General features: G+C 41.2%; 49 protein-coding genes (1 of these 49 running past the window's edge). 24 read left to right on the top strand and 25 right to left on the bottom strand.

Translation table 11 applies throughout. The annotated features are described in order from the left end of the window. Positions 1–166: 166 nt before the first annotated feature. The 3 genes from glyQ (at position 167) to ACM5QX_RS19290 (ending at position 4,100) form a co-directional block, all read left to right on the top strand. Positions 167–1,051 (top strand): glycine--tRNA ligase subunit alpha, encoded by an 885-nt coding sequence (gene glyQ, locus ACM5QX_RS19280; RefSeq protein WP_011321014.1) that lies wholly within the window; start codon positions 167–169, stop codon positions 1,049–1,051. Positions 1,052–1,155: 104 nt separating this feature from the next. Next, a complete protein-coding gene (locus ACM5QX_RS19285) occupies positions 1,156–1,641 on the top strand; it encodes a DUF4079 domain-containing protein (protein WP_414754974.1) in 486 nt (161 codons plus the stop codon). A gap of 125 nt (positions 1,642–1,766) precedes the next feature. Then, complete coding sequence (locus tag ACM5QX_RS19290; protein WP_414755036.1) at positions 1,767–4,100, top strand: ComEC/Rec2 family competence protein; 2,334 nt, start codon at positions 1,767–1,769, stop codon at positions 4,098–4,100. A 38-nt stretch (positions 4,101–4,138) separates the two neighbouring features. Here the strand turns inward: ACM5QX_RS19290 and ACM5QX_RS19295 are convergent, their stop codons facing one another. Continuing rightward, the gene (locus ACM5QX_RS19295) at positions 4,139–5,089 is read right to left on the bottom strand and encodes an ROK family protein (protein WP_414754975.1); all 951 of its coding nucleotides are present in this window, start codon (positions 5,087–5,089) and stop codon (positions 4,139–4,141) included. Between the two features lie 1,084 nt (positions 5,090–6,173). Here ACM5QX_RS19295 and ACM5QX_RS19300 point away from each other — a divergent pair. Beyond that, the gene (locus ACM5QX_RS19300) at positions 6,174–7,151 is read left to right on the top strand and encodes a sucrase ferredoxin (protein ID WP_414754976.1); all 978 of its coding nucleotides are present in this window, start codon (positions 6,174–6,176) and stop codon (positions 7,149–7,151) included. A 110-nt stretch (positions 7,152–7,261) separates the two neighbouring features. Here the strand turns inward: ACM5QX_RS19300 and ACM5QX_RS19305 are convergent, their stop codons facing one another. Continuing rightward, on the bottom strand, positions 7,262–7,780 hold the full coding sequence (locus ACM5QX_RS19305) for a hypothetical protein (RefSeq protein WP_414754977.1): 519 nt from the start codon (positions 7,778–7,780) through the stop codon (positions 7,262–7,264). A gap of 100 nt (positions 7,781–7,880) precedes the next feature. Next, a complete protein-coding gene (locus tag ACM5QX_RS19310) occupies positions 7,881–9,761 on the bottom strand; it encodes an ABC transporter ATP-binding protein (RefSeq protein ID WP_414754978.1) in 1,881 nt (626 codons plus the stop codon). A gap of 204 nt (positions 9,762–9,965) precedes the next feature. Here ACM5QX_RS19310 and ACM5QX_RS19315 point away from each other — a divergent pair, with 204 nt between their 5' ends. After that, positions 9,966–10,478, top strand: a complete 513-nt coding sequence (locus tag ACM5QX_RS19315; protein ID WP_414754979.1) for a GNAT family N-acetyltransferase — start codon at positions 9,966–9,968, stop codon at positions 10,476–10,478. A 66-nt stretch (positions 10,479–10,544) separates the two neighbouring features. Here ACM5QX_RS19315 and ACM5QX_RS19320 read toward each other — a convergent pair whose 3' ends face one another. The 4 genes from ACM5QX_RS19320 to hisG all read right to left on the bottom strand — a co-directional run bounded on the left by ACM5QX_RS19320 (position 10,545) and on the right by hisG (position 16,812). After that, complete coding sequence (locus ACM5QX_RS19320) at positions 10,545–12,824, bottom strand: response regulator (protein ID WP_414754980.1); 2,280 nt, start codon at positions 12,822–12,824, stop codon at positions 10,545–10,547. Between the two features lie 5 nt (positions 12,825–12,829). Continuing rightward, positions 12,830–13,270, bottom strand: a complete 441-nt coding sequence (locus ACM5QX_RS19325; RefSeq protein WP_011321022.1) for a response regulator — start codon at positions 13,268–13,270, stop codon at positions 12,830–12,832. 2 nt (positions 13,271–13,272) lie between these two features. Further along, positions 13,273–15,912, bottom strand: a complete 2,640-nt coding sequence (locus ACM5QX_RS19330) for a GAF domain-containing protein (RefSeq protein ID WP_414754981.1) — start codon at positions 15,910–15,912, stop codon at positions 13,273–13,275. A gap of 255 nt (positions 15,913–16,167) precedes the next feature. After that, complete coding sequence (gene hisG, locus ACM5QX_RS19335) at positions 16,168–16,812, bottom strand: ATP phosphoribosyltransferase (protein WP_414754982.1); 645 nt, start codon at positions 16,810–16,812, stop codon at positions 16,168–16,170. A 98-nt stretch (positions 16,813–16,910) separates the two neighbouring features. Here hisG and rppA point away from each other — a divergent pair, with 98 nt between their 5' ends. Next, complete coding sequence (gene rppA / locus ACM5QX_RS19340) at positions 16,911–17,603, top strand: two-component system response regulator RppA (RefSeq protein WP_414755037.1); 693 nt, start codon at positions 16,911–16,913, stop codon at positions 17,601–17,603. A gap of 335 nt (positions 17,604–17,938) precedes the next feature. Here rppA and ACM5QX_RS19345 read toward each other — a convergent pair whose 3' ends face one another. Next, on the bottom strand, positions 17,939–20,383 hold the full coding sequence (locus ACM5QX_RS19345) for an ATP-dependent Clp protease ATP-binding subunit (protein WP_414755038.1): 2,445 nt from the start codon (positions 20,381–20,383) through the stop codon (positions 17,939–17,941). Positions 20,384–20,615: 232 nt separating this feature from the next. Here ACM5QX_RS19345 and ACM5QX_RS19350 point away from each other — a divergent pair, with 232 nt between their 5' ends. After that, complete coding sequence (locus ACM5QX_RS19350) at positions 20,616–20,912, top strand: DUF3288 family protein (protein ID WP_011321027.1); 297 nt, start codon at positions 20,616–20,618, stop codon at positions 20,910–20,912. A 34-nt stretch (positions 20,913–20,946) separates the two neighbouring features. Here ACM5QX_RS19350 and ACM5QX_RS19355 read toward each other — a convergent pair whose 3' ends face one another. From ACM5QX_RS19355 to ffh, 9 genes are all read right to left on the bottom strand, one after another. Next, positions 20,947–21,687, bottom strand: coding sequence for a biotin/lipoate A/B protein ligase family protein (locus ACM5QX_RS19355; RefSeq protein WP_414754983.1), 741 nt, complete (start codon positions 21,685–21,687; stop codon positions 20,947–20,949). Between the two features lie 17 nt (positions 21,688–21,704). Then, entirely contained in the window at positions 21,705–22,184 is a 480-nt protein-coding gene (locus tag ACM5QX_RS19360) for a YbjN domain-containing protein (RefSeq protein ID WP_011321029.1), read from the bottom strand. 194 nt (positions 22,185–22,378) lie between these two features. Then, positions 22,379–23,164 (bottom strand): DUF6816 family protein, encoded by a 786-nt coding sequence (locus ACM5QX_RS19365; protein WP_414754984.1) that lies wholly within the window; start codon positions 23,162–23,164, stop codon positions 22,379–22,381. Positions 23,165–23,338: 174 nt separating this feature from the next. Further along, a complete protein-coding gene (locus ACM5QX_RS19370; protein ID WP_414754985.1) occupies positions 23,339–23,743 on the bottom strand; it encodes a ChuX/HutX family heme-like substrate-binding protein in 405 nt (134 codons plus the stop codon). A 39-nt stretch (positions 23,744–23,782) separates the two neighbouring features. Next, positions 23,783–24,736 carry a PhoH family protein gene (locus ACM5QX_RS19375; RefSeq protein ID WP_414754986.1) on the bottom strand — a complete coding sequence of 318 codons (954 nt, stop codon included), beginning with the start codon at positions 24,734–24,736 and terminating at the stop codon, positions 23,783–23,785. A gap of 518 nt (positions 24,737–25,254) precedes the next feature. Beyond that, on the bottom strand, positions 25,255–25,431 hold the full coding sequence (gene rpsU, locus ACM5QX_RS19380; protein WP_011321033.1) for a 30S ribosomal protein S21: 177 nt from the start codon (positions 25,429–25,431) through the stop codon (positions 25,255–25,257). Between the two features lie 277 nt (positions 25,432–25,708). After that, a complete protein-coding gene (locus ACM5QX_RS19385) occupies positions 25,709–26,143 on the bottom strand; it encodes a KH domain-containing protein (RefSeq protein ID WP_041456406.1) in 435 nt (144 codons plus the stop codon). Then, positions 26,106–26,366, bottom strand: a complete 261-nt coding sequence (gene rpsP / locus ACM5QX_RS19390; protein ID WP_010996117.1) for a 30S ribosomal protein S16 — start codon at positions 26,364–26,366, stop codon at positions 26,106–26,108. Before rpsP ends, ACM5QX_RS19385 begins: the two co-directional genes overlap by 38 nt. A gap of 169 nt (positions 26,367–26,535) precedes the next feature. Then, positions 26,536–28,008 (bottom strand): signal recognition particle protein, encoded by a 1,473-nt coding sequence (gene ffh / locus ACM5QX_RS19395; RefSeq protein WP_011321035.1) that lies wholly within the window; start codon positions 28,006–28,008, stop codon positions 26,536–26,538. Between the two features lie 600 nt (positions 28,009–28,608). Here ffh and urtA point away from each other — a divergent pair. The 5 genes from urtA to urtE all read left to right on the top strand — a co-directional run bounded on the left by urtA (position 28,609) and on the right by urtE (position 33,877). Then, positions 28,609–29,925 (top strand): urea ABC transporter substrate-binding protein, encoded by a 1,317-nt coding sequence (gene urtA / locus ACM5QX_RS19400; RefSeq protein WP_414754987.1) that lies wholly within the window; start codon positions 28,609–28,611, stop codon positions 29,923–29,925. A 117-nt stretch (positions 29,926–30,042) separates the two neighbouring features. Beyond that, positions 30,043–31,203: an ABC transporter permease gene (locus tag ACM5QX_RS19405; protein ID WP_414754988.1), complete on the top strand. Its 1,161-nt coding sequence runs from the start codon at positions 30,043–30,045 to the stop codon at positions 31,201–31,203. Positions 31,204–31,242: 39 nt separating this feature from the next. Further along, complete coding sequence (gene urtC, locus ACM5QX_RS19410) at positions 31,243–32,361, top strand: urea ABC transporter permease subunit UrtC (RefSeq protein ID WP_414754989.1); 1,119 nt, start codon at positions 31,243–31,245, stop codon at positions 32,359–32,361. Beyond that, the gene (urtD, locus tag ACM5QX_RS19415; protein WP_414754990.1) at positions 32,336–33,076 is read left to right on the top strand and encodes an urea ABC transporter ATP-binding protein UrtD; all 741 of its coding nucleotides are present in this window, start codon (positions 32,336–32,338) and stop codon (positions 33,074–33,076) included. Before urtC ends, urtD begins: the two co-directional genes overlap by 26 nt. Positions 33,077–33,178: 102 nt before the next feature. Continuing rightward, complete coding sequence (gene urtE, locus ACM5QX_RS19420) at positions 33,179–33,877, top strand: urea ABC transporter ATP-binding subunit UrtE (protein ID WP_414754991.1); 699 nt, start codon at positions 33,179–33,181, stop codon at positions 33,875–33,877. 80 nt (positions 33,878–33,957) lie between these two features. Here the strand turns inward: urtE and ACM5QX_RS19425 are convergent, their stop codons facing one another. Continuing rightward, positions 33,958–35,325 carry an aminopeptidase P family protein gene (locus tag ACM5QX_RS19425; RefSeq protein WP_414754993.1) on the bottom strand — a complete coding sequence of 456 codons (1,368 nt, stop codon included), beginning with the start codon at positions 35,323–35,325 and terminating at the stop codon, positions 33,958–33,960. A gap of 200 nt (positions 35,326–35,525) precedes the next feature. Between ACM5QX_RS19425 and ACM5QX_RS19430 the strand changes: the two genes are divergently transcribed. Both ACM5QX_RS19430 and ACM5QX_RS19435 read left to right on the top strand, forming a co-directional pair. After that, the gene (locus ACM5QX_RS19430) at positions 35,526–36,320 is read left to right on the top strand and encodes a PhzF family phenazine biosynthesis protein (RefSeq protein WP_414754994.1); all 795 of its coding nucleotides are present in this window, start codon (positions 35,526–35,528) and stop codon (positions 36,318–36,320) included. Positions 36,321–36,509: 189 nt separating this feature from the next. Next, entirely contained in the window at positions 36,510–36,953 is a 444-nt protein-coding gene (locus tag ACM5QX_RS19435; RefSeq protein ID WP_414754995.1) for a DUF4332 domain-containing protein, read from the top strand. A 35-nt stretch (positions 36,954–36,988) separates the two neighbouring features. Here the strand turns inward: ACM5QX_RS19435 and ACM5QX_RS19440 are convergent, their stop codons facing one another. Further along, positions 36,989–37,603, bottom strand: coding sequence for a TetR/AcrR family transcriptional regulator (locus ACM5QX_RS19440; protein WP_414754996.1), 615 nt, complete (start codon positions 37,601–37,603; stop codon positions 36,989–36,991). A 150-nt stretch (positions 37,604–37,753) separates the two neighbouring features. Here ACM5QX_RS19440 and ACM5QX_RS19445 point away from each other — a divergent pair, with 150 nt between their 5' ends. The 10 genes from ACM5QX_RS19445 to ACM5QX_RS19490 all read left to right on the top strand — a co-directional run bounded on the left by ACM5QX_RS19445 (position 37,754) and on the right by ACM5QX_RS19490 (position 47,295). Beyond that, positions 37,754–39,340, top strand: coding sequence for a M16 family metallopeptidase (locus ACM5QX_RS19445; RefSeq protein ID WP_414754997.1), 1,587 nt, complete (start codon positions 37,754–37,756; stop codon positions 39,338–39,340). An 82-nt stretch (positions 39,341–39,422) separates the two neighbouring features. After that, positions 39,423–40,895, top strand: coding sequence for a M16 family metallopeptidase (locus tag ACM5QX_RS19450; RefSeq protein ID WP_414754998.1), 1,473 nt, complete (start codon positions 39,423–39,425; stop codon positions 40,893–40,895). 281 nt (positions 40,896–41,176) lie between these two features. After that, positions 41,177–41,434: a hypothetical protein gene (locus tag ACM5QX_RS19455; protein WP_414754999.1), complete on the top strand. Its 258-nt coding sequence runs from the start codon at positions 41,177–41,179 to the stop codon at positions 41,432–41,434. Positions 41,435–42,070: 636 nt separating this feature from the next. Continuing rightward, positions 42,071–42,313, top strand: a complete 243-nt coding sequence (locus ACM5QX_RS19460; RefSeq protein WP_414755000.1) for a hypothetical protein — start codon at positions 42,071–42,073, stop codon at positions 42,311–42,313. Between the two features lie 141 nt (positions 42,314–42,454). Further along, a complete protein-coding gene (locus tag ACM5QX_RS19465) occupies positions 42,455–42,691 on the top strand; it encodes a hypothetical protein (protein ID WP_414755001.1) in 237 nt (78 codons plus the stop codon). A 113-nt stretch (positions 42,692–42,804) separates the two neighbouring features. Continuing rightward, positions 42,805–43,041 (top strand): hypothetical protein, encoded by a 237-nt coding sequence (locus ACM5QX_RS19470; protein ID WP_414755002.1) that lies wholly within the window; start codon positions 42,805–42,807, stop codon positions 43,039–43,041. A gap of 113 nt (positions 43,042–43,154) precedes the next feature. Next, positions 43,155–43,391, top strand: coding sequence for a hypothetical protein (locus ACM5QX_RS19475; protein ID WP_414755003.1), 237 nt, complete (start codon positions 43,155–43,157; stop codon positions 43,389–43,391). Between the two features lie 997 nt (positions 43,392–44,388). Continuing rightward, complete coding sequence (locus tag ACM5QX_RS19480; RefSeq protein ID WP_414755004.1) at positions 44,389–45,561, top strand: phosphotransferase; 1,173 nt, start codon at positions 44,389–44,391, stop codon at positions 45,559–45,561. A 218-nt stretch (positions 45,562–45,779) separates the two neighbouring features. Continuing rightward, on the top strand, positions 45,780–46,862 hold the full coding sequence (locus ACM5QX_RS19485; RefSeq protein ID WP_414755005.1) for a T3SS effector HopA1 family protein: 1,083 nt from the start codon (positions 45,780–45,782) through the stop codon (positions 46,860–46,862). Between the two features lie 151 nt (positions 46,863–47,013). After that, on the top strand, positions 47,014–47,295 hold the full coding sequence (locus tag ACM5QX_RS19490; protein ID WP_414755006.1) for a HetP family heterocyst commitment protein: 282 nt from the start codon (positions 47,014–47,016) through the stop codon (positions 47,293–47,295). 388 nt (positions 47,296–47,683) lie between these two features. Here ACM5QX_RS19490 and ACM5QX_RS19495 read toward each other — a convergent pair whose 3' ends face one another. The 6 genes from ACM5QX_RS19495 to aroB form a co-directional block, all read right to left on the bottom strand. Further along, complete coding sequence (locus ACM5QX_RS19495) at positions 47,684–48,466, bottom strand: peptidylprolyl isomerase (RefSeq protein WP_414755007.1); 783 nt, start codon at positions 48,464–48,466, stop codon at positions 47,684–47,686. A gap of 295 nt (positions 48,467–48,761) precedes the next feature. Further along, positions 48,762–50,309, bottom strand: a complete 1,548-nt coding sequence (locus tag ACM5QX_RS19500) for an HlyD family efflux transporter periplasmic adaptor subunit (protein WP_414755008.1) — start codon at positions 50,307–50,309, stop codon at positions 48,762–48,764. 161 nt (positions 50,310–50,470) lie between these two features. Then, a complete protein-coding gene (locus ACM5QX_RS19505; protein ID WP_414755009.1) occupies positions 50,471–53,506 on the bottom strand; it encodes an ABC transporter transmembrane domain-containing protein in 3,036 nt (1,011 codons plus the stop codon). Between the two features lie 290 nt (positions 53,507–53,796). Then, positions 53,797–54,381 (bottom strand): helix-turn-helix domain-containing protein, encoded by a 585-nt coding sequence (locus ACM5QX_RS19510; protein WP_185479055.1) that lies wholly within the window; start codon positions 54,379–54,381, stop codon positions 53,797–53,799. Positions 54,382–55,748: 1,367 nt separating this feature from the next. Then, a complete protein-coding gene (locus ACM5QX_RS19515; protein WP_414755010.1) occupies positions 55,749–56,507 on the bottom strand; it encodes a peptidylprolyl isomerase in 759 nt (252 codons plus the stop codon). Between the two features lie 1,025 nt (positions 56,508–57,532). Beyond that, on the bottom strand, positions 57,533–57,671 hold the 3' portion of the coding sequence (aroB, locus tag ACM5QX_RS19520) for a 3-dehydroquinate synthase (protein ID WP_414755011.1). The gene runs 953 nt beyond the window's last position; only the last 139 of its 1,092 coding nucleotides appear in the window; its start codon lies beyond the right edge, outside the window — the gene reads right to left on this strand; its stop codon occupies positions 57,533–57,535.

Raw genomic sequence — 57,671 nt, forward strand, 5'->3', positions numbered from 1 at the left:
CGCCCCTCTCTCAGGCACTTATCCAATATATCTAACCTACTCTTCCTTGTCAACTACTTTTTCCATTTTTTTGCATTTTATTTTTTCTTCACCCTCAAACTCTCCACATATAAGCTTTTCAGGCAACAATGGTGTAGGAATTTTGCTGACGAAGGGAGGGTAGAACATGAATTTTCAATCGGTAATAGCTACGTTGCATCAGTTTTGGGCTGAACGCGGTTGTTTGATTGCCCAGCCTTACGATATTGAGAAGGGTGCAGGGACAAAAAATCCGCATACATTTTTAAGGGCTTTGGGACCGGAACCTTGGGCGGTGGCTTATGTTGAACCGTGTCGTCGTCCTACTGACGGGCGTTATGGTGAAAACCCAAATCGTGTCCAGCATTATTATCAGTACCAAGTTTTGATTAAGCCATCACCAGATAATATTCAGGATATTTATCTGGATTCGTTGCGGGCTTTGGGTATTCGTCCTGAGGATCACGATATTCGCTTTGTCGAGGATAATTGGGAGGATGCTACGGTTGGTGCTTGGGGTACTGGTTGGGAAGTTTGGTTGGATGGGATGGAAATTACTCAGTTTACTTACTTCCAGCAGTGTGGAGGTATTGATTGCCGTCCGGTGTCAATTGAGATTACTTATGGTTTAGAGCGATTGGCGATGTACCTGCAAGAAGTGGAGGCGATTACGAAGATTCATTGGACAGATGATATTACCTATGGTGATGTTTTTCTGCAAAACGAGATTGAGCAGAGTACATATAATTTTGAAGCGTCTAATCCTGAGTTGCTGCTGACACTGTTTAGTTTGTATGAGCAGGAAGCTACCCAGTTAACTGAGAAGGGTTTGGTTTTACCCAGTTTAGATTATGTGATGAAGTGTTCGCACACATTCAATTTGCTGGATGCTAGAGGCGTGATTTCTGTAACAGAACGGACTCGTTACATTGCTAGGATTCGTCATTTGGCGCGGAAGGTGGCTAATTTATATGTTGAACAAAGGGAAAAGTTGGGTTTCCCGTTGCTCAAAAATGTCCCTGTTGCACAGTAGAAACTGGTGCTTAATATTTGTTAAAACTTAGTAAGATTTCTTAACCCTCCACAAACCAAGGAGGGTTATGGGTTTGTTTACAAAATATTCATGGTGCGAAAGAGATGGTGAATTGGAGTGAAGTTTTAGAACCGATTGCGGCTTGGTTTCGTTCTTTGGGGGTTCCTGAACCGATTGTGCATTGGGGACATCCATTGATGATGGCAATTGTGATTTTTATTTTGGGTAGTTACGTTGGCTGGGCTGGTTGGCGAGGTAAGCTGCTGGAGGAGAAAGATAAAGATGGGGCGATAAAGAATCGAATTGCTCATCGACAATTAGCACCGTTGCTGTTTTTATTTTTAGCGGGTGGTTATACAGGTGGGGTGTTGTCTTTGGTGATGCAGCATAAACCACTGTTTGAAAGTCCTCATTTCTGGACTGGTTCGTTGGTGTTGTTTGTGTTGCTTATCAACGGCGGAATTTCTTTGAGTGGGTTTGGTGGAGATAAAAAAGTTTTACGGGTGGTTCACGCTTATTTAGGGAGTGTGGCGATCGCTATCTTATTTGTCCATGCTGTTCTAGGCTTTAATTTGGGTATTTCTTTGTAAAGTGATGATACAACATTTATAATTCAAAGCCTGCACACGCGGGCTTTGTTTGTATAAACCTGATGAACTATACTTCACGAGAAGTATCAAGAATATTGCCATCAGATGCTTTTGCAAGAAGTCTTATGATTCAAAGTAGTGGTGTAATTATCTGCCTTGGCTACATTTTAGGATTGTTATTTACAGCAGTTCCTGGGAGTGGAGTTTGGATTTTAGTCTTGGGAATTGTGTGTGCAGTCTTGTTGAGAAGAGGGGCAAAACCACAACGACTTCTACAAAAATCAGCAAATGATGTAGCGTCTAACAGTTTACTTCTGACTCCGCTTCCACGAGTGTGGTTAATCGCTGGGTTGGTGGGGTTGTTAGCAAGTTTCTATTTTCAATGGCGTGTACCTCAACCCACAGCAACAGATATTAGTCAATTTGTCTCATCAGATAGCAATAATCAAGAACAATTGGTGATTGTGCGTGGGGAAATCGCTAGTAATCCTCGCTTAACTCGCAGCCAAAGGGGACAATTTTGGTTGCAAGTATCTCAGTTAGATGAAGTGAGAAATCAGAAAGATACGAAAGAAACTCAAAAAGGGGCAAGTGGTAAGTTATATGTAACTGTGCCTATACTCAAGGCTACTGGGTTACATCCTGGGCAAGAAATTGCGGTGACGGGGGTGTTGTATAAACCAAAGGCTGCATCAAACCCTGGGGCTTTTGATTTTAAAAAGTATCTGGAACAGGAGGGGACATTTGCTGGTTTGATGGGACGGCAGATTAATATTTTGGATGAAGAACGACAATGGGGATGGTGGCAAATTCGGGAACGGATTGTGCGATCGCAAGTTATGGGGTTAGATATACCAGAAGGGCCTCTTGTCAGTGCAATGGTTTTGGGTAGCAAGGCTGTTGATTTACCCTATGATATCCGCGATTTATTTGTACAAGCAGGATTAGCCCATGCTTTGGCGGCTTCAGGGTTTCAAACTTCGCTGATTTTAAGTGTCATTTTACAGCTAACTAAGCGGGCAAAAAAAGTGACTCAGGTGAGCCTGGGTGGGTTGGCTTTGATTATTTTCCTGAGTTTAACGGGATTTCAGCCTGCTGTACTCAGGGCTGTGATTATGGGTTTTGCGGCTTTGGTGGGTTTGGCATTAGATAGGAAAGTGAAACAGTTGGGTTCGCTGTTATTAGCCGCAACTATATTATTAGTATTTAATCCTTTGTGGATTTGGGATTTAGGTTTTCAGTTGAGTTTTTTAGCAACCCTGGGATTAGTAGAGAGTGTCCCGGCGATTACTAGTTTTTTGGGTTGGATTCCCCCAGCGATCGCCTCTTTGATTTCCGTTCCTCTGGCTGCTACAATTTGGACTCTACCCTTACAACTGTTCGTGTTTGGGGTTGTGCCTGCTTATAGTTTGCTGCTGAATATTATTACCACACCGCTCATCTCGATTATTAGCATTGGTGGAATTATCAGCGCGATGTTTGCATTAATTTTGCCTGGTGCTGGTAGTTTTGTGGCAGGGTTTCTCCACTATCCCACTGATTGGTTAATTAGATTAGTCGAAATTTTCAGCCAGTTACCAGGGAATTCCTTGGTTTTGGGTAGCATCTCAACTTGGCAGCTATTGGCAATTTATGGGCTAGTGTTTCTGGTTTGGTTGGTAACCTGGTGGCAGAAACGCTGGTGGTTTGCAGGTTTGATAGCTATTGGTTTGGTTTTATTTCCGGCTTGGCATTCGGCAAGTACGTTATCGCGGGTTACGGTATTAGAAGCTGGGGCGGAACCTGTTGTGGTTGTACAAGATAGAGGTACAGTTACTTTAATTAATAGTGGCGATGAAGGTACAGGGCGCTTTACGATTTTACCCTTTTTACAGCAGCAAGGTGTGAATCAAGTTGATTGGGCGATCGCTACGGATTTTCAACGGAATAATAATGATGCTTGGTTAGAAGTTCTGCAACGTCTAGGGATTAAAAACTTTTATGCTTATGCAACTAATAAGGAAAATTCTCTAGCAGATCAGGCAATCCCGCAAGTATTACAAAAGCAAAAGGGAATTTATCAACTTTTACCTGTGGGGCAAACTATTAATCTTGGTTCTACGGTAGCCCAATTAATCAACGAACAACCAATGATGCAGTTGCAGGTTTTAGGACAGAGTTGGTTACTAGTGGGAGATGTGGAAGCGAAAGAAGTAGAAAGAATTATGAAAGCTGGAGGTTGGCCTAGTCCTCAAGTGTTGTGGTGTAATGCTGAGTCCTTGAAAGATTTGGTAATGATGCTTAAACCACAGGTGGCGATCGCTTCTTCTGGTAGTCTGGAGACTACGGTCTTGTCTGAACTTAGTAAAACATCAACTAAAGTTTTCGTGACAGCCCAAGATGGGGCTATTCAATGGACTCCCAATGGTGAGTTTGAATCATTTACTCAGGTGTCTGAGAGTAAGTCTTCCGTTTTGTAATCATTGGTTTTGTTTCACGCCCAGACAAGACAAGTTGATTAAAGATTTTGGGCTAAAGCTACAGCACCCCATAATGGTGCATCATCGGCTAATGCTGCTGGCACGATTTCCAATGGTACTTCTGGTAATGCTGTGAACCTGGCTGTTTCTTGTAATACAGTCCACCAAATTTCCCCTGCTTTGGTGACGCTACCACCTAAAATAAAACGTTGGGGATTAATGAGATTGGCTACATTACCGATACCTACACCTAAGGCCCAAGCGGATTTTTGCAAAACAGCTTGAGCTAGATTATCTCCTTTTGTAGCCGCTTCGCTGATTAGTTGACCTGTAAGTAAATTTAAGTTATTCCCTACCAAATTTCTGAGTATTTGTCCGTCTTCCCGTTCTGGTTGATTTTCTAAAATATCTTTAGCATTTTGCGCCATGTAGGGCCCTGATGCTAAACGTTCTACGCATCCACGCTTACCACATAAACATATAGGCCCAGCAGGTTCTACAACTATATGGCCAATTTCACCAGCCATGCCAACTGCACCCCGCCAAGGTTTACCGTTGAGTATCCACCCGCCACCCACACCGGTGCTGATGGTAATGTAAAACAGGCTATCGTATCCTTGACCTGCACCAAAGTGCTGTTCACCCAAAGCCGCAACGTTGGCATCATTGTCTACACTAGTAGGGACAGCAAACTCTTTCTCTAGCAAGCTTTTTAGGGGAATATTTTCCCAACCAGGGACGTGATGAGATAGTCTGACAGTCCCGGTGGTTGCGTCTACGGGGCCGCCGAAGCTGACACCAATGGCGGTGGGAGTTTCACCTTGGAGTAAGGAATGAATGAGCGATCGCATAATATCCAAGTCTGTGTTAGCATCTCCATTGATTGGGGAAAAGCGACGTTCATAACGCAACCATTCTCTAGAATCAGCATTTACTAACCCTGCTGCTAGCTTCGTTCCCCCAAAATCCAGCGCTAAAGTTAATTTCATCGTTTTTTCGTTAAAAACCAATATCAGGTTAAGTCTAGGACATCACAGCAAAAAGTTTACCTGTGCATTGGTTTAATCTATATGTCATCTAATTTTATCTATTGAGAATATTTATTATTTGTATTGAGCTATCCAATAGCTACAAATATAGATTTTTCTATAATTAAATGCTCGTAAACCTTATCCAGAGAGAGATTTGTGAAATTACCTGAGTTAAAAATCAACATAAATATTAATAAATACTTGCACTTGTGATTTCTTTAGGTTAAATTTGAGAGTAGCTGTCTAAAGAATTATTTCTCACTGTGTACAGTTGAGAAAAATAAACACAGAATTAATATCCAACTTATCAGTCCAGGCTGCATAAAAACTAAGATTTTTGGATATCTCACCTGTATTTAGACGATTGAAATATAAATACACGAAATTCAAAACATCTTCTCTTGACAAAACTTTAATGTGCCGGATGTGAGGTGGTTAAGAACACAACTTCTCTTAAGCTTTCTACCTTTTTTTCTAAAATTGTTGATAAATATTCTCAATAATTTGTATTATCTGATATCACCAACTTCTTCTTTCTAAAAAATAAGGTTGTTGCCAAGACATGATACTTAGACTGTAAAAATCTCAATCAAGACTAATTACAGAAAAAACATAATTCAACTATCTTTAGGATTAATTTGTGATCAGTATATTAATTTTTTATTCAGTAAATTCCCTCAAATATATTTTCCAATGAGAAGTTATAACCTCAATAAATTAGTTATAAATACTGCTATTCTTGCTCTATTTGCTAACAGATTAAGTAAATACGTAGCTCTCAATTGTCACTTTGCAGCTTCTGACAAGTTAAATATTCGGAGTTGTTAACCGGATATGGCTAAGAAGTTGTTGATATTTTATATAGAATTATTCTTAATAGGGAGGACGATGATTAAAAATAATGTTATAAAGTGCCTACCTGGGACTATCTCCTAAATAGAAAGGATTATTTGGCACTTTTTGAGAAAGAAATTCTGTAGCGTGGAAAACAATCGTGTTTTTCATCACTTCGTCAAATATAAAAATCAATTAGTATAGAAAAATGAGTAATATTTTTTGTTCAGACTACACAAGGAAAGTAGAAGAAGACATTATTGGTAGTGCTACTGATTACCAAACATATATTCTTGTTGAGTGTCCTCAACCCTGGCTAAAAGATGCGTTCAGTTCGAGATGGGTTCCGAATAATTTACAGATGTTGGTAGAAGAAGTATACAAAGCTAAACTACCTATCAGGTTTCTTTTGATTGCCAATGATCTTACTCATAAAGCTGATCATACAACCCTCTTAATTTATCAAAAACAAGAAGGCTTAAGTCATGGATATCTCAAGCATGAATTTAAATTAACGCACATTGAACAAGTAGCTGGCGTTGTCAAACAATGGTTATGGGGTAAACGACCAGAGTCTGATATAGAAACAAATATAACGAGAGATATTTTAGTTTGTACACATGGTAGTTATGATAAATGTTGTGCTAGATATGGTAATTCTTTTTATTTCCATGCTAACGCTACTATTGCCAATTTGCAGTTAGAAAATGTCAGAATTTGGCAATCAACTCACATTGGTGGTCATAGATTTGCACCCACAGCAATAGACCTACCAGAAGGTAGATATTATGGGCTTTTAGATCAGGATTCTTTTTTATCCATCTTGACACGTACTGGCGATATTCAAAGTTTAAGAAAAGTATACCGAGGTTGGGGCATTTTACCCCCAGTTATTCAAGTTCTAGAAAGAGATTTAATGTTGAGTCATGGATGGAGTTGGTTTAATTACAGAGTCGCAGCCAAGATTCTAGAACAAAGCTTGGATAACAACACCATGTTAGGTGAGTTAACTTTTGAGCAAGGTTCTAGCTCTTTGTATACATACCGAGCTAAGTTGATCAAAGATATAGATAGGACTATAAATGTGAAAAGTTCTTGTAGTGCCAACCAAACTGCAACGATTGTCAAATATGCTGTAGCTGATCTTTGGTTGGTTACGGAAAATATTTTGACTCTTAGTAAGTAGAAATCATAATCTATATCTTATCAGAGGGTTCATCTACTGTAAGCGATCGCCTGATAATCTGATATTCTCTAACCACAATGCCAGCAGCAGTATTAAACCAAACGTTAAATTTAATCAGAGCCACCCCAAGACCAAGCTGGATTGCCATTCTTTAAACTATTTTTTAGCACCACTAGGGGATAATTATTAGGATCAAAACCACCCGCCAAATCTAAGATAAAGTAAATTTTGCCTTTAACAAAGTGCATCCGTAAATAATTAATGCTTCCAGAGTAGTCTTGTCCATCAACCTTGGACATCCCAGCAGATGCAGAGCATTTAGCATATCTTGGTTTCAATTTTCCCACCCATGTAACACTAAAGTTATTACTAGTAAGAACTGAAATGTTACTAGCGTAGTTACTCAAGTTAACAGAGCCATCTGTTGTAAAACTACCTTCCTGATAAGGTCGGGGTTTTTCAGTAACCAAAACTTTGTCTGGACAACTTTGTTTTTGTTCGTTTTCGCTATAGACTTTTAGCTCAATATTTTGTGAGGGGTTTTGTGCAGAGGTGCTTAAGCTAGATAACATAGGTACTAGAGCAATACCTGCACATAAAATTAAAAGTTGACATGAAATCATATTCATTCTGAATAACCTTAGAGACTAATATTTTATCCTTAGCCAATGACTTTGTTTTGTAACTACATGAGATATCAGAGCTACATTTTGTTGGAGAACTCATCAACTAGGTTCCCAGCATTTGTAGATTATGCAGAGTAGAATAAAGCCCTCCTGAATTTAACAGTTCCTCATGGCTACCTTGCTCCACTAATTCACCACGCTTCAACACAAAAATTCTATCTACGTTGCGAATTGTAGACAGACGGTGAGCAATAATGATGGCAGTTCTTCCAATTAATAATTCGTTTAATGCTTCCTGAACTAACGCTTCTGTACCAACATCGAGACTCGCTGTGGCTTCATCTAAAACTAAAATTTGAGGATTGCGAATTGCAGCACGAGCAAAAGCTAACAGCTGCTTTTGTCCACTGGAAAGGTTTGTACCCCGTTCTCGTAATTTAGTATCGTAACCTAAGGGTAGTTCTTCAATAAATTCAGCAATATTTGTTTGCTGTGCAGCTGCTTGAATTTCCTCAAAAGTATAGTAATCACCTAAAGTAATGTTACTTTTGACATTACCAGCAAACAAAAAACCCTCTTGTAGAATAACCGCCATATAACGGCGTAATTCTGCTTGAGGTAACTCACGGATATCAATTCCATCTACTAAGATGCGTCCTTGGGTGGGTTCGTAAAGACGACATAAAAGACGGATGATAGAACTTTTACCTGCGCCAGTAGGCCCTACTAATGCAACTTTTTCGCCAGGACGAATGATAAAGTCTAAGTCTTTAATGACGTAATCGTCGTCTTTATAGGCAAACCAAACGTGTTCAAAACGGATTTCTCCCATGTTTGGAGTGTCGCTGATATTTTGAGATTCTAAATCAGCGACAATTTCATCAATGTAACCGAATTTAGCATCAAAGACGGAAAATCGAGAGTTGGAGCGATCGCTTATTTCTATCGGTTCATCTAAAATATCGCTGACCCGTTCAATAGCCGTAAATCCAGATTGAATAACCGTGAATTTTTCCGCAAAATCTCGTAAAGGGTCGAATAAGCGCTGGGCGTATAAAATAAAGGTCGATAAAGTCCCAAAATCAAGTTGATTTTCTGAAAGCAACCAGCCACCCACCCACAATACACCAGCGATCGCAATTAAGCCAATCCATTCCAGAGTTGCGGAAACAGCCGAATCAAAAAAGATAGTTTGGTCTACCTGGTTGGTATAGCGTTGGTTTGTAGTGCGAAATAATTCAGCATTAAAGCTTTCCCGCCGGAATAACTGGACTACGTTAATCCCCAGAACATTCTCTTGTAGTTGGGAATTCAGTAAAGATAGCTCTTCCCTAGCTTTGTAATTAGCTTTGCGGTACTCTTGTTGGAAGTAAATAATTAACCAAGTAACTGGTAACAACATCACCAGGAGCAAGGAAGCAAGTTGCCACTGGATAGAAAACATTAAACCAGTAATTACCACCATCAAAACTACGTCAGAGACAATGCCAATAGCGCCAGTGGAAAATACGTCTCCCAATACTTCCACATCACTGGTGAGCCGGGTAATGAGTTTACCAACGGGTGTACGGTCGAAGAAACGTACCGCCAGAGATGTTACATGATGAAATAAGTCTTGGCGAATGGCGGCTGTGATTTTTTGCCCTAACTTCTGTAATAAATAGCCTTGGTAACCCGTCAATCCTAAACGGATAACAATTGTAAAGAGTAATATTCCTTCAATAGTATGTAACCCTTGAGACAATGGACGACTTCTCAAAAACTCGTATGCGCTAGATTCGTTACGAATTAAGGATACAGCTTGTCCAATTAACAAGGGCTGTACGGCATTAGCCAAAGCAAGTGGTAATAGCAATACCATTGCCAGAATCAGTAGTTTAGTATTACGCCGGGCGTAAGGAACCAAACGCGAAAACAGCCGCCAGTCGTTGTTGCGCCAACGATTTTGTTTATAAGATTTTTGGGAAAGTTGGTAGATGCTCATAGTAGGAGCATTATATTAATTTTTACTGCACTATGTATGATAGTTGTTTTATTGTAAAAACACCTGTCTGAAGGTCTAGCAGGGGACAAGGGACAGGAGACAGGTGACAGGCAAGCAAAGGTGCTTAATATAAAGGTTTTATGATTTACCTATGTCCTTACCTATGTAGCTACCGCAATAACATTTAATTGAGCCTGTAATGCCATGCCTGAGATAGAGACTGCCCGATTAAGATTAAGGTACTTCACTTTAGACGACTTGGATAATCTATTTCGCCTGTACTCGGACACAGAAGTGATGAAATATTTGTCACCGAGAAGTCGAGAACAGACTGAGGCTAGTCTACGGAAACACATCCAACATTGGCAAGCACATAACTTGGGAATGTGGGCTGTAGTTCACAAACAAAGCGGTAAAATGATTGGTCGTTGTGGTTTAGGTTTTTTAGACAACACCCCAGAAGTTGAGCTTGGCTATGTGTTGGACAAGTCATACTGGAACATGGGATTAGGAACAGAAGCCTCAATTGCTACTTTAGATTACGGGTTTGTGACATTAAAGTTAGAAAGAATAGTGGCGATCGCTCGTCCAGAAAACATAGCATCAAGGCGGGTAATTGAAAAGGTGGGCATGAAGTATCAAAAGCTAGCTCACTATTACGGTGTAGATGTAGTTTACTATGCTATCTCTCAATCTGAGTGGGAGATGAGGGAGTAGGGGAGAAAAACTATGGACTAATGACTATGGACTAATGACTAATGACTATTGACTATTGACTATTGACTAAATCATCACTTCGTGGAGAGCCAACAACAACTCATTGACTGTGTAGGGCTTGGCTAAGAATGAGTTAGCACCTGTATTGACTATTTCGGTTAACTTAATTTTCGATATGAGTCCACTGGTAGCAATAATTTTGACTTGGGGATTAATTTTCCTCAAAGTGCGAATAGTGGTTAAGCCATCGAGTACTGGTAGCATGATATCCATGAGTACAGCACTAATTTTATCGGCATTTTTGGCATAGAGAGCGATCGCCTCTACGCCATCATTAGCAACTAAAGTCTCATATTGATGACTTTCTAAGGATGTTTTCGTAATATCTTGGATGGATACTTCATCATCAACAATCAAGATTAATTCTCCGTGACCAGCCGGCGGTAATAGATGATCTATATGGGGTGCTTCCATACCACCCACAGATGGTAAGTAAACTTTAAAGGTAGTACCACGTCCTTCTTCACTATAGACATTGACGAAACCGCCGTGACTTTTAACAATCCCTAAAACCGTGGAAAGACCTAAGCCAGTACCTTGTCCTACAGCTTTGGTAGTAAAGAATGGCTCAAATATCCTATCTAAGTTTTCTGGAGAAATACCCACTCCTGTATCTGACACTGTAACCATGATGTAGTGGCCTTGTTTGGCTTCCAAATTCATGCGGGCGTAGTTTTCATCAATCAACAGATTCTCAGCAGAGATTGTCAACGTACCACCGTTAGGCATAGCATCACGGGCATTGACGCAAAGATTCATCAGCACTTGATGGAGTTGGGTACTATCTCCAGAAACCATCCATAAGTCATTTGGGATATCTGTGTAAACTTCGATGGATTTGGGGAATGTTTCTTTCAAAATTTTCACAACTTCCACAATTAAATGTTTGAGTTGTAAAGTGATGCGCTTCCCTTCCACACCTCTGGCGAAAGACAGCACTTGCTTCACTAAATCAGCACCGCGTTTAGCATTGATTTCTAAAATCTCTAGTAAATGCTGAGTACGTTCATCTGCGTCAGGAAATTTGAGTGGTAATAATTGCGCTCCTGCTAAAATTGGTGTCAAGATATTGTTGAGGTCATGAGCAATGCCACTAGCTAGAGTCCCGATACTTTCTAGACGTTGAGTACGAAATAATTGGGCTTCTAAATGTTTTTTCTGGGTAATATCTGTATCTACAGAGAGAATGGATTTAGGTTTTCCTTGCTCGTCATAGACTAAACTCCAGCGACTAGCCACAACAATTTCCTTACCAGTTTTGGTAACTTTGTTTAATTCTCCTTGCCAATTACCTTGCGAGATAACATTTAATAAAGCCGTTTCCACTTCTAGAGAAGGTTCACGAAATAAAAGATCACTAGCATTTTTGCTGATCACTTCATGGGCTTGCCAACCGTAGAGATTTTCTGCACCTTTGTTCCAAAACAAAATTTTATTTTCTAAATCACGCACACATATACCGTCTGTGGTGATGTCTAATAAGGCAGCTTGTTCACGGATTTTGGCTTCTGCTAGTTTACGTTCACTAATGTCAATACAAGCACAAGTGATACCCACAATGTCTTGTGACTCATTCCGCAATGGCTCGACAGTTAAATCGTAATATTTTGTCCCTAGAGGAGTACCAATAGACACCACCTGACGAGTCCCTATACCTGTGGTGAGGACATGATATTTTATGGCGGTGAGACATTGGGCATCCTGTTCAGACATAATCTCAGAGTCTTGTTTACCCAACATTTCCTCAACTGTCCACCCAGCAATTGGGTTATAAATCCAGGTATAACGTAAGTCTCTGTCTTGATTAAAAACAAAAATGGGTGAGTTTTTCAACGCCACCCGAAACCGCTCCTCGCTGTGACGCAAAGCTTTTTCTACTCGTTGACGTTCTATGGCATAACGAATGGAACGTACTAATAAGTCTCCAGTGACTTGTCCTTTGACTAAATAATCTTGCGCTCCCTTCTGCATAGCTGTGAGTGCTAAATTCTCATCATCTATTCCTGTTAGCACAATGATGGGAAGAAGATTTGTCTCGCGGTTAGCTCTGACAAAGGTATCTATACCCTGACTGTCGGGTAAAGACAAGTCTAATAACATGACATCAAAGGGCGGAAGTGAACCATCAGAAGTATCGCTGGCGAGAATTTTCAGCGCTTCTGATAATCGCTCTACTGGATATAACTCTAAATGGGCTGTATTTACCTCTTTGATTAACTCTTGAATTAAAAAAGCGTCACCAGGATTATCTTCTACCAATAAGACTTTTATAATTTCATCTGCCATTGCCTTTACTCCGGTGGCAGCTTGACGATCGCAAACCAAAAGTTCTCTATAGATTGTACAATTCTAACGAACTGGTCAAAGTCAACAGGCTTAGTTATGTAACAATTAGCTGCTAGGTTATAAGCCTTGAGAATGTCTTCCTCGGCCTGGGAAGTCGTCAACACCACTACTGGGATGCGTTTGAGATAACTATCAGTTTTAATTTCTGCCAAGACTTCCCGCCCATCTTTTCTGGGAAGATTGAAATCCAGCAGCACTATATCTGGATGAGGTACATTGGCATATTTATCTTGTTTTCGCAAAAATGCCATTGCTTCCACCCCATCTTCAACCACGCTGAGATGAACTGAGATTTTGCTATCTTCTAAAGCAATGCGGGTGAGTTCCACATCTCCTGGGTTATCTTCTACCAACAAAACCTCGATTGGCATAATCGCTGTTGTCATATTCACGATTTTTTCCCTGTTTGTTCTGGAATTGTGAAGTAGAATGTCGAGCCTTGACCCGCTTCCGACTCCACCCAGATATGACCACCGTGGCGCTCTATTATTTTCTTACAGATTGCCAAACCAATGCCTGTCCCCGGATATTTACTTCTACCGTGTAGCCTTTGAAAAATGACAAAAATGCGATCAGCATATTGGGGTTCTATACCGATACCATTGTCACGGACGGAGAATAGCCAGGTTGTATGGGAATTAGGGACTGGGGAAGGTGGGGCCCCCTCTGGGGATAAGGGGTAATGGGTATTGGGTATTTCTCCCCCTGCCTCCCCTGCCCCCTGCCCCCTGCTCCCTGCCCCCTGCCCCCTGCCCCCTACCTCCCCTACTCCAACATGAATTACTGGTGCGGCTTCTTGGCGAAATTTGATGGCGTTGGCGATGAGGTTTTGAAAAATCTGGGTCAGTTGGGTGGGGTCTGCCATGAGGGTAGGTAAGGGGTCATTGGTGATGACTGCACCAGATTCTTCGATCGCTATTTTGAGATTGGCGATCGCTCGTTGTAAAATAACTCCACAGTCAACGGTGACAAATGGTTGTCCACGGGTAGTAACTCGTGAATAATTCAACAAGTCGTTGATTAAAGTTTGCATCCGCCTAGCACCATCAACGGCGTAAGTGATGAACTGTTCAGCGTTGCTATCTAGTTGATTTTTATACCTCCTTTCCAATAACTGTAAATAACTAGTCACCATCCGCAAGGGTTCTTGTAAATCGTGGGAGGCTACATAGGCAAAATTTTCCAGTTCAGTATTAGAACGAGCTAGTTCCTGACTTTGCCTAGTTTGGAGTTCCAATAATTGCCCTTGGGATAAAGCAATTCCTATTTGGTTGGCTAGTTGTTGCAATAATTCCAACTCGGAGTTATTCCAATGGCGAGGATTTGTACACTGATGGGCAATCAGCAAACCCCAAATGCCATCCCGATTGAGAATAGGAACTACCAGGTTAGCTTTTACGCCAAATCCTTGCAAAAATTCTCGATGACAGTCTTGAATCTCTGCTTTAGTAATATCTACTATGGCGCTGACTCGCCCTTGGCGATATTTATCGACGTAATCTTGTTGAAAACAGGGGTCAAGGATATTTTGCCCCAATACCACTGGCCAACCAGGTAACACCGATTCCTGTACTACTGTTCCCGAACCATCAGCCCAGAGTCGAAAAATCAATACTCGGTCTGCTTGTAAAAGTTTCTGCACTTCCTGAACTGATGTGCGTAAAATCTCTTCAATATCGAGGGTTTCCCGGATTTTGACGGTGATTTCCGCGAATAATTGCGATCGCAAATTCTGCTTTCTTAATTCCTCTTCTGTTTGTTTACGTTCCGTAATATCCGTATGGGAACCGACCATCCGTAGCGCATTACCCGCCTCATCCCAAAGCGCCTGACCTCGGTCTAAAATCCATTTATAACTACCATTTTTGCAGCGTACCCGATGTTCGGTAACATAATAGGGAGTTTTTTTCCCCAAATGGTCTTGAACTGCTTGCATTACCCAATCGAAATCATCGGGATGCACCCGTTTTGACCATTCATCAACGTGGTTAGTAATGTCGTCTTCTTCATACCCCAACATTTGTTTCCAGCGCGAGGAGAAGAAAACTTCATTAGTCTTGATGTTCCAATCCCAGATACCATCATTGTTACCAATTAAGGCCAACTGCCAACGTTCCTCACTCTCTCGCAGGGCGGCTGCTGTGTACCGACGTTCGCTAATATCTTGGAAATAAACAGATAAGCCGTCTTTACTTGGGTAAGCATGAACGGCAAACCATTTGTGCAGTGGCGGATAAAACTCTTCAAACTTGACACTGATTTGTCTGGTGAGCGATCGCCTAGTTTCACGATAAAATGTTGAGTCTAAGGTATCTGAAAACACTTCCCAGATACTTTTACCTAATAGCTCATCTGGTGTTTTCTCTAACAACTTGGCAGCTTGACCATTGATGTAGGTAAATCGCCATTCATAATCGATGGCAAAGAACGCATCAGTAATACTCTCCAGTATATTGGCAATCTGCTTTCTAGCCGTTTCCGACTCTGCACGCGCCGCTTGCTCATGCTTAATTAACAGTTCGCTAACCTGAGCTACATGGGCTACATTGCGTCTCAGTTCTAGCTGACTAATCACTAGACGACTTAAAGCAGCCAGTGCATCAATTTGTGGCTGACTCAGTTGTTTCGGTACTCTGTCAATCACACAGAGAGTTCCTAAAAAATGACCCTCTGGTGTTAACAGTGGTACACCTGCGTAAAATCTCACATGAGGATAAGATTTGACGACTGGATTATCAATAAAGCGATCGTCTGCTAAAGTATCTGGTATGACAACGACACCTTGCTTTTCCTGGCAGAGATAAGATAAACCCACATTCCGGGGCATTTCTGGTACGTCTATACCCAGTTTGGCCTTAAACCATTGACGATTTTCATCAATAAAATTAACTAAAGCTATAGGTGTGCCGCAAATAAACGCAGCTAACTGAGCCAGATTGTCATAAGCTTCCTCCGGTTCAGTATCTAGAATTTGATATTGGCGTAAAGCTGCAAGTCTCGCCTGTTCACTCTGCAAAGGGGATTTCATTAAATTTTGGAGAAAAAATCCAGATATAAATTTTTGTTAAAAAATACGCAAGCAGTTAAAAAACTTGTTTCAGAAATAAAAAGTCGAACTACTTTATAGTTTAGACAAAGTTTTTTAAAAAATTAACTTAAAAATAATTGTTAAAGATTTATATCTACAAGAAAATGCTGCCGTAGAGAAATTTTTGTTGAATGTATATAATCAGTTGCACCTTCTACCAGTGACAACTGACTACTAACAACTGGCAGAACTAATTTAAACTTTAGTCAAAACACCCTCTCGTAATTGCTCAACTAATTGATGTAAATTCCCTGTATTCAAACGATAACTAAGGGGATGAGCAATTAACCGCGCCGTACTTTCATATAAAGTTGTAATTTCCACCAAACCATTTTCTTTTAAAGTCCGGCCTGTAGAAACTATATCGACAATAGCCTCAGACATTCCCGTAATCGGCCCTAGTTCCACAGAACCGTAAAGCGGGACAATTTCCACAGGCAAATCCAAACCTTGAAAGAACTCACGGGCCGAATTGACATATTTAGAAGCAACACGACTGTGAGCAGGTAAATCTAGTGGTGATTTGTAGGGACTAGATGCTTTCACCGCCACCGACATCCGACAATAGCCAAACTGTAAATCAACTAAATGAGCAACTTGTGGCTGTTTTTCCCTGAGGACATCGTAACCAATAATACCAATTTGGGCTTGTCCATACTCTACATAAACAGGTACATCCTGCCCTCTAACCAGTAGTCCTTTCGCCTTTCCACTAGCATCAGTAATTTGCAACTGACGATTTCCTGAGTCTAAAAAAGCACTAAAATCCAATCCTACAGATTGCAGTAGGCGGATGCTATTTTTGAGTAGTTCCCCTTTCGGCAACGCAACAGTTAACATTCGTTTTCTTGGTATCCTTGGCTAGAGACACTTTATCGTGTCCTTGTCTTAGCAGTTCATTAATATTGAGAATATCTCTAATGCTTACCTCAAGCAGCATGAGAATTTTATTGGTTGATGATGAAGTAGAACTCACTGTCCCCTTAAGCCGTGTGTTAACTCGTGAAGGTTACACCGTAGAAGCAGCTTATGAGGGGAAAAGTGGTAGTGAAATGGCGACAGTAGGTAATTATGACCTACTGATTTTAGACTGGATGCTACCAGGGAAAACAGGCTTGGAGATATGCCAAGAACTACGTCGCCAAGGAAAAATTACACCCGTTCTTTTCCTCACCGCCAAAGATACTTTAGATGACCGCGTACAAGGTTTAGATGCTGGTGCTGATGACTATTTAGTCAAACCCTTTGAACTGCGAGAGTTATTGGCTAGAGTCCGTGCTTTATTGCGGCGTTCTAGTTCCCAAACCTATGAAGCTACACCAGGTAGATTAACTGTAGCTGACCTGGAACTGGACTGTGAAAATCAAGTCGCCTACCGTCAAGGACGAGTTATTGAACTATCACAGAAAGAAAGCCAACTGCTGCAATACTTTATGGAACACACAGGACAACTATTAACTCACGCCCAAATTCTGCAACATCTGTGGGAAGATAACGAACCACCAAATAGTAATGTTATCGCCGCATTAATCAGATTGCTACGCCGTAAAATCGAGGTAGGCAAAGAACTTCCCTTAATCCACACAGTCTACGGTAAAGGCTACCGCTTCGGTACGTCTTCAGTGGAATAAATAAAAAATATCCAAGTAGGTAGGGTGCGTCAGTGTGAGAAAATCCATCTGTACCAAGAAATTATTCATACTGACGCACCCTACTAACCGTAAAGCAACAAGTCCTTGGGTGAAGTTAAGACGCGATGAATCGCGTCTCTACGGATGATTTATTTGTCGCATTCTTTTTCCCCATTGGTATCAGATTATTTTTCGTCCTTTCAACTCCCATTGTGTTGATAAGAAAATACCCTGGTATTTCTACCAGGGTGGAAATTTTCTCTAGCTTTTAACCTGAATTTTGGCGGCAAACAACCTATGGTTTTCAGGTATTGCCACTCTCACAGATGATAAAATTAACCAACATTTGCCAAGAGTAACTCTCTTTCTTCTGACTTGTGTATCTGTACTTGGCCATCATCGTTAACATCAGCAATGGCTGTGTCTCCCTCGGTGATTTCTCCAGACAGCAACACTTCTGCTAAGGAGTCTTCTAGGAGGCGCATGATTGCACGGCGTAATGGTCTAGCACCGTAGCTGGGGTTATAACCTTCTGTTACTACTAGTTCTTTGAACCGTTCGGTAACTTCTAAGGTAATTCCCTTCTCGGTTAGGCGGCTGGCGACATCACGCAGCATGATATCAGCGATTTGCTTGACTTCATCTCTCGACAGTTGAGTGAAGACGATGACTTCATCAAGTCGGTTGAGGAACTCAGGACGGAAGTAATTTTTCAGTTCTTCGTTGACTAAGTTGCGGATGCGGTTGTAACTAGCTTCGGCTTGGTTGTCAAATTCAAAGCCTAAACCGCCGCCACCTTTTTCAATCACTTTAGAACCGATGTTGGAAGTCAGGATAATCAAGGTGTTCTTGAAGTCCACTTTCCGACCTTTGGCATCGGTGATGTGTCCGTCATCTAAAATTTGCAGCAGCATATTGAATACATCGGGGTGCGCTTTTTCGATTTCGTCGAACAGCAACACTGTGTATGGTCTGCGCCGCACGGCTTCGGTAAGTTGTCCGCCTTCGTCGTAGCCGACGTAACCAGGAGGAGAGCCGATGAGTTTAGAGACGGTGTGGCTTTCCATGTATTCGGACATATCAAGCCGAATCATGGCATCTTCCGCGCCGAAGAAGTAAGCTGCTAATGCTTTGGCTAGTTCGGTTTTCCCTACTCCGGTAGGCCCGGAGAAGATAAAACTAGCAATGGGACGATTGGGACTCTTTAACCCGACTCTGGCGCGACGAATGGCGCGAGAAACAGATGTAACTGCTTGCTCTTGACCAATTAACCGTTTGTGGAGAGTATCTTCTAGGTGCAGAAGCAACTCTGATTCAGATTCTGTCAGCTTGTTGACTGGGACACCAGTCCAAGAGGCGACAATTTGGGCAATATCTTCTTCATCCACCACTGGTTTGATGGTTTGGCCAGTGGTGGCTGCTTGCAGTTCTGTTTCTAGGGTAATTTCTTCGTCACGGAGTTTTGCGGCTTTATCGAAGTCTTGGACTCTCACCGCTTCGTTTTTGTTTTTGGTGATGTCAGCCAGTTGACGCTTGAGTTCCTTGTTAGGGGAAATTTGCGAGTTCCGCAAGCGCACACGAGAGCCAGCTTCATCAATTAAGTCTATGGCTTTATCGGGCAGGAAGCGATCGCTAATATATCTATCAGCCAATTGCGCTGCTGCAACCACAGCTTCATCGGAAATATGTACTTTGTGGTGCTGTTCATAGGCTCCGCGCAAACCGTAGAGGATATCAATGGTTTCGGCTACGGATGGCTCCCCGACCATAATCGGTTGGAAACGTCGCTCTAAGGCTGCATCGCGTTCGATGTGTTGACGATATTCATCTAATGTGGTAGCGCCGATACATTGCAGTTCACCCCTGGCCAAGGCTGGTTTGAGGATATTGGCTGCATCTAAGCCGCCTTCTGTTCCCCCTGCACCAACTAGGGTATGAATTTCATCTATCACCAGGATGATATTACCCGCAGAACGGACTTCTTCTACGATTTTCTTGATGCGTTCTTCAAAGTCTCCCCGGAAGCGAGTTCCCGCTACCAGAGAACCCATATCCAGGCTGATGACTTGTTTATCTTGCAAAATGTCGGGGACATCTTGGTTAATAATACGCTGTGCTAAACCTTCAGCGATCGCAGTTTTACCAACCCCTGGTTCACCAATTAACACGGGGTTATTCTTGGTACGACGACCGAGAATCTGCACAGCACGCTCAATTTCTTTTTGCCGACCGACTACAGGGTCGAGTTTACCTTCTTTAGCTAATTTCGTCAGATTTCTGCCAAACTCTTCTATCGTCGGTGTTTGATTCCGTCTGGAACCACCACCACCCACAACCACGGTTGGGTCTTCGCCTAAGCGACGGATGACAGCAGAGCGGACACTCTTGAGGTCAACGCCAAGATTCTGTAAAACCTTAGCGGCGACACCTTCACCGGCTTCTGTTAACCCTAAGAGTAAATGTTCTGTGTTGATGTAGTTATTTCCGAGATTATGAGCTTCTCTAAAGGATTGCTCGAAGAGGCTTTTCACTTTCGGGGTAAAAGGAATTTCTGGTGGTACAAACCCAGAACCCCTACCAATAATTTTTTCAACCTCACGACGAGCGTCTTTGAGAGTCACACCCATCTCAGTCAGCACTTTGGCAGCAACCCCAGTTCCTTCTCCCATCAAACCCAGGAGAATTTGCTCAGTTCCTACGAAATTGTGTCCCAGGCGACGTGCTTCCTCCTGAGCGAGCATAATAACTTTGATGGCTTCGGAAGTGAAGTGTTCAAACATAGCGGGTTCTTGCTCCCTTGCTGCTTGGACTTTGGGTGATAGAAAATTCACCCTTTTGTTAAACTTTTTTGTACTTTCTTAAAGACAATGTATCTTTATCTAAGGATAGGTGACAGTGGTGAGAGCCGTATTAGCTCAGGTGTAGTTGCCGTCATGACTAATTATGGTGCGATGGCAAGAATCTGAACTCTAGACGCTGAAGGAATTTACACTCTACCTAAAGGTATAAACCATGACTGAAAACCACGGAAGTAAAGACCAACAACATCCACTCTACAACCGCGATCGCCCCTTTATAGATATTCTACTAACTCAAGAGGCGACAGACCATAATTTAGCCGAATTAGCTAGGCTCAAAATCCGCTATCAAGGCTTCCCTGGCGCAAGAGACATCCAAAACGACCTGAATAAAGTTTTGCAACAATGGGGGTTAACCGAAGCGGAACTATTCGAGAAAACCCGCCAAATACATCAAATAGGCGGTATTTATAAGAGTCGTGGTAAAAGAGATGAGCAGGATTGGAATTAAGGGGGCAGGGGGCAGGGAGCAGGGGGCAGATATCTTAATCAGGTCTTTGCGGTAGTTGCAATTTCCCTTGGATTTCATCCCACTCAGAGGGGGAGAGGGGTTGCGACTCAAGCTGTATATCAAAACAATTGTTAGCTGCTGTAATTAAAGCTGAGATAATATCATCTATACTCAGGTTAAATTTTACAGGGTTAAAATCTTCTACACCGAATACCTGTGCAAATAGTTCTGTATCTGGCTGGAGACGGATAGAACCATGTTGTAGAATTACGTCGCCGCGTCGCAACTGAGCGCTACCTATGAGTTTGCTTCCGGTTGGTAAGACTAAATCTGCACCTGTAGCTGTACCAAAACAGTTGGGATTGTGGATGTAACCACGTCCGGCTGTACCATAGTTTAATGCAAAACCGAGCGATCGCCATCCTTGGATTAAAAACTCACAAATCTTCTGGTATGCCACCAGGCGATTATCACCTAGTCCCGATGTTACCACAGCATAAGTTAAGTCACCTTGGTGGAGTACTGCCCTACCACCTGTAGGACGACGCACCAAGTCTAATTTTCGATTTTGCCAAATCAGGTTTTGCCAATGTTCTGGATATTGGCGTTGATGATACCCAAGGGAAATAGCGGGTGGCGACCAAGTGTAAAATCTTATGGTAGAAGGATGCTTACCAGATTGGTGTTGTGTTAGTAGCCAACGGTCAATTGCCATTTGTACGCTACCGGAAGCTTCTAATAAAGGAATCAGTCGCCAAACCTGCTTACTAGCCATCTAAAATTTAAAATTGCTTAAGCTGCGCCAAACTCTGATTGTAAAGCTTCGTCATTGTTATCGGCGATCGTTGCCACAATAGTAATGATCCGCGAAACTTCCCCCGGAGATAATTCTGCAAGAGTGCGTGTAGAAATAACTACTACTTGATCCTCTATAATCCCAAAACGTGCTTCAAAAGTACTGGAGCAGTTTAACTCCAACAAATGACGTAACAACTTTGGTTCATTCTTCGCTGGTAATTTGAGTACTGCTGACCAAACTGTTATCGTGTCTTCATCACTCTTGCCAGTGAGTTGCACAAATACTTCCACTGTGCCGTATTTAAACTTCCACAGATAACCACCTTCTGGAGTGTGGCTTACCATTGCGCTGTCATCTTGTTCTAGGGAGTCAATGACATTTTCAATGACTTCCACATGATTAATGCTGGTTGTCTGTGCAATGAGTTCATCTATAAATTCGTCATTAGTTAGTGTTTCTTGGTAGCTTGCCATACAGATTTTTCTCCCAACCTATTATTTGTGATCTACACATACTTTATAACTTGTGGGCTAAAATTGGCTTTAGTTTGGTAGGGTGCGTCAGTATGAATAATTTCTGAGTATAGTTAGGATCTATCACACTGACGCACCCTACTGGCGTGTCAAGGCTAAAGAAAATGTAAATTCTGATCTAAATAGGTTTTGCATTATTTAGCCGTAGGGAAAAATTCTAGGCGATAGCGATAAAGCGCCACTGGGCGATCGCCTGCGGTAAAATAATCTGGATCTTGGGGTGAAAGGTAGACAGCCGTAACTTGATCTGCTTCAATTGCTGGGGATGATGTTGAAAGTTTATGGTAGGCGGTAGTAGATTCGACCGAATTTAAGTAAGGTAGTGAACCGCCTTTAAACAATTGTTGAAAAACTTCTGTAGTAATAAATTTACCCTCTGCTGTAGTTTCCGTAGCCCTTGCCGTAACGATGGAAATTAATTGCCGTTCACCACGTAAAAATGTAATCTGACGATTAGGTGAATCTGGGTCTACTTTGACTGATAACACGGCTTCATCACCTAAATAAGACCTGGCTAAATTCAAACTGTTAAAGACTCTATCGGCTAACACAATTGTTGATTTAGCATCTATCTGAGGAAGGAATTTTAAGCCAATAGTGGGGGGTTGTACTTCTATAAATCGTACTAAAAAGCTGACGGGCTGATTTAGTTGTTCACGATTTCCTTCAAAACCAGGTGTAACAATATCCGGTGCTAAAGGTGCGGCTAAATCTACCAAGGTACTCTTAACTTCCCAAGTTCCAGCCATCCATTTAGGGTAAGCCAAATCCCCCTTTGCTGGCTGCACAGAAGTTAATTTTTTCCACTGGGGGAAATGTGCCAAGCGTTCAGATAGTTCACCTGCATTTGCATCACCATTCCACCCCAGTAACAAGAAAATAATTAAGCAAAAACTCCAAATAGCTTTTATTGTCAGCATTATCTATTTATAGCGATTTCCAATTAAGGGAGGTACATAAATAATATTTTTAAACGCGGAGGGGCGCAGTAGACGCGCAGGCTGGAAAACGCAGAGGGGCGCGGAGGGTTGGTGAATTTTATTAGCGGTGTACTCAGTATCTCAGCAGGTTGGTAAACGCTATGTTATGTGTAATCAAAGTTGTACTGGTGAGGGTTCCCAAACTTCGCCGTACTTTTCTTTTAAAGCGTGCCAAGCTTCTACTTGTCCTGGTTCATATTCTCCAGGTTTACCCCATTGCAAGAATAAGCTTAAAGCTGACTCTTGTTTCTCATCTAAAAAACGGATAGCGTAGGTTGTGAAATTGCCTCTTTTGGCTTCACCAGTTTCAAATTTTACTTGCGTAATTTTTTCCATATTCAAGTGAAATTCAAAGCCTTCTGTGTGCATATTGGCATATTTACCTTTAGCTAATTCTGCATAGAATAGCTTTTCTATTTTTCCCCGTGCTTCTAATACAGCCGCGCTACTAGTAACAATTAACCGCAGTGTCCCCAGTGCTTCACAAGCTTCCAAAAAATCTTTCAGACTATGACTCATACCCGTTACCATTCCTTAGTAATGACTATTGACTATTGACTATTTCTCATACTGTTCGTAGGCGCTGACAATGCGCTGAACTAGAGGATGACGCACGACATCTTTTTGGGTAAATTCGCAAACAGCAATACCTTCAACGTGTTTGAGAACTTGTAAAGCCACTGTCAAACCTGATTGTTGATTGATTGGTAAATCAGTTTGTGTGATGTCGCCTGTAATTACCATGCGAGAACGGAAACCCAAACGAGTTAAAACCATTTTCATTTGGGCGGGTGTGGTATTTTGGGCTTCATCAACAATCACAAAAGCATGGTTTAGGGTGCGTCCCCGCATATAGGCGAGGGGTGCAACTTCAATAATTCCCCGTTCTATCAAATTGGGGACTTTCTCTTGGTCAATGAATTCGTAAATTGCATCGTAAAGTGGACGCAGATAGGGATTAATTTTCTGCTGCAAATCCCCTGGTAAAAACCCCAGTCTTTCACCAGCTTCTACCGCCGGACGTGTCAAAATTAGCTTTTCTACCTGATTGGCGAGGAGTGCTTGGACGGCGAGGACAACGGCCAAATATGTTTTACCAGTCCCCGCCGGGCCAATACAGAAGGTGAGGTCACGTTTGCGGATGGCTTCGATATACTGGCGTTGTCTGAAGGTTTTAGCTCGGACTTCTTCGCCCCGGCGGGTTCTGGCTAGGACATCTCGCTGTAGTTCTTGTAGTTCATATTCGCGGTGATTATCTACAGCTTGACGAGCTGTTAATATATCAGCACTGGAGATAGTGTTGCCCTGAATCCAGATACTTTCTAGCGATCGCACTAATTTTGTCGCTAAATCTCTTTGCGTTTCTGTACCATAGATATGTAACTCTTGCCCACGCAGTACTAAGGTGGCTCCTGTTTGCTGGGAGAGAATTTTGAAATTTTCTTCTCTGTCACCTGCAAGAGCGATCGCACTGGGAATGTTAGGCAGCTGAATTATGAAAGCATCTGCCATAAGTATTTTTGTAATATATTAAGCAGTAATTTTGACTCGCTTTGCGTGTCAGTTGTTAGTTGTTTTTGATTTGCTTTAATGTTTTTATCTCATTTTAGAGTGGTTTATTTTTATACTATTCTATAGTAAATATTTATTTAATCCTAGATTCTATAAAGGTTTTATCTAGATTCAAGGAGAAAATTCGTTTCTATAATTTGTTAATAATAAAATATTTCATTTTATTTAAATATTTATCAAGTAGAGACGCAATAACGTCTCCACTTTTTCCAGGTTTGCGCTAAAAAATCACTACAAACCCTTAATTCACCCAAGGAATATTAAGTTCACCACCTTAACCAAAGGCTTTGCTCTGATTTAACGTGAGTTCGACGGAACCTAACCCCAACCCCTTCCCTACAAGGGAAGAGGCTAAAAACCTATAACTGAGTATCAAAGAATCAGGGTTTTAAGCCTCTCTCCGCGTCGGGGAGAGGTTTGGAGAGGGGTTATTCCGAATTTATCGAACTCGCGTTGATTTAGTTGCGACCACCCTTGCGTGCAGCTTCTGCTTTGCGCTTGCGGCGCAAACTGGGTTTTTCGTATCTTTCCCGACGTTTGACTTCTGATAAAATCCCGGCTTTTTGAATTTTCTTTTTAAAACGTCTAATTGCCGAGTCAATAGACTCATTCTCACCCAAACGGACTTCAGCCACTCCCTGGATTCACCTCCTGGCAGAGATTCTCACAGTTGTGTATAACCATCATTAACTGTATACGGTGGGTAAATTTTACAGGTAGCTGCAAAAAGATGCTGACATCTTTTAACCACTACCTCAGTTTATCGAAGTTTCTGAGCGGAGTTAACTAAAACCGCTCAGGCTTCTTCTCTATTGTTAGCCTAGTACAGCACAGGTTAAATCAATTAACCATTCAAAATATGTGAAAAGCTTGCTGAAGAGCTTTTTGAATTTTGAATTCCGTGTAGGGGCGCTAACGGGTGCGTGGTTTAACAACCGGTCGCGGTGGGGCGTTTCCGCTTCTTTCTCGTGATATTGGCAAAGGTGTGCGTTCTTGTTGATCTTCCTCAACAAACATTCCTTCTCGGCCTGGAGTGGTGCTGCCGTAAATGTCCAGGTAAACTGATTGTCCAGCAAGTTCTGCCGCAGCAGAAATCACTGTGCGAATCGCCTGAATATTACGACCTCCCCGACCAAAAACTTTCCCTTTATCTGCACTTTCAAAGGCGATGCGAACCCAAGCCCGTTTCAGGGTTGGAGAAATTTCACAATCGACGCTTAAAGACTCTGGAGCTTCTAAAAATGGCTGCATCAAGAACTTGACTAGCCCGACGTAATTTGGGCTAGCTGTTAATGAGTTAGCTGTAAGACTATGATGCGGGTTTTGCACTGACCTGTTCAAAGACATTTTGTTTTTGTAAGATGCGACGTACCGTGTCAGTAGGTTGAGCGCCTTGCTGTAGTCGCTTGACGATACCAGGAACATCCAATCGCACTTCATCAGTTCTAGGATTGTAATATCCCAGTTCTTCCAAGGGGCGACCGTCGCGGCGAGAAAGGTTATTCATAGCGACAATACGGTAGCTCGCTTCCCGCTTTTTACCGAATCGTTTCAAGCGCAGTTTGATCATGATTGAAGAAACATTCTCCTGTTTGTGGATAATTAAGGAAGCGGCTATCTTAAATCCCGGACTTCCTTGATGGAAATGCTAATTTTAACACTTGCTAAGGGTTTAGTGCTATTGGTCGTTAGTCAAAAGTCCATAGTCCGTAGTCAAAACCCTAATCTTTGACAGTTAGCTACAGATTTCCAAAACCTTTTTTCTTTTTGTCTTTAGGTTTTTTCTTTTTCGTACCTGCGCCGCCGCCATTGTAGCCGCGCCAGCCGGGGGCTGCGGGACGGTTACCGCCACCACCGAACATATTACCCATTCCACCACCGCCACCGCCAAACATTCCGGGCATTCCGGGGAAATTACCTTGACCCATTTGCTGCATGAGCGATCGCATTTTTTGGAAATCAGCCACTAGTTTATTCACATCTGCTTCCTTATAACCAGAGCCAGAAGCAATCCGTCGCCGTCGGTTGGGGGAACTTGCCAATAAATCAGGGTCGCGGCGTTCTTGGATGGTCATGGAATTAATCATCGCCTCACACCGCTTGAGTTGGGTTTCTCCCTGCTTTAGCTGATCATCTGAGAGTTTACCCATCCCCGGAATCATCTTCAGAAGACCCCCCAGCGATCCCATATTTTTCAACATCCGCAGTTGCTTGACAAAGTCGGTAAAGTCAAACTTCGCTGACAGGATTTTCTCCTGCATTTTCTCAGCATCAGCTAAGTCAAACTCTTCCTGGGCTTTTTCTACCAAGGTCAGCACGTCACCCATACCCAATATTCGGGAAGCCATGCGGTCTGGGTAAAATGGTTGTAGGGCTTCGACCTTTTCCCCCACACCCACAAACTTAATCGGCGCTCCCGAAATTTGCCGTACCGATAAAGCCGCACCACCACGGCTATCACCATCCATTTTGGTGAGAATTGCCCCAGTAATACCTATTTGCTCATGAAAGGTACGGGTGAGGTTAGCAGCTTCTTGACCAGTCATGGAATCCACCACCAACAATGTTTCGTGGGGTTGGACTGTTTCTTTTATCCTGGCTAATTCCGCCATCATGTCTTCGTCAATTTGCAGACGACCTGCTGTATCAATGATGACTGTGTTCACGCCCTCTGCTTTGGCACGTTCCACACCTTGACGGGCAATTTCTACCGGGTCTGCATCGCTTCCCAGTTCAAATACTGGTACGTCAATTTGTTTACCTAGTGTGAGCAACTGGTCAATAGCGGCTGGACGATATACGTCTGTGGCTACTAACAAACAACTGCGTTCTAATTTCCGTAAATGTAAAGCTAATTTGGCGGTGGCTGTGGTTTTCCCAGTACCTTGTAAACCAGCCATCAAAACAATTGTGGGCTTTTGTTCCACTTCCGCCAGGGGAACATTCTCTTCCCCCATTACCTGTACTAGCTCATCGTAAACAATCTTGATGAACTGCTGGTCAGGTCGCACGCCGCTAATAACTTCGGCTCCCTGCGCCTTGGCTTCAACTTCGCTAATAAAATCTTTGACTACTTGGAGGTTAACATCTGCTTCCAACAGGGCGCGGCGCACTTCCCGCAAAGCATCTTGAATGTTAGATTCAGAAATTTTATCTTGCCCGCGCAGCTTTTTCCAGGCGGATTCTAAACGGTCTGCTAATGCGTCAAACATATCTTAGTTACAGTTATTGAGCCAATGAGGTGTCCGAACCAGCTAGAGAATGCGATTCAGGAATTTTTATAATGTGCTATTTACCAGCTTAGTAGTTTTTCCCGCGACTTGAGCAGGAGGATACCATTAATCTGTTGAATGTCAATGATGAGTCCGTAATTAAAGAATGAGCCGATGATGTCGCATCCTTATAATTAGTCCACAGGAAAGCAGCCGAACAAACAGCATTGGCAGAATACGGGTAATTTGACTGTCCTAGTGTCTCTACTTGGCTTGTCGAAGGAGCTTGATTGGATACTTGAGATGGTAAAACAAACGATTAACTGGTAACAAAATTGTCTTGTCCCAACCCTAAATCTACGACATATAGAGGAGCGCTAGTTCAGATACCTGTTAGGTCAACCGTTTAATATCTGCACAGTTATAAATATTACTTTGAGTTTTAGTTAATTAGATTAATTTTTATTTAAAGGAATTAGAATTTAGTATCAAAAATAACAATTCGATGGTTAAATATCAAACTAATATCACAATCTAAAGCTTGACCTTGTGAACTCTCAGGGAGCTAGCTGATTCATCAAGGGGAAATTTAACCAAGATATGAGTAGACGAATTAACCGACGCAGATTTTTAATTTACGGCTCTGCAACTATTGGTAGCAGCATCTTACTGAAGGCTTGCGCTAATAGCACCCCGAACGCTACAAATAGTCCAAGCACCTCTGGGAATGCTTCTCCTGTGGCTGCTAGTGGTGGTAACACGATCAAGATAGGTATTCTACACTCCCTCAGTGGCACAATGTCTATCAGTGAAAAAAGCGTTGTGGATGCTGAGAAATTAGCTATCAAAGAAATTAACGCGGCTGGTGGTGTTTTAGGTAAGCAGATTGAAGCCATTGTTGAGGATGGTGCTTCTAACTGGGATACTTTTAGAGAAAAAGCCACCAAATTGATTGATCAAGATAAAGTAGCTGTAGTTTTTGGTTGTTGGACTTCAGCTAGCCGCAAAAATGTCAAGCCAGTATTTGAAAGTAAAGACCATATGCTGTGGTATCCCGTGCAGTATGAAGGTCAAGAGTGTTCTAAAAACATTTTTTACACAGGTGCAGCACCAAATCAACAAATTGAACCTTCTGTTGATTGGTTGTTAAAAAATAAGGGTAAGGAATTCTTTTTAGTCGGCTCAGACTATGTTTTCCCTCGGACGGCTAACACTATTATCAAAGCCCAATTAGAAGCTTTAGGTGGAAAAACAGTTGGTGAAGATTATTTACCATTAGGTAATACAGAAGTTACACCAATTATCACCAAAATTAAACAAACATTACCCAATGGTGGGGTAATTTATAACACTTTAAATGGTGATAGTAACGTAGCTTTCTTCAAACAGTTGAAAGGTGCTGGATTAACACCGGATAAATACCCTTCTATGTCTGTAAGTATTGCCGAAGAAGAAGTTAAAGCAATCGGTGTTGAGTATTTAAAAGGTCACTATGCTGCTTGGAATTATTTCCAAACAGTAGATACTCCTGCTAATAAGAAATTTGTTGAAGCTTTTAAAAAAGAATATGGTGCAGACCGGGTAACAAATGACCCGATGGAAGCTGCATATATCGCTGTGTATTTGTGGAAACAAGCAGTAGAAAAAGCGGGTAGTCCTGATTTAGCTAAAGTGCGGGCGGCGGCTTATGGTCAAACCATAGATGCACCTGAAGGAAAGGTGACAGTCAATGCTAATCATCACATATCTAAAGTTGTGCGGATTGGTGAAGTTAGAGATGATGGTTTGTTTGATATTGTTTATGCTACACCTGCACCAGTTGAGCCGGTTCCTTGGAATCAATTTGTGAAGGAAACTAAAGGATTTGCTTGCGATTGGTCAGATCCAGCTAAGGGTGGTAAGTACAAAAAAGCTTAATTAGTCAATTGTCAATGGTCATTAGTCATTAGTTAATAGTCTAGATTGTTACTTTTGACTATTGACCTTGGACTTTTGACTCTTGATTGAAAATAAGCCTATAGCTGGTGAATAAAAATGTTAACAGGTTTTTTGGATGCTGTATTTAATGGTATTAGCATCGGTTCTGTGCTATTAATCGCCGCCTTGGGATTAGCCATTATTTTTGGCTTGATGGGAGTGATTAATATGGCGCATGGCGAATTGATGATGTTTGGGGCTTATACAACATTTGTTGTACAGAATGGCTGTAAACAATTGGGCGGTTTTTGGTTTGAGATTTATATATTTCTGGCGTTAATTATTGCTTTCTTTTTCACTGCATTTATTGGATTAATTCTGGAAAGAGGTGTGATTCGTCACCTCTATGGAAGACCTCTAGAAACGTTGCTAGCAACTTGGGGCGTAAGTTTAATTTTCCAGCAGTTTGTTCGTAGTGTGAATTGGGTTTTAGTAATTGGCTTGGGCTTGTTTTCCCTGTTGTTTTTTGGGGGGTTATGGGTTTTAAATTCCCGCGCAAATTTAGAGAGAATTCGTAATTGGGTTGTGGCGGTGATTTTCTTGCTATCTTTGGGGGTGACAATCACCACAGGTAACTTATTAAGTCAAACTTATCGACTAGCAGTAACTCAACCTTGGTTTGGGGCGCAAAATGTTGATGTGACTGCGCCTAGTTGGTTACAAACTGGTATATCTTTAGGTGGTGTGCAGTTACCATTTGCCAGGTTATTTATTATTGCTTTGACAATAATTTGTGTGGGGGGAATTTATCTATTTTTACAGCGTTCTAGCTGGGGATTAAGAATTCGGGCTGTGACACAAAACCGGAGTATGAGTGCTTGTTTGGGTATCCCCACGCAAAAAGTTGATGCGATTACCTTTGCTTTGGGTTCTGGTTTGGCGGGTGTGGCTGGGTGTGCGATTAGTTTGCTTGGTTCTGTGGGGCCAAATACCGGACAAAATTATATTATCGATACTTTCATGGTGGTGGTTGTTGGGGGTGTGGGTAACTTAGCCGGTACTATTGTCGCTGCTTTGGGAATTGGGACTGCTAACTTTTTAATTGGTTCTGGGACTATAGCTTTGTTATCAACTCCTGTTAAACCTCTAGCAGATTTCTTGACGTTTTTTGCTACCACAAGTATGGCAAAGGTGATGGTATTTGTGTTGATTATTTTATTTTTGCAGTGGAAGCCGGCGGGGATTTTTCCGCAGAAGGGACGTAGTGTTGATGTTTAATTTTTTTAATCTCACGCAGAGACGCGGAGGGCGCAGAGAATGAAGCAGGGAGGACGGTTGATATTAATTGAGGTTGGGGTGGTGGTGGCGATCGCTCTCGTCCTGATTTTAATTATGCCATTGGTGTTGTCAGAGTTTCGCTTAAATTTGTTGGGGCGTTTTTTGTCACTGGCGATTGTGGCTTTGGGGATTGATTTGATTTGGGGTTACACTGGCTTACTCAGTTTAGGACACGGGATTTTCTTTGGGTTGGGTGGATATGCGATCGCTATGTACCTGAAGTTACAAATCCCAGAGGGTGAGTTACCTGATTTTATGGGATTGTATGGTGTGACGGAACTTCCTTGGTTTTGGCGACCTTTTTATTCTTTCCCCATAGCGGTGGCGGCTGTAGTGGTAATTCCAGGGTTGCTGGCGGGGTTGTTAGGATATCTGGTATTTCGCAACCGGATTAAGGGTGTTTATTTTTCGATTTTGACCCAAGCGGCAATTATCGTATTTTTCAATTTTTTTAACGGTCAACAGCAATTTTTTAATGGGACAAATGGGCTAATAGATTTTACAACTTTGTTTGGTGCAACTGTCAGCGACCCAAAAACAAAATTTATTTTCTACACCCTCACCGTCTTGTTTCTCGCTGCTACCTACGGGATTTGTCGCTGGTTGACTAGCGGACGCTTTGGACGACTGTTAATTGCCATTCGAGACGATGAAAGTCGTGTAAGGTTCTCTGGCTATGACCCTACAGATTTTAAAACATTAGTCTTTGCCGTTTCTGGTGCGATCGCTGGTATTGCAGGAGCATTTTACACCCTGCAAAGTGGTTCTGTCTCTCCTAGAGCAATGGATATTGCTTTTTCCATTGAAATGGTGATTTGGGTAGCTGTGGGGGGACGTGCTACATTAATCGGGGCAGTTTTGGGAACTTTATTAGTTAATTATGCCCGTGCTTTTTTGAGTGAACAATTTGCCGAAATCTGGCTATTTTTCCAAGGTGCATTATTTTTAATTGTTGTGACCGTCCTTCCTGATGGCTTAGTAGGATGGTTGCGTAGTCAAAATATTCCTTTTCTCAAACGCCCTCAACAAATTTCTACATATCCCAGTTTGGAAGAAGACCCAGAAGTACAACATGAACGCCAAAATCTTGGAAACTGAAAATGTTACTGTGAGCTTTGATGGTTTTAAAGCTCTCAACCAACTAAATTTTAGTATGGATGTGGGAGAATTGCGAGTAGTAATTGGCCCTAATGGTGCGGGTAAAACCACATTTTTGGATGTAATTACAGGGAAAGTCCAACCAACGATAGGCAGAGTTTTATTCAAAGGCAAAAACCTGCGTTCTTTACGTGAACATCAAATTGCGCGGCGGGGAATCGGGCGCAAATTCCAAACACCTAGAGTTTATCTCAATCTCACGCCACGGGAAAATTTGGAAATTACCAGCAACCGGAATAAAAATGTTTTTTCTACATTATTTGGGCGTTCTCAACCTACGGAAGAAAATAGTATTAAAGGTTTATTAGAAACCATTGGCTTAACTCCTAAAGCAGATATACCCGCAGCTTTGTTATCTCATGGAGAAAAGCAACGCTTAGAAATTGGAATGTTAGTTGGACAATCTCCAGATTTATTACTTGTAGATGAACCAGTTGCAGGTTTAACTGATGAAGAAACTTATAATATTGGCGAGTTACTTTTAACATTAGCGCAGAGTCATTCCATTTTAGTAATTGAACATGATATGGAATTTGTGCGACAAATCGCTAAAAAAGTCACAGTTTTACATGAAGGTTCGGTACTCTGTGAAGGTAATTTTGAGGAAGTGCAAAATGATCCTCGTGTCGTTGAAGTTTATTTGGGACAACAATGAGGGGTGTAGGGGTGTAGGAATGTGGGGAATCAAGACAACAGACGCGATTAATCATATATCTAACAATTGTACAGACGCGATTAATCGCGTCTCTGAACCAATATGCTAAATATTTCTAACCTTAACGTTTACTACGGCGAAAGCCATATTCTCCGCAACGTAGATTTAACTGTACCAAATGGGCAAATGATTTGCCTAATTGGACGCAATGGTGTAGGTAAAACAACCCTACTCAAAACTATTATGGGCTTGCTGAAACCTCGCAGTGGCACTATTAACTTAGCCGGGAATTTAATCAACTCCAAATCTCCAGATCAAAGGGCGAAAATGGGGATAGGTTATGTTCCCCAAGGACGAGATATCATTCCGCGTTTGACAGTCAAGGAAAATTTGCTGCTGGGGTTGGAAGCTAGACAGAAACAGATGAAAAAAGCGGAAATTCCCGAAGAAATTTTTAGCTTATTTCCTTTGTTGAAAACCATGTTGTCGCGGATGGGTGGTGATTTAAGTGGTGGACAACAGCAACAACTGGCGATCGCTCGTGCTTTAATGGGACAGCCTCAATTATTGGTTTTAGATGAACCCACAGAAGGGATTCAACCTTCCATCATCCTAGAAATTGAAGCAGCCGTCCGTCGCATTATTGAAACTACGGGCATTTCTGTTTTACTTGTAGAACAACATTTACACTTTGTCCGTCAGGCTGATTACTATTACGCTATGCAAAAGGGGGCTATTGTTGCATCTGGTTCTACTGATGAACTTAGTCAGGATGTGATTCAACGGTTTTTGGCGGTTTAGCTCACGCAGTGGCGCTAAGGCGGAACCCGCAGGGTGGCGCGGAGACGCAGAGAGGATGGGGAGTTAGAGATTTCCATACTTCAAATTTTATTAACTAGATGTTCTATGGTGTCAGCGTCATTTGGTAAGGCGGCGGTGAGGACTTCGCTGCCTGTATCTGTAACTAAAACATCATCTTCGATGCGGATTCCTCGGACATCGGCAAATTGTGAGAGGCGTTCCCAGTTGACTGTATATTGATATCTTGAGCGAGTTTTTTCATCATTTAAGATGGCGGGAACTTGGTAGAAACCGGGTTCAATTGTGACTAACATTCCTGTACGTAGGGGACGATTTAAACGCAGGTAGCCCAAGCCGAAGCGATCGCTCCTTTTCTTCCCTTCTTCATAGCCGGCTAAATCACCCAAGTCTTCCATATCGTGGACATCTAAACCCAAGAGATGACCTATACCGTGGGGAAAAAATAAAGCGTGGGCATCTTTTTCTACTAAATCTTCGGGATTACCTCGCAAAATGCCTAAATTTACCAAACCTTCAGCAATCACCCTAGCCCCTAGTAGATGAATCTCTGCATACTCTACACCGGGGCGGATGTTGGCAATGCAGGCATCATGGGCTGCCAGTACTACGTCATATATATCCCGTTGTGTGGGGGAAAATTTACCAGACACAGGCCAGGTACGGGTGATATCAGCAGCCCAACCTAGTTCTGTTTCGCCACCGACATCGGCTAATAATAAATTCCCTGGTTGCAGAGGATGGTGATATTGTTCGTTGTGTAAAACTTCGCCGTGAACGGTGACAATACTGTTATAAGCGGTCGTCATGTTGTGGGCAATGAAAACGCTTTCCATTGCAGCTCTAACTTCCGCTTCTATTTTGGCGTTGGCGGTGGCTGCCATGCCGGCTTTGTGGGCTGATACACTCACATTTGCTGCCTTACGTAACTCAGCTAATGCGCCTGTGTCGTGGGTGAGGCGTAAGGTGACGATCGCTTTCGCTAATTCTAAATCAATTCCTTCCGGTTGACTTTGCGGCAAAACCCATCTGTTCAGTAGTTGGGATTGCTGTGTCCAAGTGGTAGCATCTTGGACGGCAATAGTGGCTGCACCTTCTAGGAATGGCATCAATTCTGATAAGGGTTGCGCTGCATCCGCGCCAATAGTTTGGGCGATTTCCTCGCGTTTGGGCGTTTCTCCATGCCACAGGGCGCTTCTAGGTGCAGGATCATCGATAAATAATGTTAGCTTACCCGCTTCTAGGTGAATTGCGGCGTTGGATAGGGGTAAGCCAGCAAAATAGAGGAAGTGACTGCTAGCCCGAAACGGAAACCGATTGGCAGGAAAGTTACGCGAATTGCTGCCACCTGACCACAAAATGGCAGGAAAATCGATGAGGTGGGCTAATTTTTGACGGCGATCGCGCAAAGTATCAGCTAGAGAACCCATAATTAGTTATCGCTATTTAATCGTTATCTTCTTTATCATTATCCTGACTGTCACGGTTCGTCCTGCACTTATGCAACACCCTAATTTCTAAGGTACTGCATTGCCCGTTATTCATGCTCAATATGGCTTGAGAGAAAAAAGCTAGGCTCAACCCTACTTTCTCCCCCTTCTCGTCTTAATTTTGAATTGATTCATACTCTATGGGACAAATCATTACTCAAGTAGATGCTTTCACTGATAAACCCTTCGGGGGAAATCCGGCGGCTGTCTGTGTTTTGTCGTCTCCTCAACCAGATATCTGGATGCAGAATATAGCCCAGGAAATGAACTTATCGGAGACTGCTTTTTTAGTCAAACAAGATGATGGTTTTAATCTGCGGTGGTTCACGCCGACGGTGGAAGTACCGCTTTGTGGTCATGCAACCTTAGCTAGCGCTCATGTGTTGTGGTCGGAAGGGCATTTGTCACCCGATGAAATAGCCCGTTTTCATACCAAAAGTGGCTTACTCATTGCCAAGCGCCAAGGTGATTGGATTGAGTTAGATTTTCCTGTGAATCACTCACAACCAACGATCGCACCTCCAGAACTAAGTCAGGCTTTGGGTGTTTCGTTAAAATCAGTTGTGCAAAATTCTCTAGGCTATTTGGTAGAGGTGGAATCTGAGGATGTGGTGCGAAATCTACAGCCTAATTTCCAGCTACTCAAAACTTTAGCTGTGGCAGATGTGATAGTTACTAGCCAAACTCAGCCTGATTCTCCATACGATTTTGTTTCTCGCTTCTTTGCCCCAGGCTTAGGTATCAACGAAGATCCAGTCACAGGGGCGGCTCATTGCTGCTTGGCTAGTTACTGGCGCGATCGCCTGGGTAAAGATGAGTTTTTGGCTTATCAAGCCTCTAGTCGCGGTGGCGTGGTGAAGGTGAGTTACGGGGGAGGCGATCGGGTTCTTCTCGCAGGACAGGCGGTTACAGTTTTGAAGGGGGAGTTAATTTAACGCAAAGGGGCGCTGAGGTAAGCGCGGTGAAGCAGCGCTGCGGGAGGGTTTCCCTCCGCAGGCGACTGGTGAACCCGAAGGGAGGTACGCAAAGAAAATTCTCCGCGTTCCTCTGCGTTTACCTCCGTGTTCCTCTGCGTTTAAAAATTACGCGTCAGAATAGATGAATAAACCTATGTCTTACTTCCCATGTCGGCTAAAAATACAGCTAGTAAAAGGTCTATCTCTTATGGTGACTGGCCAATTGAGCAGTTACCTGGATTGAGTCAAGAGGAACAATCCCGACTGCAAAATTATGGGATTCAAACTACAGGTGGACTTGTCAAACATGGTAAAACTTTAGAGTCCAGGCTGGCCTTAGCGAGTAAGTTACAAGTTCATCTGCAATATGTAAATAAATGGATAGCCTTAGCAGATTTAGCCAGGATTCCTAGTGTAGGAACACAATATTGTGGTTTATTGCTTCATGCAGGCGTTGGTTCTGTGGCACAGTTAGCCCAGATTCCCACTCACCGATTACACAAGCAAATTCTGCGCTTACAAGTCGCAACCTTGCAGCGTCGAGATTTGTGTCCAGCAATTGAATTAGTCCAGCAGTGGAGTCAACAGGCGAATATTGTTAATGGTCATTAGTCAACAGTCAACAGTCAAAAGTTAACGGTGATTCCCTAATCTTTTGCCAGCACTCCATTTAGGAAGATATCAGCTAGGCCTTCTGCCATTTGCTGCATTTCTTGGGGGGAAGCGTCTGGCTGCATGAGAGTATTGTTGGAGAAACCAGCGATCGCAAACATTCCTAAGAATACTTTAGCGACTAGATTGGCATCTGTTTTGCGGTAAATGCCTTTATCCATTGCTGTTTGGAAGAAGGCTTCGGCGACATTGGTCATTTTCTCAATGACTTCTATCTGAATGCGATCGCGTAAATCTGGATGAAACTGCACTTCCATGAAGCAAACCCGCATTAAGTCGGCGTTTTTGTGCAAATTCCACATTCGGCGGCGCATCACCTGAGCGACAGCCTTATAGCTACCCATTTCGCTCAACTCTGTCAGCAAATCTGTGAGAATATCCACCCAACCAGCAGTTGCTACTTCTACCAAAATCGCTTTTTTGTTAGGGAAATGCCTAAACAAAGTACCTTCGGCTACACCTGCGGCTTGTGCTAAATCGCGGGTGGTAGTGCCGTCAAAGCCCTGGGAGGCAAATAATTTCAGCGCCGCCTGTAAAATTTTGGTGCGTGTCTGTGCCTCTGAAGGCGGGGGAGAATTAAAAACTCGCATAATAGTTATTGTAAAATCTCCGGAACACTACTTGTAGCATTATTGTCTAACGTCAGGTACAAAAAGCACAGAAAGCTTAATACAAGATTAACGCTACAATTCTCGATTAACCTGTTGCTTAAGTAGTGGATATTTATTTACTTGTTGCTTATGAATCAACTTAGTCGTTCAATATCGCGTCGGCTGTTGGCAACCTTGATGGCAACAGTCGTTCTATGGTGGGGATGGACACCAGAAATAGCTTTGGCACAAACGCCTCCTGCTTTACAACCAAGCAAAACACCAACTGCAAAGGTTCCCACTTCAATTCAACCCTATCTAGACCGGGTAATTAAGGATTTGACGGAGTTCCGCCTGGATAATGGCCTGAAGTTTATTGTCTTAGAACGCCATCAAGCACCAGTAGTTTCCTTTCTCACCTATGCGGATGTTGGAGGTGTGGATGAACCAGATGGTAAGACTGGTGTCGCTCACTTTCTTGAGCATTTGGCGTTCAAAGGCACTACACGCATTGGTACACAAAATTATCAGGCAGAAAAACCCTTACTTGAGCGGTTGGAGCAGTTAGACACACAAATTCGAGCAGCGAAAGCCAATGGTAAGCAAGATGACGTTGTGAGGTTGCAAGCGACTTTCAAGGAAGTTGAATCACAAGCTGGCAAATTAGTCAAACAAAATGAACTGGGGCAAATTGTCGAACAATCTGGGGGTGTAGGTTTAAACGCCAATACCTCAACGGAAGCGACACGTTATTTCTACAGTTTCCCATCCAATAAGTTAGAACTTTGGATGTCATTGGAGTCTGATCGATTTCTTGATCCTGTGATTCGGCGGGAGTTTTATAAAGAAAAAGATGTGATTTTAGAAGAGCGGCGGATGCGGGTGGAAAATTCACCTATTGGCATGATGGTGGAGAAGTTCATTGATGCTGCTTATAAAGTTCATCCTTACAGACGACCGGTGATTGGTTATGACCAAGATATTCGTAACTTAACGCCAGAAGATGTACAAACGTTTTTTGACACTTATTATGTACCCAGTAATCTGACTATTGCTGTTGTCGGAGATGTAGAGGTAGCTGAGGTGAAACGCTTGGCGCAAACTTATTTTGGACGCTACAAAGCAGCATCTAAACCACAGTCAAAAATTGCCCTAGAACCCAAACAAACACAAACAAGAGAAGTTACTTTAGAACTGGCTTCTCAACCTTGGTATCTAGAAGGTTATCATCGTCCCGCCATGACTCATCCAGATAATGCGGCCTATGATATTATCGCCAGCTTGTTAAGTAGTGGACGCACATCAAGGTTATATAAGTCTTTGGTGGAAAAAGAACGTGTAGCATTAAATGCTCAAGGTTTTAGTGGTTTTCCTGGTGATAAATACCCTAATTTGATGCTGTTTTATGCTCTCACGGCTCCTGGTCACACAGTTGATGAGGTAGCAGTTTCTTTAAGTAAAGAAATTGATAAGTTGAAGACTGAACCTGTATCTGCGGTGGAATTAGAACGGGTGAAAACTCAAGCCAGGGCTGGTTTATTACGTAGCCTCGATTCCAATATGGGTATGGCGCAGCAACTTTTGGAATATGAGGTAAAAACAGGTTCTTGGCGCAATTTGTTTAAACAATTAGATGACATTGTGGCTGTGACTCCTGCGGATATTCAACGAGTAGCAAAAGCAACGTTTACGCCGGAAAATCGCACAATTGGCAAGTTGTTATCCAAAAAAGCATAAGTAATACACCGCAAATATGAGGAGATCAGCAACAAATATGCACAGGCGTAAACAATTCAAAATTAGAAATAGAAAATTCAAAATGGCAAAAGGCAAAAGGTTTATTGTGGCATTGGTAGCTGTTTTTGCCTTTTTAGCTGTGACTTTTAACTTTTCGCTGACGGCGACAGCAGCAGCCAAGCACTACACAGAGTTGCAGTTTGCGCCCTTACCGGAGGTGAAGTTACCCAAGTATGAACGGTTTGTGTTGCAGAACGGCTTGGTTGTCTATCTCATGGAAGATAGAGAACTACCTTTAATTGGTGGTACCGCACTAGTCAGGACTGGAAGTCGTTGGGAACCAGCAAATAAAGTGGGATTGGCCAGCTTTACTGGTGGCGTGATGCGGACTGGTGGAACTAAGCAGCATTCACCTGATGATTTGAACGAAATATTAGAACAACGCGCCGCATCTGTAGAAGTGAATATTGGTGAGGCGGCGGGTAGCGCTAGTTTTGAGGCGCTGAGTGAAGATGTAGAAACTGTGTTTGGGCTATTTGCTGAGGTCTTGCGATCGCCAGTGTTTGCTCAAGCTAAACTAGATTTGGCGAAAACTCAAGCAAAAGGTGGTATTTCTCGCCGCAATGATGATCCGGATGATATTGCTAATCGGGAATTTCGCAAGCTGATTTATGGCAAAGATAGTCCCTATGGTCGGATTACAGAATATGCTACTGTGAATGCGATCGCCCGTGAAGATTTGGTACAGTTCCACCAACAGTATTTCCACCCCAATAATATGATTTTGGGCATTGTGGGAGATTTTGATAGTAAAAAAATGCGATCGCTCATTCAAGCCAAGTTGGGTAACTGGGCGCGTAACCCGAAATTTACTAAACCAACTTTACCAGCAGTTTCCCCAGCAAATACCGGTGGGGTATTTTTCGTCAATCAACCCCAACTTACCCAAAGTAGTATTTTAGTTGGTCATTTGGGGGGTAAGTTCGATAACCCCGACTACGCCGCTTTGGACGTATTGAATGGGGTGTTAAATGGTTTTGGTGGGCGTTTATTTAATGAGGTGCGATCGCGTCAAGGTTTAGCCTATTCTGTATATGGTTACTGGAGTCCCCGCTTTGACTATCCTGGGATGTTTATGGCTGGCGGACAAACCCGTTCTGATGCAACTGTGCAGTTTGTCAAAGCTTTACAAGCAGAAATTAAACGCATCCAAGCCCAACCCGTAACAGCAGAAGAATTAGCCCGTGCTAAAGAGTCTACCCTCAATTCTTTTGTATTCAACTTCCAAGACCCCAGCCAAACCTTATCCCGATTGATGCGCTATGAATATTACGGCTATCCGGCTGATTTTCTCTTCCGCTATCAAAAAGCCGTAGCCGCAACCACCATAGCTGATGTGCAAAGGGTAGCCAAGCAATACCTCAAACCAGATAATCTTGTCACTCTGGTGGTGGGTAATCAAACCGCTATTCAACCACCATTAACTCAATTAGCCGCCCAAGTCACACCAATCGATGTGACAATTCCTAGTCCACCACAACAAGCGCAGAATTAATAGTTGAGATAATCACATCAGATTCCTATAAATGGATAATAATCCCAGTTTCTCTAGAGAAACTGGGATTATTGTTTTGCTGAGGACAAAGCAGCTTCACTATTATATAAAATCAGCTTTTATAGACACAAATACTTGAATTATGTCTGAAAATCTAGTCTCAAAATATTGATTTTCCTCAAGGACAAATCAAAATATAAGGCAGGACTTCCCATCTTTCTGATTAGGGAAAATCCCTGTAACGAGCTAACCGATATAATCATCTTGGACGAGGCAAGCAAATGGTAAAAATAACAATTTCTGATCTTTCACCCGATGATGAGGGAAAATCATTGAAAGACCTTAGTACTTGGGAACTGAAGTCTGTATATGCAGGCTTGGAAAGAAGATATGGCGGTAGAAGAAATCAAGTTGCCGAACCGTCAGAAGAGTCTACACCACCCACATTGAATGATACTAACGGAACTCTTGATCGATGGATGGATTCACTAGAATTACAAATTCAAGACCTGCGAAAACAGCTTGGTATTAATTCATGATTGTTCGTTAATTCCAACCTAATATTTATGATGTCGTGTATTTTGATGAAAACTAATATCAAAATACACGATTTTTTATTGCGCGGGTGCGTATTAGTTATCTCTTGCTTTTATCAGGTCAGTTAAGAGAATAGTCGGTTGAGTGTAGTCATGGCTTGGCAAAGTAAGTAGCCGCCATGAACTGCGTACACAAGAAAACACAAGAAAGTCGTTCTCTCACACCCCTACACTCCTTTCTCAAGTCATAACTAATTAAAAAAAACAACCTATGTTAAGTGGCGTAAAAATACTAGGCTTAAGTTAATTGTAAGGAATTTTAGTCTTTGTTTGAGAACTTTAGTTATCACTACAAACATTTAATTATTTACCCTGTTCTACCGGAGTTGAAACGCTGGATCACGCTACCATATTTTTCATAAAATTTTGTGCTGGAGATTATCAAGGTTAGCAAGCTTAAATTTTAGGTAATGTAAAAATTAAAAACAGACATATAGTACTCATTTATGTCTTGCTGATTGAGGTTTTAAGCTTGATTTTCCTAAAAAAAATAAATAAAAATTGAGTCAACGGTTAAGGAAAACAAACTTAATCGGTTACGAAATTCACGAAGAGCAAACATTATTTTAGGAGTCAATCATGGCGTTTATTGCTGTTAAAGAATTACAAGTTACCGGCGCAGAATTGTTCCAAGATTCTGAAAGCTTCCTCAATGAATTGAACAATCTGGATAATTCTGTTCATGGTGGTGGTGACTATTCCAATACCACAAATGGAGTTTTAGACTTAGCCGTGAAGGGATTTGAGTTTGGTGTCATCACCTATGGTATCGATGCTATTGGACACCTAGCTAAGTCTTACAGTGCTGCTGGTTACTACTAAGATTTAATCTTAGTAACTGATTGGATAGTTAGCTAAATACTCTCGTTTAAATCTCAGCATGAGCGATTAAGTGAGCAAGGATTACACCACTTAATCGCCTGCACTTTCTACTCAAAACCCAAATTATTTTAGGAGTCAATCATGGCGTTTATTGCTGTTAAAGAATTACAAGTTACCGGCGCAGAATTGTTCCAAGATTCTGAAAGCTTCCTCAATGAATTGAACAATCTGGATAATTCTGTTCATGGTGGTGGTGACTATTCCAATACCACAAATGGAGTTTTAGACTTAGCCGTGAAGGGATTTGAGTTTGGTGTCATCACCTATGGTATCGATGCTATTGGACACCTAGCTAAGTCCTTCAGTTCTGCTGCATAAATACTAAGATAAACAGATTTCTTGCAATTGTGGCATGAGCGATTAAGTTTTGTATTTCTTAATCGCCTGCACTTTCTTTATACTCAAAACCGAAATAGTTTTAGGAGTCAATCATGGCGTTTATTGCTGTTAAAGAATTACAAGTCAGTGGTGCAGAATTATTCCAAGACTCTGAAAGCTTCCTCAATGAATTGAACAATCTGGATAATTCTGTTCATGGTGGTGGTGACTATTCCAATACCACAAATGGAGTTTTAGACTTAGCCGTGAAGGGATTTGAGTTTGGTGTCATCACCTATGGTATCGATGCTATTGGACACCTAGCTAAGTCCTTCAGTTCTGCTGCATAAATACTAAGATAAACAGATTTCTTGCAATTGTGGCATGAGCGATTAAGTTTTGTATTTCTTAATCGCCTGCACTTTCTTTATACTCAAAACCGAAATAGTTTTAGGAGTCAATCATGGCGTTTATTGCTGTTAAAGAATTACAAGTCAGTGGTGCAGAATTATTCCAAGACTCTGAAAGCTTCCTCAATGAATTGAACAATCTGGATAATTCTGTTCATGGTGGTGGTGACTATTCCAATACCACAAATGGAGTTTTAGACTTAGCTGTGAAGGGATTTGAGTTTGGTGTCATCACCTATGGTATTGATGCTATTGGACACTTAGCTCGTTCTTTTAGTTCTGCTGCATAAAAACTCAAATCAATAGCTCTGTTAAGATTATGGCATCAGCGATTAAGCAATATCATGTTTAATCGCTTGTAAATTCCATCAAGATACAGCCTTTCTCTACGAGTAATATAAATTTTTCAAGTGTACAGAGATGAGGGAATATAGGCTAAGTGAATTTACCTCATCGAGATGATATTCCATGTGGACTTCTCTCTAGAATTCAATCTTGATCTAATTAGAGACTTCTAGATAAAAAACATCTAAAATGTAGGGTGGGACAGTGAGATGGAACCTGGCTATACTCAAAAATTGTTCATTCTGACGCACCCTAACAAACAATCTATTTTGGATAATTTATTTCTTGATATTCTCTTAAGCTAAAAAATATCTAATCTAGAGTGTATCTAATCAATGTCAAATTTTTGAATGTTCCAAAAATGGCAAGAATAACTGTTTCTGAATTACATCTTTATGGTTCAGAAAATTTTCTAACTGAACTCAATCATGAAGAATCTAGATTGATACATGGTGGTAATAAATATTCATATGATCAAATATCAGTCTTAGCAGAAAAAATATTTCAATTTATCACAATATCATTTGCTATTGCTACCATCCTAAAAATAGTCGATTCATATATTGGCAATAGATATAAATAAATACTTCAGTTAGTGAACATCATGCTTTTAATCGAATTTTGACAAAGATTTAAATTTATTACAAGTTGAGAAAAACTATAGGATTCATACTTGATTGATGAAATATGGGTATGGCGGGCATTTAGCACTCTACAGATCATTATATTTTTATGTGCAACCACAGGTTAAACAAACCGGATTTATATAGAATATTTCACTGTATAAATTGTATTCCTGTAACCATGTCCAGATAGATTAGGAAATCAAGCCAAAATGAAACTCTAACAGTAAAAAGTGTTCAAATTTGTCAAAATCAACAGCGATAATATGCTGTATTTACTACAAAAATAACTATAAATGTTGTAACTCATCTTAAATATATGCCACCATTTATCCTCAACTCCCAAAACGTATTTAATTACTTAAGTTCTTTAAATTTGTGTACCCTTGAGGAAGGAGAATCAAGCAAAGTTGAACTGAAACCAGCAAAGAATTTTAATTTATTAATTACTTTTCCAGAAGGGAGAAAACTACTAGTTAAACAAGAACGTCATAACTTAGAAGGAAAGACGACTGGTGAGTTTGTTCTGGAATGGCGCATTCATGATTTTGTTAGTAGGTTTCCAGAACTTAACCACATACGTTCCTATTTATCAGAAGCGATATACTTCAATTGGGAGAATTCTATTATTATTTTCAACTATCTTGATAACTACCGAGATTTGATGGATTTTTACGTTAAGGAGAATTTAAATTCATTTCCCACCCAGCTTGCTAATGCAGTCGGGACTACTTTAGCGTTGATTCATCGCACCTCATTTAACTGTGAAGAATACCGAGATTTCTTTCAAAATCCTGGTGAGAGTAAATCTAACCCAAAAACACCTCATCTAAATCGAGGATTAGATAGACTAACTCCAGAGATATTTGGTAAGGTTCCTGCTGATGGTCTGAGATTTTTTGCCTTATATCAACGTTACGATAGTTTGGGACAGGCGATCGCACAATTAATCAACAGTTTTACTCCCTGCTGTCTCACACATAATGACCTGAAGTTAAACAATATTCTCGTCTCCCTCGATTGGGAAGATATCGGTGATGAAAATATTGTGCGCTTAATTGACTGGGAACGTGGTAGTTGGGGAGACCCTGCTAACGATTTAGGAACACTGATTGCCAGCTACTTGCAAATCTGGTTGTACAGTATGGTGACTGGTAAATCAATTGCCATTGAGGAGTCTTTACGCTTAGCTGCTACTCCTTTGTACGTTCTCCAACCTTCTTTGAGGGAGTTGGTAATTGCTTATCTTACTCATTTTCCAGAAATCTTAGAACATCATCCCAACTTCTTACAACGGGTCATGCAATTTTGCGGTTTAGCACTCATTACCGCTATTCAAGCCCAACTCCAATATGAAAAAACCTTTGGTAATGTGGGTATTTGTATGCTACAAGTCGCCAAAAGCTTGTTGTGTCGTCCAGAAGCATCTGTGCAAACGATTTTTGGTGTCCAGTTATCAGACTTCTCTCCTGTAAGTTTGTCTCAGGTTTAATTAGGGAATAATACCATTTCTCGAAAATTCTGATACAGGTCCCACAACCCAGAAACCTTTGCAAAATCTCAATTTCTTAATTTTGAATTTTGAATTGGTGTAAGGCGTGGGGAGTGGGCGGTAGGGGGAGATGGGAAAGCTAAAGTGACATCCGCCTCATCTCCTTCATCTTCCTCATTCCTTCATATCCTACTCATATCATTCACGAACAAATATTTATGCAGCTACTAGATTCTCTATCGGTTCAATTGTCGGATATTCCAGAGTCATTGCAGATATCATTGCAAGACATGATTCATAATATTGAAATACAGTCTCAGTATTGCATTAAGCATCCCAACTATAAACCCTTAGAATTACCTGAGTCTTCAGTCTCTCGTTTTCAAAAATTATCTTTGGATTTACAGAATAAGTATTTGAGTCAGCAACTGCGTAGTTTTCTGTACGGCATCTATTACAATGGCTCTTTGAAAAGTGTTCTGGCCTCGGATGCAGAGATATCTAATTTAGCCGTCAACAAAAATCTAGAAAACAATACATTTTTAGGTGTAGACCTAGCCTTTTACGATCGCCTCCATGAAAATAATAGAGGTAGTGGCTACTGGAGTTATGGTTGGCAATTTATCAGGGAAGAATCAGACGGGACTTTGGCAGTTCATCGGGATGGTTTAACTCTCCACGTTCCGCCGGATGGTTTGCAAACTCAAACTATGGGTAACGCTGTTGCTATCCAATTGCCGAAAAATCTCGTCCAAAACGGATTTTATATGGCGGTGGCTAACTCAGGTGCAGCGCAACAATATCAAACTTTGGTACGTGTTTATTTCAACTTAACTCCAGATGGTTCAGTGGCAATCATGGATGCGTTGACTACACACCTCAACACTATACCTATTGCTTTCACCTTTAAAGCACTATACAACCCTTCTGACTATGTTCGCCATGACTCGGCAGTGCTGTATTTTGATAAAAATGACTATGATAAGGTTTATCCTATCCTCAAGATGATATATGCAGAAAATCAAACGCATTTTCAGGCACAAGTTCCCCTATTTACTAAGCCTATCGCACCGGGGTTAGCGATCGCTGAAGAACCAAACCATAGATTCACCGAACATGAAAGCTTTGGTACACACCGTTGTCAAATCATTGCTAACGGTTTGCTAGAAGCTTGGCAACAAGGTGATGATACACCAGTAGGTAGAATGACTGCGATTTTGCAACACTTCTCTTCACTCAACATTGAATTGCAACGTCCCTACCTCAATGCTTATTCTGAAGATATCTATACACCTTTGTAGTTATTGAACTTCATCTGAGTGATGAAAGTTAAAGATGTATTGATATCTGTGTAAAGTTTGACTGTTGATAACCTCACAGTTATTGGGAGCTATTCCGGTGGGCAAAAGGGCTTTTTCTCAACATTTAAATTCACATTTATAATTTAGGCTGATGACTCAAGAATATTTCCAGCATCATCAACTTTGTGACTGTACAATTCTCACCGAAGAATGGGAGGCTATTCTGCAAGCTATATCGGTCGGTAAGTATTCTTGGGCTTGTGTTTTAATGCTCCATACTGCTGGATACAATCCTCTTACGTATATACCATATCGTACATATATTCGCCTAATTAAAAATAATAGTATACCCAATACAATTAAAACTCGTAAACTTCATAATATGGGCGTAAAGTTTGTAGCTATTAAAACAGAAGTCATAGAATTAGATTAAATTATATTCAACTCATAACATCCTCAGATTCTCATATAAAAATCCAATTTCATTATCATATATATTTAATTAACTATAGGGTAGGCAATGCCCACCCAAAGCATTAGAGACCATTTATAAAGTAAATCTGAAGTAGGGTGTGTTACGGCTATGAAAGGATTTGGGTCAAAGAGACAATTAAATTTAGCCGTAACGCACCGCCGCGTGGATGGTGCGTTAGGCGCTAGGATATTTTTTCCGTGACCAATCATATTGGAAATCAGCGCCTAACACACCCTACAATAATTTTATTTTTACTTTATAAATAACCTCTTATCAAAAAGGCAATTACCCATTACCAATTCCAATTATCTAAATAGTAACCGACTTGAGAAATATTACATTAATACTAAGCTGGTCTTGGTAATTCTGAGGAAGATGAAGATTGAGAATTTTGAGAAAGTTCAGCGACAATTTCCAAATTATTAATTTGTTGTTGTAACCAATGAGTGAAGAAATCTTTTAGTATTTGAATCCGGCGTGATTCATCTAATTCTGGTGTAATGATTTCCTCTACTGCAATTATATGTACACCTTTGGGTGTAATTATTGGTTTGAGAACCTGGGGAGGCGTAGCGGCAAAGACGGCCGCGGCTATTTCTGGGCGAAACTCCGAACGATAGCGAATCCCTTGATAACCTCCAGCACGGCGGATTTCAGGATTTTGAATATATTGGCGGGCTATTTCTTGAAAACTAATTTCACCTTCTTGCAAAGCATAAAATAACTCTAAGGCTAAGTCTTCATCATCTAGAATTACTTCATAGGTTGCAGCTCCAGTATAATCGATTTTATGAGCATAAAAAAAAGGTTCAACTTTGTCAGCGAATAAATGTTCAGCCAATTTCATATGTAATAAATTTGATTTGGCTACTTCTTCAAAATCATCTATAGTTAGATAGTGTTTTTCGAGCCAATTCCAAGTATCATCTGCTTTTAGCAATCGGTTAGCGAAACGCATACTATCGGCAGATTGTTGTAGTTCTTCTACACTTAATTCAATGCCTATTTGTTCCGCAGTCTCAGCAATAATTCTCTGGGTAGCGATCGCTTCTAGTATACTAGGCATTTGAAAAGAGACTTTAAGATGAGTAATAATGTCCTCAATAGACAATTTCAAAAAATTTTCCATGTTGATGTTTACTCCACTATTAGCTCAAAAATAATTATTTTTTATACCGTTTCTTGATGAAGATGCACGTTATTCTTTACAGTAGAGACGTTGCTTGCAACGTCTCTACATTATTTATTTGGCATAACTTCATAGAGAATTGGTATGACGCACCCCACTGATATGCCAGTTGCGTCCAATATAAACCTAACCCCCAGCCCCTTCTCTACAAAGAAAGGGAAGTAATTGTCAAAGCCTCTCCCCGCGTCGGGGAGAGGTTTGAAGAGGGTTGTTGGTATTACCTCCTAAATGTTTCCTAAAGTTCTAATCCACCTTTTTGTAGCTTCTTGAATGGGTCTAAAATAAAGTCGATAACTCGACGCTGGCGGATGATAACTTCGGCGGTGGCTGATTGTCCAGGGGTTAAGGTAATACGTTTATTACCAGCTTGAATATAAGGATGATCTAGAGTTATATCCATTTCATAAACTTCTACATTGCCCTGGCTAGTAGTTTGAATTTTCGAGTCAGGAGAAATCCAGCTAACACGTCCTGGTAATACGCCATAATCTTGGAAAGGATAGGCATCAAATTTGATTTTTACTGGCATTCCCACTTTCAAGAAACCACTGTGTTGACTCGCCATAGAACTTCTGAGAATGATTGCTGCATTCTTAGGAGCAATTTGAGCAACTATCTGTCCAGGTTCGACTACGGGGCCTGGTTTATCGATTGGTAGATCAAAAATCGTACCATCAACAGGCGATCGCACTACCCGTTGTTGAATCTGAATCTTGAAGGCGTTAATCTGGCTCTTGGTTTGGATGATTTCTGATTGTAAGGTAGTTAGTTGGTTTTGTAAGTCTTTGAGTTGTTCCTGACTCCTTAACAGCGCTAGCTTACCTGTCTGTACAAGGCTTTGATAGCTGCTTTGTTGTTCTTGGAGGCGGAGTTTTGCTTGTTCAATGTCAGCTAAAGTTTGGCTGACAGTGGTTTGATAATGGCTTTCTTTTTCTTGTAGCCGTAGCTGGGCTTGAGTAAAATCAGAGTTGGCTTGCAATAGGGAACGTTGACTGTCTTCCGCGATCTTTTCTAATTCCACTACTTTAATTTGAGCGATCGCACCTTGTCTTAAAAGTCGGCGATAACGAACAACTTCTTTAATATCTCTTTGCAAACGACTATTGCCTAAATTTCGTGCTAACTGACTAGTATTGATATCCTGTCGAGCCTGTTCAACCAGTGCCAACTTTTCTAACTTTTGTAAATTATAGGTACTCTGCCTAGCATCAAGGTTTTGCTGCGCTTGATGGACTTGCGCCATTTTTTCTAATTCTTGGGCTTGGTTTTGCTGCTGTTGGATGTTAATTGTTAACATCAATTGGTTTTTCAGTAGTTCTTGCTGTCCTTGGCGATTGATGAGTTCTTCTAACCTTGTCTGTGCTTGTTCCACCTGGGATTGCAACACATCAGACTCTAATTCCAATAGCACTTGTCCCGCCTTGACAGTCGCCCCTTCCGCCACATTAACAGCCTTGACACTACTAGTAACAGCAACACCTAATTTTTGAGTTGCACCTTGGGGTTCCAAACGCCCCCTAGCACTTCCCGTTTCATCAACCTTAGTAAACATCGCCCAAGGCAAAACAACGATTGTAAAGCTGATAAGCAAATACAACATCGAGCGCGTCCAGCGCTGCGGTAACGCATCTAGTAGTTCTTCTGTGCCGTAAAACCAATCATTTGTCTGCGTTAGTGCCTGTGTCCGATAATCAATTAAATCATGACCATCTTGACCGCGTTGCACCTGAGCCGTCTGTGGTTGCACAAGTACAGATGATGAATTAACAGATGGGTTTGGCATAAATTATTTGACGGGATGTGGTGGGATATATGGGAGGCTAAGAGGCAGGGGGGCAGGGAGCAGGGGGCAGGGGAGAAAACAATTCAAAATTCAAAAAAAGATTGGGGTAGTGAGCAGGGGAAGCAAAGAAGAATAACTATGGACTATTGACTATTGACTCATTACTCATGACTCAACTGCTGTTGATTGAGGTAAAAATAATGACCTCTTCTGGCAATTAATTGATCGTGATTACCGCTTTCGACTAGTAAGCCCCGATCTAATACCAGAATTAAGTCTGCGTGGCGCACGGTGGACAGGCGGTGAGCAATAATGACACTTGTGCGCCCTTTGAGGATGGTTTTTAGGTTGTTTTGAATAATACGTTCTGATTCGGCATCAAGATGGCTTGTGGCTTCATCTAGCAACAATAGGCGGGGGTTTCCTAACAAAGCACGGGCGATCGCTAAACGTTGTCTTTGTCCGCCAGACAACATCCCCCCACCTTCACCAATTTGGGTTTCATAACCTGCTGGCATTTGTTTGATAAAGTCGTCCGCACCTGCTAAGCGAGCGACGGCAATAATTTCTTCTAAGGAAGCCTCTGGGTGAGCAATGCTGATATTTTCGCGGATTGTGCCGCCAAATAAGAATGTATCTTGGTCTACAACACCGATTTGTGAACGGAGCGATCGCAGGGCTATATTAGTTACATCTTGGGCATCAATGAGAACTTTTCCATCTGTCGGAGGGTATAGACCCAAAATCAGTTTAAATAAAGTGGTTTTGCCGGAACCACTCCGCCCTACCACAGCCACGGTTTGCTCTGGCTTGATTTCAAAGCTGAGGTTTTCTAAAATATTGCGATCGCTTTCTGGATGATAGCGAAATGTCACATTTTCAAAGCGGATATGACCCAGTAAATTGCTGATAAATTGCCGATGTTGGTGTTGTAAATCTTCCTCTGGTTCTGCCTCTAAAACATCATTAATTCGTTCTGTAGAAATCACCACTTCTTGCAATTGATTCCACAGTACTACCAGCCTTTGAAATGGACGGATAATATTACCCAACAACATATTAAAGGCGACTAATTGCCCGATAGTTAGTTGGTTTTGGATTACTAGCCATGCCCCAAACCAAAGTAAAATCGTAGTTACCAAAGTTTCTAGGGCAGAACTGAAAATTTGTAGCTTGTTACTAATTATCTGCCCACTGAAGGTTTTTCTAATGACATTATTCAGGAGTTCTTCCCAATGCCAACGTACTGTTTGTTCAATTGCCATTGAGCGAATTGAGCGAATACCAGAAAGGGATTGAATCAGATAACTATTCTCGTTTGCTGTAGCACTAAAAACCTCTCGACTAATACGGCGTAAAAAGGGTGTAGCGATGATTGCCAATAACATAAAAGGCGGGACAATCGCTAAACTCATCAATGCCATTGCTGAACTATACCAAAACATCAAGGCTACATAGATAAACACTGTCAACAAATCTAAAATGATTGACAATGCTTCCCCAGTTAAAAAGCGTTGAATTTTTTGGTTTTCTTGCACGCGAGAAACAATATCCCCGACGTAGCGCGACTCAAAAAACGACAATGGTAACCGGAAGGTATGTTTAATAAAACCTACCAATAACGATATGCTGATACGGTTGGCTGTATGGTCTAACAAATATTGCCGTAGTCCGCTCAGTGCAACACGGAATAAGCCAAATATCACCAACCCCAAACCCACTGCATTTAATGTCAAGGTGCTGCCTTGCACAATCACCCTATCTAACAACAACTGAGTAAATAAAGGTGTAATTAATCCAAACACCTGAATCAATACTGAAGCGCTGAATACCTCTACTAATACTCGTGTGTGGGGTTTGACTAACTCAAATAATTGCCAGAAAGATGTATTTGCTTCTTCGTTTTCTTTGAGGTCGGTTGTCGGTTGCAACAACAAGGCGTAACCAGTCCAACCCGCTTTAAATTCCCCAATACTGAGGTTACGTTGACCGATCGCCGGATCACCGACAATTACCTGTTTTTTGTTAATCTCATAAACTACAATATAGTGTTTACCCTCCCAATGAGCGATCGCTGGTAAGGGTTGTTGTGCTAATTTATCAAAGCTAGCTTTTACCGGACGGGTAGTAAAACCAATGGTTTCGGCGGCGGCTGTTAAACCCTTCAAGGATGCACCACTACGATTAACATTAGTTAAATCCCGCAGTCGGTTCACACTCAAACGCTTACCCCAATAGCGGCTAATCATCACCAAACAAGACGCGCCACAATCAGCCGCACTTTGTTGTTCAAATATGGGATAGCGCTTAATCAGTCGTCCCCACCAATGACCAACCTGGAGACGAGGGCTAGGGAAATAAGCCCGGCGTTGTTTTGGTTGTGGCTGCGGTTCCGGTTCCCTCACCACCGGAGGACGAAGACTAGGTAAAGGCGACTGAGAAGCCTTTTCCCCAGTTCCTAGTCCCCAGTCCCCAGTCCCCAACTCTGGCCAATACTCCTGCGCTACTTGCCAATTCCCATGCTTGAGAATGTAGACAATAGCTGATTGTGTTACTTGCCACTTTATTTGTTTTGAATATTGGGAGATGGTTCCGGGTTGGAATGTGCGTCCGTTATTATTTTCCAATTCTCCACGACGCAGTATCCACAACTTGGTATCTGGAAATATCTGTGATGGTAGCGAGCCAATATCTAAAGTATGGCGCTCAAATAAAGCTAAAGCTTTGATGATCTCCTCAACTGAGGGATTTTGCGGTAACAAAGAGTTTTGACAACACAACACCAACAAATCCCAAGTTTCAGCGTGTTTTTTCAGGCGATCGCCAACACTGGAATCTTCGCCCATCAACTCTTGTAAAATCCCTTGGGGAAGATAACCCAATTTTAAGTTCACCGAAGCTCTAGCGACATAAGGAATAAAGTCTGCGTCAGGAAACAGAGTTAATTCCCCAAAGGATGCACCAGTCGAGACAGTCGTAATTAAGTTGTGAGCGCTATCTAGTAGCCTCACCTTACCCCCAAGAACAATATAAATCCCCGCCGATGCTGTCGCTGCTTGCCAAAATTGTTTGGCGATTGGTGGTTCAATAATTTCTAAACTTTGGATGCACTTTTCTAACTCCCGTTCTGACAAAGACTCACCCAGTATATGGGTGAGTTGTTCCGCTAAATATTGCCGGGAAAACCCTGATGGCATTTCCCCACCTCCAACCCCTTGGGGGAATTCAAAATTTAATAGGACTTACGTATGCAGATTTTCGGGTGTAGGGGTGTAGGGGTATAAGGGTATAAGGGTATAAGGGTGTGAGGGTGTAATACCGTTTCTTGATAAAGACGCACTTTATTCTTTACTGTAGAGACGTTGCATGCAACGTCTCTACATCATTCATTTGGCGCAACTCCATAGAGAATTAGTATAAGGGTTGCAAATATTCATACCCCTACACCCCTATACCCCTCTAACCCCCTACACCCCTATACCCCTAATCACGAATTAAAAGACCAATTAAGACTAGGTTCGGATGTGGTTTTTAAGTCGCCAATTGTAATTGCAGCATCCTCCAGAGAATTAGTTTCTTTTGGCTGGGAACTTTTGCGTTTAGTGGAAAGTCCCATTTGTTTAAGCAGGCGATTAATGTGGCGATCGCTAATTTCAATCCCTAATTCTGAAGCTAAATGCTTGCTTAACCATTGAGCCGTCCAGTGAGTAAAAGCATACCCATAATCACGAGGGCTATTGCTTACTAACTCTCTTAATCTTTCCAGATATTGAGCATTCACAATCTTCGGTCTACCTATGGGACGTTCATTCCATTTATGAGCTAAACCAGCTTCGGCTAGACCAATCCAATAACGAGCCATTTCTTGGGAACAACCTAATATTTCGCATATTTGAGCTTGAGATTTACCAATATCAGCCATCAACATAATTTCGATCCGTCGGCGATATTCTGGCTGTAAATTGTTTTGTAAATGTTTGAGTAAAGCCTTCCGTTGGAAAGGTGTTAAAAATTTGCTCTCTTGGTTGTCATAAATAGCAAAAACTGTTTCTTGATTAAAACTGTGTGACATAATCATTACCAGTTGCTGTCTAATGTGAAACTGCTGTAAACTTGCGTATTACAACTAAAAAATTAGTTGCAAAATTAATTTCTCATCAGTATCCGATGATGAGTGTCTACCCCCCTATCTGAGAAGATTAAGGCGGCTATTTATCAACATTTATTACTCAGAATCTAGTAGCCATAGCAGTTGTAATATCGAGACTCCCACCTCGCTTCTAACGATTCACAACTAACAACTGACACGCGCAGCGCAATAAGATTCCTTATCCAGTAGTAGTCAGCAAACCTAACAAAATATGCTGATAGCATATATGTCGTCTCTCCTGATAAACAGCATTATCTGGTAAAACACCTAGAATGAATGAGTTTTGCACTGGTTAACTGGAATAAATCGGCAGTTTTTCTGAAGCTTGGTGTAATACTGGTATTTTTCTCGCCGATAATTTTCTAAAGTTTAATACTCAAGTCCGATTTTTAGGATGTTACTGAACTTTGCAATTTTAGTTCAGAGGTAAGCCTCTCTATCTTTAAACTTAGTTTTTTAGAGACTAATAAGAGGTTAAAGCCTGTTATACATAGGAATAAAAAACATAGGCAGCTAGGTATAAGTGTAAACAATGTTGTTTACATCTACCTAACAATAATTGTTTTCAGCAGTAGAATCTGATGTGCCTGGAGTTAATTAAAAAACTAAATTCTCGCAACAGTGACAGTGATTTAATTTAGTTTTTTACACCACTGTTATTCTTTTAAGAATTTTTCATCATATAGTCAATAGTTTTCATTGGAAAACTTAAAACTTCATCAAATCTTTATATTAGCCATGCAAAGAATAAATATTACTTATTGTTTATGATAAAAGTCCGAATATTAGATTAGTTTTACTTTTACTTTGCGGACAAAAATTTAAACTTAAGAACTTCATCTTTTACTTTATTTCTTCTAATTCAAGGTAATAATTATAAAGATAATAAGCAGACATACATCTACCTTGAGCAGGAAATAAATCGGATTCATATTTGATTTCCGAAATGTCCTGAGGTTAGGCAATATCTACACTCGTTAAGCAGGAATTGTACAATAAATTCTATTAAATTTACAATAACATAACTACTGAAACAATTATTTTTATACCAAGGAAAATAATTAAAATTGTAGCAGTATATATCTTTACAAAAAAAACAAGCAAATAAATTATATCAGTTATAATTTTGTCATTCTCAATACAAATATTTAATTATTTACCCTGTTCTACTTAACTCGCCGTAGGGTAATTAATATTTTGAATTGGTATTAGGTAATTTTTCAAAAGATAATATAAAGCTTGATGATTTATATTTTTATGGAAATATATTGGGTTTCCAAGAGTAGTTTTCAATATTCTTGTAATTGATTTTCCCAGGATGAACTCAAAATCTTATTTAGTTCAGTAATCAACCATTGGTTAAACATATTATTGAGAATTTCTTGATATCGTTCACCTGTTAATTCAGCAGGTATAAATTCCTCTACCATAAATAAGTGATAACCTTGGTCAGTTTGTAGGGGACTTATTAACTGTTTAGGAGATGTTCTAAAGATAACTGTAGCTACATTTACAGGGAGAGAAAACCGATAAACTTTACCTTCGTAACCGCATCTTTGCCTACGAACAGCATCAACATCATATAAATATGCAGCTTCATAGAAACTAATTTCCTCATCTTCAATTTGGTAGTAAATTTCTTGAGCGAGTTTTTCCGAATTGACAATAATTTGATAGAGACTAACTTGCTCAAACTCCAGTTGATTTTGAATAAAAAAAGCTTCTACTTTATCAGCAAATAAGAAATTAGCTAACTTTTGAGATAATAAGCGATCGCGGATACCCATTTCCCAATCCTCAGGGGAAGCCAACTGATCTGTCAACCACGCCAGAGTATCTGCGGCTTTCTCCAAACGCTTTTCCCGACGCTGGCGGTTCGCCTCAGACTCAATTTCTTCTGTTGTCACCGTGATTCCCTTAGCCTCAGCCACCTGCAAAATCAACCGTTGAAATAAGATTTTTTGATATACCTCTTTCAACTGCATATTTTTTTTGAGAAAATTGACAATTTCTTCAGGTGCAATAAATACTTTGGTTAAATCACTCATTGATGTAATTAGAAAGTGACTATATTGAATACTGGACTTATGAAAGGCAAATATAGAAATTCAATTTGATTATTGTTGACTTAACCTGCCCTTACGCATAAAAATCTAAGTAACTGTAGAGTCGAGCATTGCCCACCTATATTACAGAAATTAAGTGTGAATCCTCTATTTAATATCATGTTATCTAGAAAGCTCTTAACATCTTTGGGGTAGATAATTAGTTAACTGACATCTTACACCTCCCCTTCTTAACACATAAAAAAGTTGAAGTTAGTAGGGTGCGTCAGAGTGAGAAAACCTAGCTGTACCAGGAAACTATTCATGCTGACGCACCCTACATTTTGGAAATTTTTTATCTGGAAGTCCCTAACAAGGTGCTGGGTATTGCCCACCCTACGAAATAATAGGCTTTTTGGGTTGATAAAGTCATTAGTCAGTAGTTATCTTATCCTCCCCTTCTTAACACATAAAAAAGCTGGAGGCTAATTAATCGGGTTAGCTTCCAGCAGTTTTAAGAGTTGCTGTATAAATTACAAATTTATCTAGCAGAGGTAATCCTATCTGGTAGGACAAGGATTACTAAATTTTAAAAAGGGCAAGAACTATAAGTTCTACCAGCTACGACAACAATCAAACCACCACTTTTATTCTTTTGTCTTGCTACTTTTGGTATGGTTCAAGCAATACCATCCCCAGTATAGAAAGTTTCCCGAAGTCATCACCACCACATGAGAACTCGATATAGAGTATTAAAGTTAAGATTGGTAGGTGCCAGCAAACCAAACTTAATCCTTGCTCAACTTTCTCGAAAAAAGAACCGTTAGTAATAGTTAGCTTGTCCGTCTTGCTGTAGGATTTATTCAATTCCCCAAACACTAAGTACTTCAGCAATAGCACTCAGTTTTGTAGGTTTCATAATTAGATAATCATTGATACAATCAACGACCTCTATTTGAGTAGCTATATTTAATGTATAAGATTCCATTACTGAAAATTTGCCATTTTGGCAGAATTTAGTAATTAATTTACATCTGCTGTAAAACTTGCCGAATGTGATCTGATGTCACCTCGTCAGTAACTGTCACTACACCAATTTGAGTTGGTAAAACAAACCGTACTTTACCATCTTTGACTTTTTTATCTAATTGCAATGCCTCAATAATC

The sequence above is a fragment of the Anabaena sp. CCY 9910 genome (assembly GCF_963920875.1).
Lineage (GTDB): Bacteria > Cyanobacteriota > Cyanobacteriia > Cyanobacteriales > Nostocaceae > Trichormus > Trichormus variabilis.

Excerpts from the sequence above, each read along its gene's own strand:
- glyQ (WP_011321014.1), top strand. The coding sequence starts at position 167 with ATGAATTTTCAATCGGTAATAGCTACGTTGCATCAGTTTTGGGCTGAA.
- ACM5QX_RS19285 (WP_414754974.1), top strand. The coding sequence starts at position 1,156 with ATGGTGAATTGGAGTGAAGTTTTAGAACCGATTGCGGCTTGGTTTCGT.
- ACM5QX_RS19290 (WP_414755036.1), top strand. The coding sequence starts at position 1,767 with ATGATTCAAAGTAGTGGTGTAATTATCTGCCTTGGCTACATTTTAGGA.
- ACM5QX_RS19295 (WP_414754975.1), bottom strand. The coding sequence starts at position 5,089 with ATGAAATTAACTTTAGCGCTGGATTTTGGGGGAACGAAGCTAGCAGCA.
- ACM5QX_RS19300 (WP_414754976.1), top strand. The coding sequence starts at position 6,174 with ATGAGTAATATTTTTTGTTCAGACTACACAAGGAAAGTAGAAGAAGAC.
- ACM5QX_RS19305 (WP_414754977.1), bottom strand. The coding sequence starts at position 7,780 with ATGAATATGATTTCATGTCAACTTTTAATTTTATGTGCAGGTATTGCT.
- ACM5QX_RS19310 (WP_414754978.1), bottom strand. The coding sequence starts at position 9,761 with ATGAGCATCTACCAACTTTCCCAAAAATCTTATAAACAAAATCGTTGG.
- ACM5QX_RS19315 (WP_414754979.1), top strand. The coding sequence starts at position 9,966 with ATGCCTGAGATAGAGACTGCCCGATTAAGATTAAGGTACTTCACTTTA.
- ACM5QX_RS19320 (WP_414754980.1), bottom strand. The coding sequence starts at position 12,824 with ATGGCAGATGAAATTATAAAAGTCTTATTGGTAGAAGATAATCCTGGT.
- ACM5QX_RS19325 (WP_011321022.1), bottom strand. The coding sequence starts at position 13,270 with ATGACAACAGCGATTATGCCAATCGAGGTTTTGTTGGTAGAAGATAAC.
- ACM5QX_RS19330 (WP_414754981.1), bottom strand. The coding sequence starts at position 15,912 with ATGAAATCCCCTTTGCAGAGTGAACAGGCGAGACTTGCAGCTTTACGC.
- hisG (WP_414754982.1), bottom strand. The coding sequence starts at position 16,812 with ATGTTAACTGTTGCGTTGCCGAAAGGGGAACTACTCAAAAATAGCATC.
- rppA (WP_414755037.1), top strand. The coding sequence starts at position 16,911 with ATGAGAATTTTATTGGTTGATGATGAAGTAGAACTCACTGTCCCCTTA.
- ACM5QX_RS19345 (WP_414755038.1), bottom strand. The coding sequence starts at position 20,383 with ATGTTTGAACACTTCACTTCCGAAGCCATCAAAGTTATTATGCTCGCT.
- ACM5QX_RS19350 (WP_011321027.1), top strand. The coding sequence starts at position 20,616 with ATGACTGAAAACCACGGAAGTAAAGACCAACAACATCCACTCTACAAC.
- ACM5QX_RS19355 (WP_414754983.1), bottom strand. The coding sequence starts at position 21,687 with ATGGCTAGTAAGCAGGTTTGGCGACTGATTCCTTTATTAGAAGCTTCC.
- ACM5QX_RS19360 (WP_011321029.1), bottom strand. The coding sequence starts at position 22,184 with ATGGCAAGCTACCAAGAAACACTAACTAATGACGAATTTATAGATGAA.
- ACM5QX_RS19365 (WP_414754984.1), bottom strand. The coding sequence starts at position 23,164 with ATGCTGACAATAAAAGCTATTTGGAGTTTTTGCTTAATTATTTTCTTG.
- ACM5QX_RS19370 (WP_414754985.1), bottom strand. The coding sequence starts at position 23,743 with ATGAGTCATAGTCTGAAAGATTTTTTGGAAGCTTGTGAAGCACTGGGG.
- ACM5QX_RS19375 (WP_414754986.1), bottom strand. The coding sequence starts at position 24,736 with ATGGCAGATGCTTTCATAATTCAGCTGCCTAACATTCCCAGTGCGATC.
- ACM5QX_RS19385 (WP_041456406.1), bottom strand. The coding sequence starts at position 26,143 with ATGTCTTTGAACAGGTCAGTGCAAAACCCGCATCATAGTCTTACAGCT.
- rpsP (WP_010996117.1), bottom strand. The coding sequence starts at position 26,366 with ATGATCAAACTGCGCTTGAAACGATTCGGTAAAAAGCGGGAAGCGAGC.
- ffh (WP_011321035.1), bottom strand. The coding sequence starts at position 28,008 with ATGTTTGACGCATTAGCAGACCGTTTAGAATCCGCCTGGAAAAAGCTG.
- urtA (WP_414754987.1), top strand. The coding sequence starts at position 28,609 with ATGAGTAGACGAATTAACCGACGCAGATTTTTAATTTACGGCTCTGCA.
- ACM5QX_RS19405 (WP_414754988.1), top strand. The coding sequence starts at position 30,043 with ATGTTAACAGGTTTTTTGGATGCTGTATTTAATGGTATTAGCATCGGT.
- urtC (WP_414754989.1), top strand. The coding sequence starts at position 31,243 with ATGAAGCAGGGAGGACGGTTGATATTAATTGAGGTTGGGGTGGTGGTG.
- urtD (WP_414754990.1), top strand. The coding sequence starts at position 32,336 with ATGAACGCCAAAATCTTGGAAACTGAAAATGTTACTGTGAGCTTTGAT.
- urtE (WP_414754991.1), top strand. The coding sequence starts at position 33,179 with ATGCTAAATATTTCTAACCTTAACGTTTACTACGGCGAAAGCCATATT.
- ACM5QX_RS19425 (WP_414754993.1), bottom strand. The coding sequence starts at position 35,325 with ATGGGTTCTCTAGCTGATACTTTGCGCGATCGCCGTCAAAAATTAGCC.
- ACM5QX_RS19430 (WP_414754994.1), top strand. The coding sequence starts at position 35,526 with ATGGGACAAATCATTACTCAAGTAGATGCTTTCACTGATAAACCCTTC.
- ACM5QX_RS19435 (WP_414754995.1), top strand. The coding sequence starts at position 36,510 with ATGTCGGCTAAAAATACAGCTAGTAAAAGGTCTATCTCTTATGGTGAC.
- ACM5QX_RS19440 (WP_414754996.1), bottom strand. The coding sequence starts at position 37,603 with ATGCGAGTTTTTAATTCTCCCCCGCCTTCAGAGGCACAGACACGCACC.
- ACM5QX_RS19445 (WP_414754997.1), top strand. The coding sequence starts at position 37,754 with ATGAATCAACTTAGTCGTTCAATATCGCGTCGGCTGTTGGCAACCTTG.
- ACM5QX_RS19450 (WP_414754998.1), top strand. The coding sequence starts at position 39,423 with ATGGCAAAAGGCAAAAGGTTTATTGTGGCATTGGTAGCTGTTTTTGCC.
- ACM5QX_RS19455 (WP_414754999.1), top strand. The coding sequence starts at position 41,177 with ATGGTAAAAATAACAATTTCTGATCTTTCACCCGATGATGAGGGAAAA.
- ACM5QX_RS19460 (WP_414755000.1), top strand. The coding sequence starts at position 42,071 with ATGGCGTTTATTGCTGTTAAAGAATTACAAGTTACCGGCGCAGAATTG.
- ACM5QX_RS19465 (WP_414755001.1), top strand. The coding sequence starts at position 42,455 with ATGGCGTTTATTGCTGTTAAAGAATTACAAGTTACCGGCGCAGAATTG.
- ACM5QX_RS19470 (WP_414755002.1), top strand. The coding sequence starts at position 42,805 with ATGGCGTTTATTGCTGTTAAAGAATTACAAGTCAGTGGTGCAGAATTA.
- ACM5QX_RS19475 (WP_414755003.1), top strand. The coding sequence starts at position 43,155 with ATGGCGTTTATTGCTGTTAAAGAATTACAAGTCAGTGGTGCAGAATTA.
- ACM5QX_RS19480 (WP_414755004.1), top strand. The coding sequence starts at position 44,389 with ATGCCACCATTTATCCTCAACTCCCAAAACGTATTTAATTACTTAAGT.
- ACM5QX_RS19485 (WP_414755005.1), top strand. The coding sequence starts at position 45,780 with ATGCAGCTACTAGATTCTCTATCGGTTCAATTGTCGGATATTCCAGAG.
- ACM5QX_RS19490 (WP_414755006.1), top strand. The coding sequence starts at position 47,014 with ATGACTCAAGAATATTTCCAGCATCATCAACTTTGTGACTGTACAATT.
- ACM5QX_RS19495 (WP_414755007.1), bottom strand. The coding sequence starts at position 48,466 with ATGGAAAATTTTTTGAAATTGTCTATTGAGGACATTATTACTCATCTT.
- ACM5QX_RS19500 (WP_414755008.1), bottom strand. The coding sequence starts at position 50,309 with ATGCCAAACCCATCTGTTAATTCATCATCTGTACTTGTGCAACCACAG.
- ACM5QX_RS19505 (WP_414755009.1), bottom strand. The coding sequence starts at position 53,506 with ATGCCATCAGGGTTTTCCCGGCAATATTTAGCGGAACAACTCACCCAT.
- ACM5QX_RS19510 (WP_185479055.1), bottom strand. The coding sequence starts at position 54,381 with ATGTCACACAGTTTTAATCAAGAAACAGTTTTTGCTATTTATGACAAC.
- ACM5QX_RS19515 (WP_414755010.1), bottom strand. The coding sequence starts at position 56,507 with ATGAGTGATTTAACCAAAGTATTTATTGCACCTGAAGAAATTGTCAAT.